The 57,671-nt window shown below is 34.6% G+C and carries 47 protein-coding genes (1 of these 47 running past the window's edge); 12 read left to right on the forward strand and 35 right to left on the reverse strand.

Annotated elements, in window-relative coordinates:
• Nucleotides 1-144: 144 nt before the first annotated feature.
• Nucleotides 145-1,743, reverse strand: a complete 1,599-nt coding sequence (gene susR / locus ACIDC4_RS23560) for a SusR family glycan utilization regulator (protein ID WP_412045689.1) — start codon at nt 1,741-1,743, stop codon at nt 145-147.
• 484 nt (nt 1,744-2,227) lie between these two features.
• On the opposite strand from susR, the gene ACIDC4_RS23565 reads away from it, so the two are divergent.
• The 6 genes from ACIDC4_RS23565 to ACIDC4_RS23590 all read left to right on the forward strand — a co-directional run bounded on the left by ACIDC4_RS23565 (nt 2,228) and on the right by ACIDC4_RS23590 (nt 12,417).
• Nucleotides 2,228-2,752: a DUF5004 domain-containing protein gene (locus tag ACIDC4_RS23565; RefSeq protein ID WP_065449095.1), complete on the forward strand. Its 525-nt coding sequence runs from the start codon at nt 2,228-2,230 to the stop codon at nt 2,750-2,752.
• An 8-nt stretch (nt 2,753-2,760) separates the two neighbouring features.
• Entirely contained in the window at nt 2,761-3,843 is a 1,083-nt protein-coding gene (locus ACIDC4_RS23570; RefSeq protein WP_412045688.1) for a hypothetical protein, read from the forward strand.
• 112 nt (nt 3,844-3,955) lie between these two features.
• On the forward strand, nt 3,956-6,976 hold the full coding sequence (locus ACIDC4_RS23575; protein ID WP_412045687.1) for a SusC/RagA family TonB-linked outer membrane protein: 3,021 nt from the start codon (nt 3,956-3,958) through the stop codon (nt 6,974-6,976).
• 24 nt (nt 6,977-7,000) lie between these two features.
• Nucleotides 7,001-8,515, forward strand: a complete 1,515-nt coding sequence (locus ACIDC4_RS23580; protein WP_412045686.1) for a RagB/SusD family nutrient uptake outer membrane protein — start codon at nt 7,001-7,003, stop codon at nt 8,513-8,515.
• A 612-nt stretch (nt 8,516-9,127) separates the two neighbouring features.
• Nucleotides 9,128-10,372: a glycoside hydrolase family 99 protein gene (locus ACIDC4_RS23585; RefSeq protein ID WP_412045554.1), complete on the forward strand. Its 1,245-nt coding sequence runs from the start codon at nt 9,128-9,130 to the stop codon at nt 10,370-10,372.
• A 26-nt stretch (nt 10,373-10,398) separates the two neighbouring features.
• Nucleotides 10,399-12,417, forward strand: coding sequence for a glycoside hydrolase family 97 protein (locus tag ACIDC4_RS23590; protein WP_412045553.1), 2,019 nt, complete (start codon nt 10,399-10,401; stop codon nt 12,415-12,417).
• A 1,001-nt stretch (nt 12,418-13,418) separates the two neighbouring features.
• On the opposite strand, the gene ACIDC4_RS23595 is transcribed toward ACIDC4_RS23590, so the two are convergent.
• Together ACIDC4_RS23595 and ACIDC4_RS23600 are read right to left on the reverse strand one after the other, a co-directional pair.
• A complete protein-coding gene (locus ACIDC4_RS23595; RefSeq protein ID WP_412045552.1) occupies nt 13,419-14,333 on the reverse strand; it encodes a hypothetical protein in 915 nt (304 codons plus the stop codon).
• Between the two features lie 219 nt (nt 14,334-14,552).
• Nucleotides 14,553-14,783, reverse strand: coding sequence for a hypothetical protein (locus tag ACIDC4_RS23600; RefSeq protein ID WP_412045551.1), 231 nt, complete (start codon nt 14,781-14,783; stop codon nt 14,553-14,555).
• A 115-nt stretch (nt 14,784-14,898) separates the two neighbouring features.
• On the opposite strand from ACIDC4_RS23600, the gene ACIDC4_RS23605 reads away from it, so the two are divergent.
• The gene (locus ACIDC4_RS23605; RefSeq protein WP_412045550.1) at nt 14,899-16,071 is read left to right on the forward strand and encodes a hypothetical protein; all 1,173 of its coding nucleotides are present in this window, start codon (nt 14,899-14,901) and stop codon (nt 16,069-16,071) included.
• Nucleotides 16,072-16,154: 83 nt separating this feature from the next.
• Here the strand turns inward: ACIDC4_RS23605 and ACIDC4_RS23610 are convergent, their stop codons facing one another.
• The gene (locus ACIDC4_RS23610; RefSeq protein WP_412045549.1) at nt 16,155-16,589 is read right to left on the reverse strand and encodes a DUF6526 family protein; all 435 of its coding nucleotides are present in this window, start codon (nt 16,587-16,589) and stop codon (nt 16,155-16,157) included.
• Nucleotides 16,590-16,902: 313 nt separating this feature from the next.
• Nucleotides 16,903-17,385: a DNA-deoxyinosine glycosylase gene (locus ACIDC4_RS23615; protein ID WP_412045548.1), complete on the reverse strand. Its 483-nt coding sequence runs from the start codon at nt 17,383-17,385 to the stop codon at nt 16,903-16,905.
• A 216-nt stretch (nt 17,386-17,601) separates the two neighbouring features.
• Here ACIDC4_RS23615 and ACIDC4_RS23620 point away from each other — a divergent pair, with 216 nt between their 5' ends.
• Both ACIDC4_RS23620 and ACIDC4_RS23625 read left to right on the forward strand, forming a co-directional pair.
• Nucleotides 17,602-18,627 carry a helix-turn-helix domain-containing protein gene (locus ACIDC4_RS23620; RefSeq protein ID WP_412045547.1) on the forward strand — a complete coding sequence of 342 codons (1,026 nt, stop codon included), beginning with the start codon at nt 17,602-17,604 and terminating at the stop codon, nt 18,625-18,627.
• Between the two features lie 322 nt (nt 18,628-18,949).
• Nucleotides 18,950-19,900, forward strand: a complete 951-nt coding sequence (locus tag ACIDC4_RS23625) for a bifunctional helix-turn-helix transcriptional regulator/GNAT family N-acetyltransferase (protein ID WP_412045546.1) — start codon at nt 18,950-18,952, stop codon at nt 19,898-19,900.
• Between the two features lie 324 nt (nt 19,901-20,224).
• On the opposite strand, the gene ACIDC4_RS23630 is transcribed toward ACIDC4_RS23625, so the two are convergent.
• From ACIDC4_RS23630 to ACIDC4_RS23730, 21 genes are all read right to left on the reverse strand, one after another.
• Nucleotides 20,225-21,424: an NAD(P)/FAD-dependent oxidoreductase gene (locus ACIDC4_RS23630; RefSeq protein WP_412045545.1), complete on the reverse strand. Its 1,200-nt coding sequence runs from the start codon at nt 21,422-21,424 to the stop codon at nt 20,225-20,227.
• Entirely contained in the window at nt 21,421-21,909 is a 489-nt protein-coding gene (locus tag ACIDC4_RS23635; RefSeq protein WP_412045544.1) for a low affinity iron permease family protein, read from the reverse strand. Before ACIDC4_RS23635 ends, ACIDC4_RS23630 begins: the two co-directional genes overlap by 4 nt.
• A 6-nt stretch (nt 21,910-21,915) precedes the next feature.
• Entirely contained in the window at nt 21,916-24,735 is a 2,820-nt protein-coding gene (locus ACIDC4_RS23640) for an AsmA family protein (protein WP_412045543.1), read from the reverse strand.
• Between the two features lie 139 nt (nt 24,736-24,874).
• Nucleotides 24,875-25,756, reverse strand: a complete 882-nt coding sequence (locus tag ACIDC4_RS23645; protein ID WP_121320963.1) for an MlaD family protein — start codon at nt 25,754-25,756, stop codon at nt 24,875-24,877.
• A gap of 25 nt (nt 25,757-25,781) precedes the next feature.
• On the reverse strand, nt 25,782-26,567 hold the full coding sequence (locus tag ACIDC4_RS23650) for an ABC transporter ATP-binding protein (RefSeq protein WP_412045542.1): 786 nt from the start codon (nt 26,565-26,567) through the stop codon (nt 25,782-25,784).
• A 1-nt stretch (nt 26,568) separates the two neighbouring features.
• Nucleotides 26,569-27,327: an MlaE family ABC transporter permease gene (locus ACIDC4_RS23655; RefSeq protein ID WP_412045541.1), complete on the reverse strand. Its 759-nt coding sequence runs from the start codon at nt 27,325-27,327 to the stop codon at nt 26,569-26,571.
• A 268-nt stretch (nt 27,328-27,595) separates the two neighbouring features.
• Nucleotides 27,596-29,872: a glycosyltransferase gene (locus ACIDC4_RS23660; RefSeq protein WP_412045540.1), complete on the reverse strand. Its 2,277-nt coding sequence runs from the start codon at nt 29,870-29,872 to the stop codon at nt 27,596-27,598.
• Nucleotides 29,873-30,329: 457 nt separating this feature from the next.
• On the reverse strand, nt 30,330-30,800 hold the full coding sequence (locus ACIDC4_RS23665) for a DUF1440 domain-containing protein (protein WP_412045539.1): 471 nt from the start codon (nt 30,798-30,800) through the stop codon (nt 30,330-30,332).
• Between the two features lie 23 nt (nt 30,801-30,823).
• Complete coding sequence (locus ACIDC4_RS23670) at nt 30,824-31,333, reverse strand: DinB family protein (RefSeq protein WP_412045538.1); 510 nt, start codon at nt 31,331-31,333, stop codon at nt 30,824-30,826.
• A 24-nt stretch (nt 31,334-31,357) separates the two neighbouring features.
• Nucleotides 31,358-31,735, reverse strand: a complete 378-nt coding sequence (locus tag ACIDC4_RS23675; RefSeq protein WP_412045537.1) for a VOC family protein — start codon at nt 31,733-31,735, stop codon at nt 31,358-31,360.
• Nucleotides 31,736-31,817: 82 nt separating this feature from the next.
• Nucleotides 31,818-32,027, reverse strand: a complete 210-nt coding sequence (locus ACIDC4_RS23680; protein WP_412045536.1) for a hypothetical protein — start codon at nt 32,025-32,027, stop codon at nt 31,818-31,820.
• Between the two features lie 12 nt (nt 32,028-32,039).
• The gene (locus tag ACIDC4_RS23685; protein WP_412045535.1) at nt 32,040-32,420 is read right to left on the reverse strand and encodes a DoxX family protein; all 381 of its coding nucleotides are present in this window, start codon (nt 32,418-32,420) and stop codon (nt 32,040-32,042) included.
• Between the two features lie 469 nt (nt 32,421-32,889).
• Nucleotides 32,890-33,627 carry a GNAT family N-acetyltransferase gene (locus tag ACIDC4_RS23690; protein WP_412045534.1) on the reverse strand — a complete coding sequence of 246 codons (738 nt, stop codon included), beginning with the start codon at nt 33,625-33,627 and terminating at the stop codon, nt 32,890-32,892.
• A gap of 63 nt (nt 33,628-33,690) precedes the next feature.
• Nucleotides 33,691-34,296: a Crp/Fnr family transcriptional regulator gene (locus ACIDC4_RS23695; protein ID WP_412045533.1), complete on the reverse strand. Its 606-nt coding sequence runs from the start codon at nt 34,294-34,296 to the stop codon at nt 33,691-33,693.
• A gap of 386 nt (nt 34,297-34,682) precedes the next feature.
• Nucleotides 34,683-36,101, reverse strand: a complete 1,419-nt coding sequence (locus tag ACIDC4_RS23700; RefSeq protein ID WP_412045532.1) for a TolC family protein — start codon at nt 36,099-36,101, stop codon at nt 34,683-34,685.
• 130 nt (nt 36,102-36,231) lie between these two features.
• On the reverse strand, nt 36,232-39,393 hold the full coding sequence (locus tag ACIDC4_RS23705; RefSeq protein ID WP_412045531.1) for an efflux RND transporter permease subunit: 3,162 nt from the start codon (nt 39,391-39,393) through the stop codon (nt 36,232-36,234).
• Nucleotides 39,394-39,404: 11 nt separating this feature from the next.
• A complete protein-coding gene (locus ACIDC4_RS23710) occupies nt 39,405-40,628 on the reverse strand; it encodes an efflux RND transporter periplasmic adaptor subunit (protein WP_412045530.1) in 1,224 nt (407 codons plus the stop codon).
• 240 nt (nt 40,629-40,868) lie between these two features.
• Entirely contained in the window at nt 40,869-41,462 is a 594-nt protein-coding gene (locus ACIDC4_RS23715; protein ID WP_230039457.1) for a TetR/AcrR family transcriptional regulator, read from the reverse strand.
• 286 nt (nt 41,463-41,748) lie between these two features.
• Nucleotides 41,749-42,048: a type II toxin-antitoxin system RelE/ParE family toxin gene (locus ACIDC4_RS23720; RefSeq protein WP_412045529.1), complete on the reverse strand. Its 300-nt coding sequence runs from the start codon at nt 42,046-42,048 to the stop codon at nt 41,749-41,751.
• On the reverse strand, nt 42,038-42,265 hold the full coding sequence (locus ACIDC4_RS23725; RefSeq protein WP_412045528.1) for a DUF2683 family protein: 228 nt from the start codon (nt 42,263-42,265) through the stop codon (nt 42,038-42,040). Before ACIDC4_RS23725 ends, ACIDC4_RS23720 begins: the two co-directional genes overlap by 11 nt.
• Before the next feature lie 258 nt (nt 42,266-42,523).
• Nucleotides 42,524-43,453 (reverse strand): ketopantoate reductase family protein, encoded by a 930-nt coding sequence (locus ACIDC4_RS23730; protein WP_412045527.1) that lies wholly within the window; start codon nt 43,451-43,453, stop codon nt 42,524-42,526.
• A 100-nt stretch (nt 43,454-43,553) separates the two neighbouring features.
• On the opposite strand from ACIDC4_RS23730, the gene ACIDC4_RS23735 reads away from it, so the two are divergent.
• Nucleotides 43,554-44,384 carry an AraC family transcriptional regulator gene (locus ACIDC4_RS23735; protein ID WP_412045526.1) on the forward strand — a complete coding sequence of 277 codons (831 nt, stop codon included), beginning with the start codon at nt 43,554-43,556 and terminating at the stop codon, nt 44,382-44,384.
• Between the two features lie 174 nt (nt 44,385-44,558).
• Here the strand turns inward: ACIDC4_RS23735 and ACIDC4_RS23740 are convergent, their stop codons facing one another.
• The 7 genes from ACIDC4_RS23740 to ACIDC4_RS23770 all read right to left on the reverse strand — a co-directional run bounded on the left by ACIDC4_RS23740 (nt 44,559) and on the right by ACIDC4_RS23770 (nt 53,825).
• On the reverse strand, nt 44,559-45,011 hold the full coding sequence (locus ACIDC4_RS23740; RefSeq protein WP_412045525.1) for a GNAT family N-acetyltransferase: 453 nt from the start codon (nt 45,009-45,011) through the stop codon (nt 44,559-44,561).
• Between the two features lie 330 nt (nt 45,012-45,341).
• The gene (locus ACIDC4_RS23745; protein WP_412045524.1) at nt 45,342-45,767 is read right to left on the reverse strand and encodes a response regulator; all 426 of its coding nucleotides are present in this window, start codon (nt 45,765-45,767) and stop codon (nt 45,342-45,344) included.
• A 381-nt stretch (nt 45,768-46,148) separates the two neighbouring features.
• Nucleotides 46,149-49,253, reverse strand: coding sequence for an efflux RND transporter permease subunit (locus ACIDC4_RS23750; RefSeq protein ID WP_412045523.1), 3,105 nt, complete (start codon nt 49,251-49,253; stop codon nt 46,149-46,151).
• Between the two features lie 34 nt (nt 49,254-49,287).
• Entirely contained in the window at nt 49,288-50,376 is a 1,089-nt protein-coding gene (locus ACIDC4_RS23755; RefSeq protein ID WP_412045522.1) for an efflux RND transporter periplasmic adaptor subunit, read from the reverse strand.
• 31 nt (nt 50,377-50,407) lie between these two features.
• Nucleotides 50,408-51,694, reverse strand: coding sequence for a TolC family protein (locus ACIDC4_RS23760; RefSeq protein ID WP_412045521.1), 1,287 nt, complete (start codon nt 51,692-51,694; stop codon nt 50,408-50,410).
• Nucleotides 51,695-51,792: 98 nt separating this feature from the next.
• Nucleotides 51,793-53,151, reverse strand: a complete 1,359-nt coding sequence (locus ACIDC4_RS23765; protein ID WP_412045520.1) for a sensor histidine kinase — start codon at nt 53,149-53,151, stop codon at nt 51,793-51,795.
• Between the two features lie 2 nt (nt 53,152-53,153).
• A complete protein-coding gene (locus ACIDC4_RS23770; RefSeq protein WP_065449058.1) occupies nt 53,154-53,825 on the reverse strand; it encodes a response regulator transcription factor in 672 nt (223 codons plus the stop codon).
• A gap of 692 nt (nt 53,826-54,517) precedes the next feature.
• On the opposite strand from ACIDC4_RS23770, the gene ACIDC4_RS23775 reads away from it, so the two are divergent.
• Both ACIDC4_RS23775 and ACIDC4_RS23780 read left to right on the forward strand, forming a co-directional pair.
• Nucleotides 54,518-55,066: a type 1 glutamine amidotransferase domain-containing protein gene (locus ACIDC4_RS23775; RefSeq protein ID WP_412045519.1), complete on the forward strand. Its 549-nt coding sequence runs from the start codon at nt 54,518-54,520 to the stop codon at nt 55,064-55,066.
• A gap of 715 nt (nt 55,067-55,781) precedes the next feature.
• Entirely contained in the window at nt 55,782-56,015 is a 234-nt protein-coding gene (locus tag ACIDC4_RS23780; protein WP_412045518.1) for a hypothetical protein, read from the forward strand.
• Between the two features lie 123 nt (nt 56,016-56,138).
• Here the strand turns inward: ACIDC4_RS23780 and ACIDC4_RS23785 are convergent, their stop codons facing one another.
• Together ACIDC4_RS23785 and ACIDC4_RS23790 are read right to left on the reverse strand one after the other, a co-directional pair.
• The gene (locus ACIDC4_RS23785; RefSeq protein ID WP_412045517.1) at nt 56,139-56,666 is read right to left on the reverse strand and encodes a hypothetical protein; all 528 of its coding nucleotides are present in this window, start codon (nt 56,664-56,666) and stop codon (nt 56,139-56,141) included.
• Between the two features lie 416 nt (nt 56,667-57,082).
• On the reverse strand, nt 57,083-57,671 hold the 3' portion of the coding sequence (locus ACIDC4_RS23790; RefSeq protein ID WP_412045516.1) for a hypothetical protein. It continues 62 nt past the right edge of the window; only the last 589 of its 651 coding nucleotides appear in the window; its start codon lies off the right edge, out of view — the gene reads right to left on this strand; its stop codon occupies nt 57,083-57,085.

The following is a 57,671-nucleotide window of genomic DNA, read 5'->3' on the forward strand; positions in this document are numbered from 1 at the left end:
AGTTTTAGTTTTTATCTTTCCCTTTCTTCTGTTGAAAAATCTCAACATAAATTTACTAAAAACATTAATCCTTCTATAGTACAAACATAGGATGACAAGATTGTGTAAAAACTTAGTCCCTTAGCATCTTAGCCCCTTAGCAACTTAGATAGTTTTTATCGCCATAATCTTCTCTTCAAAAGTATCTTTAAAATCTGATTTGCTTTTGATTCTTGTTTTGTACGTATAAATGGTAGCTACAGAAAGTTCCAGGAATTCTGCCATTTGGTTACTGTCCTGAATGCCTAAGCGGTACAAAGCGAAAATGCGCAATTCGGTGTTTAAAAGTTCTCCTTTTTTTACCACGCATTTATGATCGTTGGGAAATAAATGATTAAAATCGGTTACAAAAGTTGGGAATAACTTCAGGAAGATTTCGTCAAATTGATGAAAAAGATTCTCGCGTTCTTCCTTTACATTATAACGCTTTAAACTCGCAATAACTTCATCTGTTTTCTTGGTAATGATTTTATGAAGGGTACTTTTCTGAATGTGATCTATTTTATTGATAAAGGCCGAAGTCGCTTTAATAAAATACGTAATATATTCTTCTTTAATAGCATTGGCTTCACTCAGACTAATATTCATTTCCTGAAGCTGCGCGTATGACGAAGCCATTATTTTTCTGGCTTTATTTCTTTCTTTTAATTGTTTAAAAATGATAATCGAAAACAAAATAATAATTACCGTAAGAATCGTTAGCAGCATAATAATCCTTTCGAGTTTATCGTTTTTCTCTTTTACATTGTTTAATTGTGCTTTTTCGATAATAGGCAATATCGACGAAATTTCGATTTTACGATGTCTGGCATTGTAAAAAGTCGCATCATCCATAGCAATGTTGATGTACTCATTGGCTTTGTCCAGATACCCCATTTTAAAGAGCTCATTGGCCAAATTTCTTAACGCCACAGTTTCTTTCGTAGCATTTTTGACATCAGCAATAGCGGCAAGTGCCAGATAATAAATCGCCTTTTTGGTATATCCTCTTTCAGAATAAATATAACCGAGACTTGAAGTTGCAATTCCGTAATAATCAGATGGTAATTGGTAATTGTTGATCCAGTAGCTAAACGCAAATTCAGCGCCACGCCAGTCTTGCTGTTTCAAGCGTTTTAAACTCTCTGCAGCCCAATATTCGTTTGTGTTGGTTCCTATTAATTCTAACGCCTTCTTCAGGAAATGATTTCCTTGCTGTACATAATGGATATTGAAGCGCTGATCTTTATTATAATCTGCTAAATCATAATAGGCGCGGGCTTTGATCGAATAAAATTCGAACTTATTTCTTTGATCGAGTTTTTTATCGTCGATAACATTAAGTGTATCAATAGCTTCTTTAAAGAGACCGGAGGAAAGCAATACAAAGCCTTCTTTTATTCGGCTTTTGGCTAAATAGATAGGTTCTTTAAGCACAATGGCTTTGATCTTGGCTTGTTCTAAATAATAATAAGCCGAGTCGTATTTGAAAGATTTATATTCTTCAAACAGCAGCATATAATTATTATAAAGCTGCTCGTTGTTTTGGCTCAGAGTAAACTTAGAGACGTTTTTCTTTAGAGTTTCTATTTTACGATACTTCTGTTTTAAGTAGATTTCCTTTTTAAGGAGTACTTTATCTAATTCTTCCAGAACAGGATTTGTCTCTTTCGCAGAGAGAGAAAAACCTGCAAGTAAAAAATATAGAATTACTATTCTTCGCATGTTTTTGGTTTGGTTTAGGAGGTAAGAAAAAATTTAGTTCGGCTTGAGTTAATTCGTTTTTAATTCAAAAATAGTTTAAGAGCTGATGATTAGCAACTTTTAAAATTGGGTAGCTTCTTTTGTAATATATATAAGAAAAAGGAAGTGATTATCGTGTGAAACCGGGTTTAGAATGTTAAAAGTACTCTAATAACTTGCAATTATACAATAAAAAGGAATTAAATATATGTATAGTGAAAAAAAAATCTGTTTTAATTTAGTTATTGTCATTTTTACCATAGTTTATTTGCGTTTTTCATCTCAACAGAACCTTGATTTTTTAATTTACGAAAACGTTATAGTTTATTGATTTTCAATTAATTAGAGTTTAAAATTACTGAATTATATCTTGATTTTTCACAGATGTTTTTTTTTAGATTTATTTAACCTCTAGTTTCGTACTGTCCTTTTAAAGGGATAAAAAAACTAACAAAAACCAAAATTTATGAGATGTAAAAGTATTTACTGGTTAGCTGTTTTTATGTGTTTATTTGCCATTGGCTGTGATAACACAGAAGACGGAAGCTACGTTGATCCGATTACCATTTATGAGAAAGTAAATGGAAACTGGGGATTGACAAATTTGAAAATGGTCGATGAATTTGCAAAGGCAAATAAGATCGAGCCAAGCGAAGAAAACTTGAGTACCTATTTCAACTACGAAGATTTTAAAATCAAGTTTAATGTAGATGAAAAGAACAATCCAACAAGTTACGAAGTTACAGGAGATGTGCCTCCTTTATTTGCTCCAAAAGGATACTGGCAGTTAAGTTCAGATTTTCAGCCAACAAATCCGGGTAATCCTGTCAAAATTTATTTGTACAGTGATGCTCAAAAAACTCAAAAAACAGATGAACTTCGATTATCATCGGTTCCGGGTAAAAACGGAGAGATGGAAATTCAGTTAGCACGTGTTTCCGGCGGAAGTGTGTTTATTTCCTATGTGTTTAAATTAACTGCTATTAATTAAAAAGTAATATGAAAAAATTTATATATACAATTTTACTTGCCTTATTAATCGCTCCTAATTTTGTGCAGGCACAAGAAACAACCGGAGCTGTAGGGAGTATGACATCATTTCCTGTAGTATACAAATATGATGAAAAAGTGACGTGGTTTTTTGATCTTTCAGGAACTACATTTGCTGAAAATGAAGCACTATATTTATGGATTTGGTCGCCATCAGAGCCTGATTCAGGAAATTGGGAAAACTCATCAGACTTTGCTAAACTTACACATGTAAAAGACAAAATTTGGAGTATTACTTTAACTCCAACAGAATATTTTTCTAAAACCCCGGCCGATATCGCTGCCAGTGCAGGATTCTGGCTTCGTATAAAAAACAAAAACGGATCGAAACAAAGTGAAGTGGCGAATATGCCATACACGGATTTCTCTTCATTTTATACGGCGAATGAGCTGATCAGAGCTTACCCAACAAAACCAACAATCGATAAAGGAGTTAGTATTTTGTTTAATGCCAATCTGGCTCCGGGATTTGCAGGTGCGACAAGCGTACATATGCATAGCGGACTTAACGACTGGACTATTCAGCAAATGTATGAAGCATCGAAACCGGAAATTGCCGAAAAAACAAAATTGAAAGACTTAGGAAACGGTTTTTATAAAATGGATTTAGTTCCAAAAGATTATTACAATGCTCCGGACGATTTCGTGATGGAAAATATGGTTTTCCTGATGGTAAAAGACAATTGGGCAGGAACAACTCCGGATCAGGTTTTATATGCTGGCGCTTTTGTACCGCCACCAGCACCGGTTTTTGGATTTTTCCCTTTACAAATTAGTCAAAAAGATTTTCTTGGAATGTCGAGAAAAAATAACGAATCGGGCGTAAACAAATTAATCTACACGATTACAGCCGGAAGCAAAATAATTTCGGGCGAGTTTACCGGAGGAACGGCTGAGATAAAAGGATTTGTGAATTTGGTTTCAGAACTAAAAGATGTTCCTAATTTAAGTGAAATACATGTTGTGGTAAAAGACAACAAAGACAAAACAATTTCGGATACAACGATTCCACTTAAAACTTTAGACAAATAAGTCACTATCAAATTAATGTCAATTCTAATGAAATGAGCATCACCCAAAATTGGTCATAATAACTAATAGTGGATATGCGAATTGACCGATAAAAAACAATAAATAACTACATATGAATAGTAAAAATAAAAAAATAGTCCTGCATCAAATGTGGACTACTAAAAATGTGGTATTCATGATTTTCATGCTTTTTCTTTCGGCAGGAATGTTTGCGCAGGAAAAAAAGCAGGTATCAGGTACCGTTTATGATAATACAGGAAGTGTATTGCCGGGAGCAACGGTAATTGAGGTTGGAACCAGAAATGCAACTACTACAGATTTTGACGGAAAATTTGTCCTTACGGTAGCCGTAGGAGGTTCGATCGAAGTTTCATTTATTGGATCTACAAACCAAAAGGTTCAGATTACAGCGGCAACAAAATCAAACATCGATGTTCGTTTGCAAAATGATGGTTATCAGCTTGCAGAAGTTCAGGTAGTTTCTGTGGGATACGGAACACAAAAGAAATCAGATTTAACCGGAGCCATTTCGAGTGTAAAAGCAGATGATTTGGTAAAAGGAACAATTTCTTCTACAGAACAGGTTTTACAGGGAAAAGTGGCGGGATTAAATATCATTCGTCCTTCTGGAGATCCTGCTGCAGGTTCTACAATACGTTTACGTGGAGGAACTTCACTTACAGCAAGCAACAGTCCGCTTATTGTAGTTGATGGTATTGCCGGTGTTGATATCAATATCGTTCAGCCATCGGATATTAAATCAGTAGACGTTCTTAAAGATGCTTCGGCGACAGCCATCTACGGATCAAGAGGAGCAAACGGTGTGATAATCATTACAACAAAATCAGGTACAAAAGGAGTTTCTGTAACCTACAGCGGATTATCAAGTGTGGGTTATGTAACAGATAATTTAGATCTTTTATCAGCCAATCAATGGAGAGGTTACGTGCGCAGTACAGGAAACAATGATGCTGTTGATTATGGCGGAAATACAAACTGGCAAAAAGCAATTCAGCAGACCGCTATTTCGCAATCGCATACTTTGAGTATTAATTCGGGTAAAGCTGATAGCGGTTTTAGAACTTCACTTTCGTACTTAAACAACGAAGGAGTTATCAAAAAAACGGGTCTTGAAAGATTAAGCGGAAATATTAACGCTTACCAATATCTTGGAGATAATAAAGACGTAAAATTCGACATGGGTTTATTTGCCAATGTTGATAAATGGCACCCAATGGATTACAGAATTTTTGAGCGTGCTTATAATTTAAATCCAACCATTCCGGTTTATGATGCTAACGGAGAATTCTCTGCTGTAAGTGGAAATATCTACCAAAATCCTGTTGAAATTTTAACCAACAGAACAGTAGATAACGAAAGACACAGATTGCTGGGTTATTTTAAAACCGAAGTGAAATTTTTAAAAGATTTTCTGGCTGTAGCCAATATTTCATACGAACATAATGCAGTAAAAGGCAGTACATACAAGCCATCTTATGCCATTATGGAGGGAATAGATGAAAAAGGATATGCTCAAAAAACATATGCTGAATACGCCAATGCGCAAGGAGAACTTTATGTAAATTATAATAAAGTAATCGATAAACACACTATTGGAGCTCTTGCCGGATATTCTTACTTAGAGAATATTTACGAAGGTTTTGGTGCACAGCGTAGTGGTTTTGTTACAGATGCTTTTAGTTATAATAATCTTGGTGCAGGTTACAATTATCGTTTGGGCGATGTGTATTCATATAAAGGAAAATCGAATTTAGTTTCGTTTTATGCCCGCGCCAACTATTCTTATGACGGAAAATATTTGCTAACCGGTACCGTAAGACGTGATGGTTCAAGCCGTTTTGGAGAAAACAATAAATGGGGAACTTTTCCATCTGCATCTGTAGCCTGGAAAGTTTCGAGCGAGGAATTTATGAGTTCAACAAAAGGTTGGTTAGACACTCTTAAATTTAGAGTAGGTTACGGAGTTACCGGTAATCAGGACGGAATTGGAGAGTACAAATCGCTTTCGATTTTAGGAGTGGGTAACGACAGTTATTACGATCCCACTACAGGAAGATGGAGTTTGGCTTATTCGCCAAAACAAAATCCAAATCCTGATTTAAAATGGGAATCAACAAGACAATTGAATATTGGTGTTGATTTTAGTTTATTCAACAGAATTACAGGTTCATTCGAATATTATTCAAAAAACACAGACGATTTGCTTTATACTTACGAAGTGCCTCAGCCTCCTTATTTAGTAGGAACAATGCTGGCTAACGTTGGTGAAATGTCTAATAAAGGAGTGGAGCTTACATTGAATGCAGATATCGTAAAAGGAGATAAATTTTCATGGAATGCCAATTTAACTTTAGGACATAACGTTCAAAAAATCGAAAAGTTATCGAATCCTACTTATAAAACAGATGTTATTTACAGCGGATCTCTTCACGGATTAGCAGGTATGTCAGGACAATATTCTCAAATTATTGCCGAGGGATATCCTGTTGGAACGTTCTGGGGATTCAAAAATGCGGGTCTTGATGCAGATGGTAAAATTCAGTACTATAATGCAGCGGGAAGTGTAGTGGCAGAAAGTGCTCTGGTAGATGCTGATAAAAGAGATTTAGGAAATATTCAGCCTGATTTAACAATGGGTATCGGAATGAACTTTACTTACGGAAATTTTGATTTGGGTGTTACAGGATACGGAATGTTTGGTCAAAAAGCATTAAACGCAACCAACATGATGCTGAACGATCCTAACAGATTACCCACTTTTAATGTTCCGGATGATTTCCTGAATAGCGGTATCACATCAGCTCCTAAATATTCAGATTACTGGATCGAAGATGCTTCTTTCTTTAGACTTCAAACGGTTTCAGTAGGATATACTTTGCCATTAAAATACAAAAGTTCAAAACTTAGAATTTATCTTATGGGAGAAAACCTTGCCGTATTTACAAAATACAAAGGTGTAGATCCTGAAATTGGATTAAATGCGCAAGACGGTATCAATCAAACCGGAGTAATGGATTTAACCGGCTTAGCAGCTCCAGGAATTGACAGATACAATAATTATCCCCGACCAACTACGATTTCTGTTGGATTAAATTTTACGCTGAATAATTAAGCGAATAACTCAAAAATATAAAAAATGAAAGTCAAAATAACAGCATTATTATTAGTAAGTATGCTTTTTACGATATCATGTACAGATTTAAATGAAGATTTATATGATAGAGTAGAAGACGGGAATTTTGGACAAACTCCAAAAGAAGTTGATGCATTAGTAGGAGGAGCCTATTCTTCTTTGCGAGGATTCTCTGATGGTATCTCAACCAATTACCCAACAAGTGAGTACGTATTCTTTTTGAATGAGACCGTTTCAGATGAAGCTACCATTCCTACCAGAGGAACCAACTGGTACGATGGCGGGCAATATCAGGATGCACAAAGACATACCTGGAAAACAGATAACCGTATGATTTTATCAGCATGGCGTTACAACTACACCGGAATTGCAAAAATCAATTCGATTATTTATCAGGTAGATAAATCATCTTTGACAGCTGCGGCAAAAGCGCCAATTTATGCCGAATTAAAATCTTTAAGAGCGTATTATTACTATAACCTTTTGGATTTGTTTGGGAATGTGCCAATTGTAGTAAATTTTGAAGATACCTCTTTGCCATCAAATTCTACCAGAAAACAAGTATATGATTTTGTAGAAAAAGAATTGCTGGACGCAATTCCGCATTTAACTTCAAATGTGGTGTATTCTAAATTAACAAAAAATGTAGCGTATTCATTATTAGCAAGATTGTACCTAAATTCAGAAGCTTTTATTGGTACACCGCGTTGGCAGGATTGTATTGATATGTGTCAAAAAGTAACTGGATATACTTTAGCGCCTGATTTTTTTGCCAATTTTGCGACAGAAAATGAAAAATCACCAGAGATTATTTTCGCTATTCCTTACGATCAAAAAGCAGGAACAGTAGGAAATTATATGAACTCAATGTCTCTTCATTATTTACATAAACTAACCATTTCTGCCTCAGGAAATGATTATCCGTGGAGTGCCAACGGAATGTGTGCACAACCGGGAGTTTATTCTGCTTTTACTGCTACAGACAAAAGAAGAAAATGTATGGTGGCAGGAGATCAGATTAGTGTAGCTACAGGTTCTGTAATTACTATGGATAACGGAGAACCTTTAACTTATACAGAAGAAATTACAAGTGTGGCTGATGCCAAAGAAAACCAGGGAGTTCGTTTAGGAAAATACGAAATGAAAGCCGGTGAACAATGGGAACGTGATCATGATTTAGTTTTAATTCGTTATGCTGAGATTTTAATGATGCAAGCGGAATGCTACGTACGTTTAGGAGCGGCAGATTTGGCAAAACCTTTTGTACAGCAAATTACAGCACGTGCCGGAGAAGAAATGCCTACCGTAATAGATCTTGCTTTTATAGACAAAGAATTGCTTAAGGAATTTACTTTTGAAGGAAGAAGAAGAACAGATAACATCCGTTTTGGAACATTCTTCGATTCATGGTGGGAAAAAGGACCAACGGAGAAATACAGAGCGATCTTCCCAATTCCAAGTACAGTGCTAACAACAAATAAAAATCTGGTACAAAATCCTGGGTATCCTGTAAACTAGGTTATTGAATGTCAGTCTTCCGTGTTGGTTAGTCGTGGAAGGCTGACATATTTTAAAAATAATTTTAGCCACAGATTACAAGATTAAAATGATTTTTGTTTCACGCAGATTTTACAGATTAAAGCAGATTTAATTTTGATTAAAAAAAAATCATCTGCAAAATCTGCTTAAATCATTTTAAATCTGCGTGAAATAATTTTAGCCACAGATTACAAGATTAAAATGATTTTTGTTTCATGCAGATTCTGAAGATTAAAGCATATTTAATTTTGATTAAAAAAATAAAATCATCTGCAAAATCTGCTTAAATCATTTTAAATCTGCGTGAAATAATTTTAGCCACAGATTACAAGATTAAAATGATTTTTGTTTCATGCAGATTCTGAAGATTAAAGCAGATTTAATTTTGATTAAAAAAATAAAATCATCTGCAAAATCTGCTTAAATCAATTTAAATCTGCGTGAAATAATTTTAGCCAAAGATTTTCAAATTAAAATGATTAAAAAATCTGTGATAATCTTTTAATCTGTGGCAAAAAAAATCAGCTCAATCTGCCAAATCTGCGTGAGAAAATTCAGTGGCAAAAAAATAAAAACAAATAATACATCAATATGAAAAGAGCTATCACATTATTGTTTTTTGGGATCATGAATGTTTTAGTCGCCGCGGGTTGCAGCAGCGATGATAAAAATTCTGATACACCTACAGAACCGGAAACATTTGAACCTGTTGCGATTGAAAAAACAAATAGCACCAAAATTTATGTTCATTATATGCCTTGGTTTGAAACCAATGAAAGTAGTGCCGATAAAAAATGGGGATATCACTGGACAATGGCCAACAAAAATCCAAACAACATTGGCGCAAACAATCGCAGGGACATTGCGTCGTACTATTATCCACTCATTGGCCCTTATCATTCAGGCGATAAAAATGTGATCGAAAATCATTTATTATTGATGAAATATTCAGGAATCGATGGTGTTTTGATCGATTGGTACGGCACTTTTGATGTAAACGATTATCGAATGGTAAAAGAAAATACAGAACAGCTTATCGCGATGCTGGACAAAGTTGGACTAGAATATGCCATTGTTTACGAAGACCGATTTTTGCCAAATGTTGTCAACGCCGGAAAAGCAATTTCGGTTACAAGTGCCGCCAAAACCGATTTATCTTATATGGAGAAAAACTATTTTGATGATAAAAATTACATCAAAATAAACGGGAAACCATTACTGCTTAATTTTGGCCCAATCGTATTACAAACACCAGCCGAATGGACGAACGTTTTTAATGTTCTGACCACAAAACCTACTTTTTTAACGCTCTGGAACGAATCTGTAGATGCCGGAGATAATGCCTCGGGAGAATATGCGTGGGTATATAAAAACAACACGTATCTCAGTAATTTTTATACCAATAACAAACCAAAATTGAATGTTGCAATGGGAAGCGCGTATCCTGGTTTTAAAGATTTTTATGCCGAAGGTGGTGGCGGAGCTGCAATTGGATGGACAATAGAACACAACAACGGAGCAACTCTTGATGAAACACTTTCTCTGGCTAAAAATGCAAATTTAAATTACCTGCAATTAATTACATGGAATGACTTTGGAGAAGGAACAATGTTCGAACCAACAGTAGAATTTGGTTATACGTATATCGAAAAAGTAAAAGCATTTGCGGGCGTAAAAAGTACCGAGACTGTTTTTCCTGAAATCAGTAAAATGTATAATCAGAGATTAGAAAAGAAAGGCAATGCCGATGCCCAGAAAAAATTAGATCAGGCTTTTAATTATTTTGTTTCTATGCAGCCAGCAAAAGCAAAACAGTTACTAAACGAAATTAAATAAAGAGTTGTAATTAATACAATTAAATAATGAAAAACATAAAATATAGATACTGTCTAATCGCTTTAGCATCAATGTTGATCGTTGCCTGCAGTACTAAAAAAACATACAAAATAAGTTCTCCGGGAAAAAATACCGAATTGGTTTTTGAATTAACGCCTTCAGGTCAGCCGCAATATAGTTTAACATCAAACGGAAAATCTGTTATAGAACCTTCTTTATTAGGATTTGAATTTAATGGAATCCAAAAAATGACAGAGGGTTTTGAAGTGGTTTCCACCGAAGAAAAAGCAGCTGATGAAACCTGGGAACAGCCTTGGGGCGAATTCAAAAAAGTGAGAGATCACCACAACGAATTGATTGTGCATTTGAAAGAATCAAAAGGAGAAGAACGTCTGGTTGATATTGTTTTCAGGGTTTTTGATGATGGAGTTGGTTTTAGATATGAATTTCCAAAACAGCCTAATTTAGGGAAAGTAGAAATTTCAAACGAAATCACGCAATTCACTTTTAAATCAGATAATGATGTTTGGTGGATTCCGGTGCATCGCGAAAACAGCTATTACGAAAGCACCTACCGTAAAACCGCTGTTAGTAAAACCGATACGATCAATACACCGGCAACTTTAGAAACCAAAGAAAAATTATTTGTGGCGATTCACGAAGCCAACCTAACCGATTTTGCCTCAATGACGTTACTTAAAACAAATGATAAACAATACAAAAGCGAATTAGTGCCGTGGGCCAATGGTGTAAAAGTATATGCCGAAACGCCTTTTAGAACACCATGGAGAACTATTGTAGTAGGAAAAACTCCGGGTGAAGTAGCCACATCGACGATTATGCTGAATTTAAATGATCCTTCAAAAATTGAAGACCTTTCCTGGATTACGCCTTCAAAATATATTGGGATTTGGTGGGGAATGCATTTAGAAAAATTCACCTGGGGACAAGGACCCAAACATGGTGCAACGACTAAAAATACAAAAGAATACATTGATTTTGCTGCGAAAAACAATCTGGACGGAGTTCTGGTAGAAGGCTGGAACGAAGGCTGGGACGGCGACTGGACTGCCGATGGCTCTTCTTTTAGTTTTGTAAAAGCCTATCCTGATTTTAATCTGGAAGAAATTACAAAATATGCCGCCATCAAAAATGTTCGTTTAATAGGACATCACGAAACGGCGGGAGCCACAAAACATTACGAAAGCCAATTAGAAGATGCTTTTAAATTGTATCAGAAAATGGGCGTAAATACCGTAAAAACGGGTTACGTAAATAAATATCTGGATAAAAAAGAATGGCACGACAGCCAGTATGGAGCACGTCATTATAGAAAGGTAATGGAAACTGCGGCTAAATATCATATCATGATCGACAATCACGAACCTATAAAAGGAACGGGATTGCAGCGTACCTACCCAAATTTTATGACGCAAGAAGGCGGAAGAGGACAGGAATACAACGCATGGTCTGTAGATGGAGGAAATACACCGGAACATCTTACGACTTTGCCTTTTACAAGAATGCTTTCAGGTCCGTTTGATTATACGCCGGGGAATTTCAATTTTGATTATAAAACACCTTCCGGAGCAAGAGTACAAACGACTTTGGCAAACCAGTTGGCCTTGTATGTTATTATTTTCAGTCCGTTGCAAATGGCATCAGATTTACCGGAAAACTACGAAGGAAAACCGGAATTTCAGTTTATAAAAGATGTTCCCTGCACGTGGTCTGATACCAAAGTATTAGACTCTAAAATAGGAGAATATACCACCATTGCCAGAAAAGACTGGGACGAGAAAAACTGGTACTTAGGCGCTATAACCAATAGTTTTGCGAGAAACCTAAAAGTAAATTTATCATTTTTGGATGCCGGAAAAGAATACGAAGCCGAAGTTTATGCAGATGGAGCAGGAGCAAATTATAAAACAAATCCGTATCCTGTGACAATTTCAAAACAAAAAGTAAACAATAAAACAGTATTAGATCTTAAGTTGGCAGCTGGAGGAGGAACAGCTATAAAATTTACTCCAATAGAAAAATAAGTTAGTAAGTTTTATTTTTGAGTTAAGTTTAAGTTTGAGTGTAAGTTTGCGCAATGAACCCGATGTCTTGAAAAAGATATCGGGTTTGTTATTTTTGTTTATTAACAGATTATGCGCAATCTTGTCATCCCGAGGAACGAGGGATCTCCGCAAGAAACTCCGCAATCAAAATTTCCAATCTTTGAAGAGTTGCTTATGGAGATCCCTCGTTCCTCGGGATGACAAACTATGGGGTAATTTTGTGGCTACTTCGCCTAAAATGAGACACGGATTATACTGATTCGCTTTGCGAAAACGCGGATAAACGCGGATTTTTTATAATGCACCAAACGCAATATTGTCATCCCGAGGAACGAGGGATCTCCGCTAGAAACTCCGCAAAGAATGTTACCAATCTATGTCGATTAACTAGTGTGATCCTTCCTCCGTCAAGGATGACAAGATTGGGGTTGATTTGCGATTACTTTGTCTGGAATTGCACACGGATTATACTGATTCGCTTTGCGAAAACGCGGATAAACACGGCTTTTTTTATAATGCACTAAACGCAATCTTGTCATCCCGAGGAACGAGGGATCTCCGCTAGAAACTCCGAAAAGAATGTTACCAATCTATGTCGTTAACTAGTGTGTTCCTTCCTCCGTCAGGATGACAAGATTGTGGTTGTTTTTCGATTACTTTGGCTGGAATGGCACACGGATTATACTGATTCGCTTTGCGAAAACGCGGATAAAAACGGATTTTTTATAATGTACTAAACGCAATCTTGTCATCCTGAACGAGGGATCTCCGCTAGAAACTCCACAAACAGAATCGCCAATCTATGTCGATTAACTAGTGTGATCCTTCCTCCGTCAAGGATGACAAGATTGGGGTTGATTTGCGATTACTTTGTCTGCAATGGCACACGGATTATACTGATTCGCTTCGCGAAAACGCGGATAAACGCGGATTTTATTTGAAGATTTTGAATTTTGTCTAATCCTAAAATTTTAAATCTTTTAATGATTATAATGAATATGCCCACCAAATGTATAAGCCGCGGCTAAAGTTGGTCCGTTGTATCCCCATTTCAAAAATCCGTTGAGTCTTTGTTCTATGGCATCAACCTTAAAGTTCAGACCTGTGTATCCTGCGGTAAGGCTGAAGTTTTTGTGTACATTATATAAAAGAGAAAGATTGTAGCTGATAATTCGGCCATCGATATCATCAATTTTTAAGGCGAGATAATTGGCATTGACGTATAAGCCAAAGCGTTTTGCTAATACAAAATCACCCCAAATCCCTATGTCTGGTAGTGGAGCGGTAAAATTAAAACTATCTCTATATTCTAAACTCGCCTGATTGGCATTAACGCGTAAACCCAAATCTGTAAAAAGTACGTGGGCCCCAATTAATAAACCGGCCTGATATTTTGGCTTTGCCAAAAAGGCGTAACCGTAAGCAATTCTCGCAATCTGAACATCAAAAAAGGCCGTTACACTTGTATTTATGCTATAGGTGTGTTCACCAAAAGTGATGTCTTTTTGGAGCGTTTTGGTAGAATTTCTGTCTAAAGAGAAATATTCAAAACCTAATCTGGATCTTTTTGAAATGCGCCAGTCAAAAGTTGCCATAAAGGAAACACTTGATTTCGAAAATCCTAAATCGTCTTCAAGATCTATTTTCGTACCTCTGTTTCCGTTATTTGTTCCAACTTCGATTTCAGTATTATTGATAGGAAAAAAAGCTCCGGCAGTTACTTTAAAACGTCTATCGTGCCATGGTAAATCTGCAGCATCATAATCCTGAAAGTCTTCTGAAGCATTGTTCTGTAAAATTGTAAGAGAATTTTCTACTGGTATTTCGGCAGTAGTCTGAGCCTGAATTGTAGAAAAGGAAAGGGAAACTATCAAAAAATAAAATAATTTTTTCATGAGACTTATTTTTTAGATTTATTGATAAAATTTTAACATTTAAAGTTAACAAAAAAAATCATTCATTTTTCATTTTAGATCTTCTAATTTTGTAAAGTTGATCTGGATATCAGTAGATTATGGGTTTGTTGAACTTTGTTAGTATTTATGATATGAAAAATTATTTACTGTTTCTTTAGAAGCCTTTGTTCTTAGAATGGCAATGTTTAGGAAAATATCTTATGAAAACTGGAGCTGCGTGAGGGATAGGAGAATGCTACCGCAGTAGCACGGATAGCCCGACAGCATCCTGATAAGAGGGCGTATAAGCGCAAAGTAAATTTGCCCTCTTATCGGGATGGTGGCACGCCCTGATTCAATATCAATATCAATATCAATATCAATATCAATATCAATATCAATATCAATATCAATATCAATTTCAAAACTCAACATCAAAAAGAGTATCAATGAAAATATTTTTTTTTAAATTTTGGATTCTATCTTATTTTCGATTGTAATTGATTTTTGACATTGCCATTGTAATTGATTTAGGTTATATTTGAGAGTAAATCTGAAAACAATTATGGATAAAAAATTAAAACAATACCTTGTAAAGTCTTTCGTAGTACTATTATTGATTCATTTGGGCTATTTTTTGTATGGCTATTTTAAGTTTGAAGGAATTGGGAATATCGATATCTATACCGAGTTTTACAGGTTTAAGTTTTATGATGATGTCTCTATTTCGCAGTTTTTTATAACGGGTTTGTTTTTACTTTTCTTCTTGATTTTTTTGCTGAAAAACCATTCGAAACAAAATTATTCTTTTGTAAATCTGCTTAAAATTGGGGGATTGTTGCTGCTGATTTCCTTCTTTAGTTTTTCATTTTTTGTTAGTTATAGTTTTGGAATGAACGCTAAAATGAGAACGGAATTGTCTGAAACGAAACTTAATAAAGACAAAACTTTACTGAATGTTTTACGTCCGTTTTTGTATAATTATACTTCTTATAGTTCAGATAAATTATTTAATCCGGTAAATGTATTATACCCAAAACCTTATCCGGTAATTGAGGTGGTTGACAGTGTGATGATTCAGAACGATAATTATATTACCGAAACGAATTATTATAGTATTGATACTTTGAAGATGTTAACGACGGATTTAGATAAAGTTTCGTCTGCAACAAGTACGATTTTGGATAGTATTGGTTTTGGTAAAAAAGAACTTTTGGATCGTATCATCAGTAAAAATGTGATAAAAGACAGTACCGAAATTATTTATAAAGGTATGCGCGTAAATCCTGACTATGATGAGGATATTTGCATATTTATAAAAAATAAAGCTTTGTACAAACCTGTAAATGGTATTGCTATCGAGCAACAACAATATGATGCTGCGGTAAAAAGATATAAGCTGCTTTATAAAATTAAAGAAGATTCGTTGCTATATAATTTTAAGCAACTGGATACGCTTTTAAGAAAATACAAAATCGAAACCAGTATAGTACCAAAAGATCTGGCCAAAGACGTTCGGTTTTATCAAAATCATGATAATGAACCTCTTAATGCGATTAGAAATAATTATGACAGAAAGGCGCTAACAGACAAATTCAATACTCTGGAGCGATTATTCTATGAACCTAAATATCTTCATCCTTCTATTATCGAAATCTTTTTTGGCGTAGTTTTAGGCGCTTGGCTGATTGGTTTCTTGATTTATATTTTGTTTAATTATAAAAGAAAAACAGTATAAATAGCGTCAAAATGAGTTTTTAAATTTGTGAAATATATCTTTATTTTGACATTGATTTTTGCCATTGCCATTGATTTTTGTAATTAAACCCTGTTATAATCGGCTTTCCAGTGTACGATGGCTTTTTTTATGGCATCACCGCTGAGGTTGTTTTTTAGCGCATCTTCTATAAGAGGCAATAGTTCGTCATCGGGAGCAAAACGAAGCCCGAAAATTTGATCATCGGTTAGTTTGTATTCGATTTCCTCAAATCTTTTTCCGGTAAGGGTAAAATAACGGTACCGAAGTTCGAGACGTACGATTCGGTTTTGAAGAATTAGGGCATAATGCTGTCGTAACATAAAAGCAAGACAAAATAAAAAGACAAAAACAACGCTGATAAAAGACCAAATTAAGGTGTCGTTTGTGGTAAAAGCAAAGTAAATACTTGCTGCCAAAAAGATCATAAGAATAGGGTAGTAAACAAAATGATGCGGTGTGTAGAACCGAATATGGTTGTAATAAGTCTGAATTTTCATAATTATTTCGTTTATGGTGTGATATTAAAAAACAAAAGCTACCCTAAAAAATAGAATAGCTTTTTTTCCAAAAATAAACTAACATAACCAATGTTCTCTTTATAATTAAACTTTTTTCAAAGTTCTCTTAGTAGTATCTATATTTAAAAAAAGCCTCACGCTGCATTCTCTTTTTCAATGGCTTTTATTTGTTTGGTAAAATTAGTCAGGAGGTGAAAAAAAGCTGTTATATTTTAAAATGTAAATGTTATATTATTTCAACTTTTGCAGTTGAATGGTTATTTTATTTGCCTTGAATTTTATTCTTTTCTGATTATAGTGAACTTATAATTTTCCATTGATCTAATTTAGACTGATAACTTTGGCTTGCATTTGCCGGGCTTGTAGAAGGTAAAGTAATGAGCTGATAGTCTTTCTTTAAATGAACATATTTTTTAAAGAAAGCGGCTGCTTTTTGTCCGTTGAATAATATGGTTTTGATGTTGGGATGCTGTCCTAAAAACGTTTCGAAATCATTTGCAATTTCATTTTTTATAGCGCTGTCTAAACTTCCAACTCTGTCGCAAAACTGCAAAACATCCCATAGCGCAATTTTGTTTTTTTGCAAAAGTGCTTTTTTTATTTCGTAATCATTCGAGAAGTCTTCCTTAAAAATCGCGAAAATAAATTTCCAGAAATTATTTTGGTTATGGCCATAATACTGGTTGAGTTCTAATGATTTTGTTCCGGGCATTGTGCCTAAAATCAAAACATTAGCATCATTATTGGCGATAGGGGCAAAAGAAAAACTTTTCATATATAGTATACTATTGTAGCAGAAAGGTAAAAAATATTACTGTTAAAAACATCATCCCTAAGTAATTATAAAACAATTTAGAAAAATTATATAACATTGTTGGCTGACTTGTGAGCGAACTTTGAATCGTAGATTTTTAGAAATCCAATACCACAAAACGGACTTTCTTTTTTTGTAAATCTATATAAAATGATGTTGAATTAAAATCCCTGCAAAATGAAAATAGTTACTATAAACACAGAAAAAATTCAAAATATTTTTGAAGAATTACATACAAACTTCGGCGGTAAAGTAACTTTTGATTTAGACGAATACACGCTCGAAACGAACAATAGTTTTGCAAAAGGTACTATAATTGGCGCCTCTTTTAATGATAATATTTCATACGTTCAGTTCGATATGACTTTTGCTGCAGATGTTCGAATGGATGTTGTAAATCCTATAGAATCACCGGTTTATTTTGCATATTGCTCTAAAGGAAGTTTGTCGCATAGTTTTGGCAGTACCGGCGAGGAACGAAAATTTAAAACATTTCAGACCGCGATAGTTACCTCAAAGAAAAATCAGGATAATGTACTGTTTTTCGAAAAAGATAAAAAAACAAAATTTACCTTAATAATAGTAGGAACTCAGGTTTTGCACCAAGACCCAACTAACTCTCTGAATCAGAAAGTAAAAGAGACTTTCTTTGAAACTGAGGCCGTTCAGGATTTCTTTTACGTAGGTTCTTATAACCTGAAGATTGCTGAAAAAATAGAACAATTGAATGCCATTACACAAACCGGAATTGTTAGAAATCTTCTAAAAGAAGGAATTCTGCGCATCATCCTGGCAATGGAAATTCAGCAGCATACAGATGATTTATGTATGAATTCTAAAGATACAAATTGCCTTACCTTACGTGAAATGGAGGAAATCAAAGAACTTTCTGAAGCCATCAGAGCCAATCCGGAAGAAGCTTTTACCATTAAATCCTTAAGCAAAAAATCAGGTCTTTCGCCAAATAAATTACAGGAAGGTTTTAAACTGATACACAACAGAACGGTAAACGATTATATTACCCACATGCGCGTTCTAAAAGCCGAAATTTTAATCAGAACTTCTGATCTTAATATATCCGAAATCGTTTATTGCATTGGTTTTACCAGCAGAAGCTATTTCTCAAAAATATTCAAACAAAAATTCAATTGCAGTCCAAAAGAATATAAATTCAATTTGAATCCGTTGGCTATAACAGCTTAACTAAAAAGTTGCTAAGGTTCTAGGGGACTAAGATTCTAAGTTTTTTATTTGCAAAAAATGATACTATATAGTAAGACGTACATCAGGTACGTCTTTTTTTATGTCCATCATCTTTTTCAGGAGCTATTTCCTGCTATCCACTTGTATCTTTTCCTGGCTAAAGAAGCCAGAAAAAGGATACCGCTTCTATCAGGGCTATGGCACTCATTTTCATTAGATATTTATTTTAAGTTAAGAAACTTAGAATCTTAGTCCCTTAGAATCTTAGGATCTTAAAAAAAAAACAATACATTTGTATAACTGGTTATGTAATTAATTATATATGGAATTTTTCGACAAAGTAGGTAAAGTGGCTCTAGGAAGTCGTTTACGTTTAATGACAGCAATTATAACAGATGATGCTGCCAAAATATATGAAGCTTATGGTATGACTTTTATGCCAAAATGGTTCCCGGTGTTTTATACTCTAATGGACGACAGGGAAATAACCATTACAGAAATCGCCAACGAAATTGGTCATTCGCAACCCTCAGTAAGTAAAATTATTCAGGAAATGATCACCGCAGGATTGGTAGAAGAAAGCCTGAAAAGTAGTGATAAGCGTAGAAATATTGTGGGTCTTACAGCGCAAGGATGGGAATTTTCAAAAGAATTAAAACTTCAATTAAAAGATGTCGAAGCAGCAGTTGACAGCTTAATAACAGAATCAACGCACAACCTTTGGGCAGCTCTTGAAGAATGGGAGTTTTTACTGGAGCAAAAAAGCTTGTTTAAAAGAGTAAACGAAGCAAAGAAAAAGCGCGAAAGCCAGGATGTGCAAATTGTAGCATTCGAACCTCAATATCTTGAAGCTTTCAAATCCTTAAACATAGAGTGGATTTCGACTTACTTCGAAATGGAAGAAGCCGATTATAAAGCTCTGGATAATCCTGAGGAATATATCTTAAACAAAGGCGGGAAAATCCTTGTGGCTTTATATCGCAATGAACCCGTAGGAGTTTGCGCGCTTATTAAAATGAAAGATTCCAATTATGATTTTGAAATGGCAAAAATGGCAGTTTCGCCAAAGGCCCAGGGAAAAAACATTGGCTTTTTATTAGGTCAGTCAATCGTAAATACCGCCAGAGAACTGGGAGCAAGTAAAATATATCTGGAAAGCAACACCATCTTAAAACCTGCAATAAACTTGTATTACAAATTAGGTTTCCAGAAAGTATACGGTTTAGCAACACCTTATAAACGTTGTAATATTCAGATGGAGTTGGTTCTTTAGTGAGGTTCAAAGGGACAAAGGAGCAAAGGTTTTTTGAGAACGATTTTGTAGAGACGCACAGCAGTGCGTCTAACGTGAGATATACGAAACAATACATTAAGTCCAACCTTACAATATATTTTGTTCCTACGGAATGCCTTTGAAGAAATTCCGTAGGAATTATCTATTTACAGCAACATATTTAGTTGAAGATTTTGTGTACAGTATATTACCTACACATTGTGTAGACGCACTGCTGTGCGTCTCTACAAAAAATCTTTGGCTTAGAATCTCACAACTAAAAAAACTTAGAACCTTAGCAACTCAGTAACTTAGAATCTTTCCTCAACGCCCAAACCTATAATACTCTAAATCCTGATTCTTTTTATTATTAATAGAATCCATAATAGAATTCATGCCTATTACGCTAAAGGTGATTCCGTTTCCTCCAAAGCCCAGAACGTAGTGTTCGTTTTTGTTTGGGTCCGGTTTGCCGAAATAGGGTAAGCCATCTTTAGTTTCTCCAAAAGTTCCCGCCCAGGAATAATCAATTTTAAAATCGATTTTCGGGAATTTTTTCTTAAAATGCCTTAGGAGATACTGCTCTTTTTTAGGCAATAGTTTATCGCGTTTTTTGGCATCTTTATATTCTTCATCGCCACCGCCCATAATAATTCTGTTGTCTGTTGTTACTCTAAAATACAAGTATGGGGAAGAGGTATCCCAAAAAATGGCATTTTTAAACGCGGTTGGCAAAACTTCTAAATTTTCTGAAGCTATTACAAACGTACTTTTTAAGTCGACTACTTTTTCAGCTAGTGTTTCGGTGCTTTCGTAACCACTGCAATGAATAATATGTTCTGCGGTGATTGTAAATTTATTTTCGGTATGGGCAATAGATTTTGCTTTTTGATGCTGGATCGAGGTTATATTAGTACGATCGTAAATCAGCATTCCCTTTTTCTTGCAGTAATGCAGTAAATCATTTGCAAGTTTATAAGGATCCATAACAGCTGCAGTTTTAGATTCTATCGCTGCAACGGCATTTAAGCCCATTTTTTCAAGATCCCATCGCTCAAGCCAGTTTACATCAAAACCGTGTTCTTTTCGGCATTTGAATTCGTTTTTTAAAAACGGAATGTCTTTTTTTAGAGAACAGTAATAAATGCTTTTCTTAAACTGGAACTGACACTCACTTTTTATAGTATCTATGATAGCGCGCAGATCAAAAATGGCTTTTTTTCCATTGCTATAACTGTCGACAGCGCATTCTGTTCCTCTAATTTTTATGAGTTCATGCAGCGGAACATCGATTTCATATTGAAGTAATGCAGTACTTGCGGCCGTGCTTCCGTTCGCGACGTCGCGGCGATCGACTAATATTACTTTTTTGCCTTCGGAGATTAGCTTGTAAGCGATTAATGCTCCGGTAATTCCTCCGCCAATAATTAAAATTTCAGTAGTATGATCTGAATCTATAGACGGATAACTGTATTTCATGGCACTTTTTAAGGGCCAGAAAGTTTCAGAGGAACGTAGTTTCATTTTTTGGTTATATTTCGGGTACGTAATTTTGTTCTGTTTTTATCTTTGCGTTCGTGTTGTTCAGAGGCTTCTGCAATAGAATGCGAACTTCTGATGCTTTCATCTTTTTTGGCCAGTTCACTAAGTTTGTGATAGTATTTCTGAACAATCATCATCTCTTCTTCGGTCATACTTTCAATATCGACCAAACTGTTGCTGGAATATTCATTTGAAGCAACCAATTCGTTCAATTTCAGTTGAATGGCAAGTGAATCTTTATTTTGGGCTTTCTGGATAAGGAAAACCATCAAAAAGGTTATAATTGTTGTTCCGGTATTGATAACCAACTGCCAGGTTTCTGAATAATTAAAAATAGGACCTGAAACTGCCCATGCGACTACAATTAAAAAAGCACCTATAAAAGCTGTGGTGCTTCCGGCAGCTTTAGAAACATTCGTGGCAAATTTTTCGAAAGCACCACTGCCTTTTGATTTTTTTGTTTTCATTTGAATCTAACTTTTACGTTTACTTACTTTTTCTTTCCGAATCACTTTGTTGTGTTTTTCATCATAAACAGCATCATAAATTTTTTGGCCTGTTTTACTAAAAATTTTAATTTTAGGTTCCTGATGTGTTCCGGTAATAACAATAGGAAATCCGATGATACCAAAAGGAGGTAAGCCTAATCGCATACGTAAATCTAAAAGCCCGTCGAAACTTGTCGTTCCTTTTATAGTAGGTCTAAAACCGGCGACTTTAAAGGTGAAATCTTCAATATGAATTAAATTATTATCGATAGTCGAGTTGATTTCGATTCCTTTCAAATTAGGATCGTCCAAACCTTTTTGTCCGGTTTGCGAACTAATGCCGTCAAATAATTTTAATCCTTTGACTTTTACATCTCGCAAATTCAATTTTCCGCCACCTTCAAGAGAAGCATAAATTGGACTCATATTTCCGTCTAAATCGCCTTTTACTTTATAGTCTACAGAAATAATTCCCTGTGCTTTTTCAGCCGCAGTTACCATATCATGAAACATCGGAATTTCTTTGTAAGCTCTTTGAACACTAAAATCTTTGGCAGTAAAATGAGCATCAAAATGGGCAGATGTTGGCGATTCGTCTTTGTATGTCGCATTAATACCTACTAAACAGTCTATAATGTTAAAATTGGCATTTTCTAAATAAAAACCATTTTTTGTTATTCCTACTTTACCAAGAAGTTTGTTTAAAACCAAACCATTATATTCTACTTTATCCGCATCAGCAGTAAGGGCGACGTTTAAGTTTTTGGGAACAATAACGACTCCGCTCATTTTTGGATGATCTTCTTTGGCATATTCTACTTCAAGGTTACGATCTGTGTTTTCACCTTTTTTAAGCGCCATAAATTCATCAACATTAATCAGTTTCGATTTCATTTTAAAATCTCCGCTCAATGTTCCGTGCGATTCCAGAAAGTAATTAATGGTATTGAGTAAATATCCGTTTATGGCAAAATCTGATTTTCCGTAAAAAGCATCAAATTTTTCAAACCACATTTTCTCATTCTGAAAACGGAAGTTTCCTTGTTTGATAAAAAAGGCTTTTGGGAAAAGTTCTGATGTAGCTTTAATGTTTTTTAAAATAATAGTTCCTCTGTTATCCAGTTTATCATATTGCCCTTTTGTGGCATAACTTTGTTTCCCTTTCAGCGAAAGATCTGCTTTTGCATAACCCGTAACATCAAGTCCTTTTTGAGAGAAAACCTGATAAATTCGCCCAACATTTAGCTCTCCTTTTATTTTTGCATTATAGGCCAGATCGCTAAAATCTGATAAGGTAGCATTGACATACATTGGGTTTCCTTCAAAAACAAATGATGCGGGAGCAACAGCTACAATCAAATCCTGAAATGTTCCGGCTTTGTTGAGCACATTGGCTACAAAAGTGATGTCTTTTATAGGATTAGGATACGAGTCGGTTTTGAGCCAGCCATTCCGCAATGAAATTCCGCCAATTGTTTTAGGGAATAATTTTTTCGAAGTACTAAAAACTCCTTTGGCCTGAATGTTTGTTTTTAAAGTTCCTTTTAGATCAATACTGCTTAAACCTATTGCAGCATCAACTGTGGCTAAATCTAATGCCCCTTTTACGCTTGCATCAACCGTCATTTCGTTAAATCCTTTGCTGCGTAAATAAGCGTTGAAGTAGTCTTTTTCGCCAACTTTAAATTTAAAAGTATCGAGATTAATCAGTAATTTTTCGATATCTAATGAAGGTAAAACAGCATTTAGATTCATCTGAAAATCGGTAAGTGGGGCAGGAGCATTCTGGTAATTGATTGCGCCTTTGTCGATTTTTAAATTAAAAGCTAAATCCGGTTTTTGTTTTTTAGCAACATTATAATTTCCTCTAAAAGTAAAAAGTAAATCACTATTGCCTGAGATTTCGGTTTCATTCATCCAGGTTAAATATTCCGGAGGCATTACGGAAAATAAATCTTTTAGGGTAGTATTTTCAGATGCTGCTTTGATATTAATTTTATATCCATCTCTTAAAATAGTAAACAAACCAGTAAATTTAAGTGGTAATTTATTGATTCGTAATTCATTTTTTTGAAGAATAAACGAAAGTGCATGTGTATTAATTCGGGTAATCAAATCGGCACGAACTTCTTTTTTTCTAAGATAAGCGGTACGGTCGTAATAGAAATCTACATTATCAATTCGGGCATCAGTATTCAAATCAAAAATATCTTCGCTCAAATTTCCTTTTCCAACATAATTAAAACCTTTTGCATCGACCAGGATTTTGGCAGAACGATCGTTGTATTTTACATGACAATCTTCAAGATCAATTCGTTCTAAACGAATAGCTGTTCCTTCTTCCGGAGCATTGGGATCGTCCGGTTTTTTATCGCGATCTTCCGGAGCCACATAAATATTATAATTGGCCTGTCCTTTTTGGTTGACCATTATATTGATTAAGGCTTTAGAAACATATAATTTATTAATTTTTACTTCATTATCAAAAATCAATCTCTTTAGGTTGATACCAAAAGCTACCTGTTCTGCTTTCAGTAAAGTATCATTACTAAAAGGCGCTGATCCTGTCATTGACAAATCATCAAGAGAAACCGTCAGGGAAGGAAAGTGTGTAAAAAACGAAAGTCTGGATTTCGAAAAATCCAGTTTAGTGTCTAATCGTTCGTTGGCGATTTTCTTTACTTCTGTAGCAACGGTTCCGGGAAATAGCAATGGTATCAAAAACAATAATAGCAAGATACTTGCTATTACTATTCCTGTTACTTTTAAGATTTTCAGGCTTATATTTTTATATGAAGTTTTCATAGTATTTCAATTTATTCCATAAAATTATATATGGATCGATTTTAAAATATGACTCATAGAATTGTAAGTGAGAGGCGTGTAATTTTTTAAGTAAAAAGTAGGTCTCTATGAGTTAGAGTAATTTTATCCGGCATATTCATTATTTTCCTTTTTCAGCTTTTTTAGCATCTTCAGCTTTTTGTTTTTCCAGTTTTTCTTTTTCTTCTTTGGCTTTCTCTGCTGCTTTTTCCTTTTCTTTTTCGGCTTTTTCAGCTTTCTCTTTGTCTTCCTTCGCCTTTTCTTCTTTCGCTTTTTCGGCCTTTTTTTGCTGCTCTTCCTGTTGCTCTTTTATTTCTTCTTTTTTCTTTTCTTTTTCTTTCTCTTTTTTCTTGAAGTAGCCTTTAAGCAGGAAATTACTTTTTGCAGCTTCCATATTTTCGCTAAAACCTTTTGTACCTGATTCTAAGTTCGAAAGCGTATTCGAAACGCTGTTTGCCATTTTATCATCACGAACTAATCGTGCCAAAGCACCATTTCCCGTATTCATACTATGGCTGAAAATGGCTAATTCATCGGTGATTACGGCAGCATTATCAACACTTTTTTTCACGCTTTTCATTAAATCCTGCATTTCAATTCCGTTTACCGAAGCAATTGCACCACCATTTTCGATGACTTTTGTCGATTTAACTCCCGGAGAAATAGTAAGTACTTTGTCTCCCATTAATCCGTCAGAACCAATACTTGCGCGGGCATCTGTTTTAATAAATTCACGAACTTCATCCTTAATCACCATTCTTACTACAACAGAAGAATCGTTTATCAATTGAATTTCTTCGACCGTTCCGATATTAATTCCTGAAAAACGAACATTATTTCCCACCTCTAAACCGCTCACGGTTTTAAACTGTGATGTGATGTTGAATGTTGAACCAAAAAGATTTTTTTGTTTACCAATAAAGTAAATCGCCATTATAAAAAGCAATAAACCTATTGTTACAAACATTCCTAATTTCCAAGTATATCCAGATTGCTTATCCATGATTTCTAATTATTTATTTTTAGTATTATTGAAAAAAAGAACGGACCCATTCGTCTTCGTCTTTTTCTAGTTCTTCGTATGTTCCTTCGGCATGTATTACACCATCTTTCAAAACCATAATGCGGTCGGCGGTAAGTTTGGCGCAAGCCATATCGTGCGTAATAATGATCGATGTTGTTTTGCGTTTGTGTTTGATATCGAGAATCAATTCGCTTATTTCACGAGAGGTTATCGTATCTAATCCTGTTGTGGGTTCATCGTATAAAATGATTTCCGGTTTAAGGATTAAAGTTCTGGCAAGGCCAATTCTTTTTTGCATTCCGCCTGATAATTCAGATGGCATTTTATCGATTGCATCACTCAGTCCTACATTATCCAGGGCTTCCATCACTTCACTTTCAACTTCTTCCGGAGTTAAATCCCTTTTGTGTTTTTTTAATGTAAAAGCCAGATTTTCCCGTACCGACATTGAATCGTATAATGCACCACTTTGGAACAAAAATCCAATACGGACTCTAATTTCATTCAGTTCCGGTTTTGTGAGGTTCAGTACATTTTCATCAAAAACTTTTATTTCGCCTTTATCAGGTTCAATTAATCCCACAATGCATTTTATCGTTACCGATTTTCCTGATCCTGAACGTCCTAAGATTACCAAATCCTCGCCTTTGTTTACCGTAAGATTTACACCTTGCAGGACTTTGTTGTCTTTACCAAAAGTTTTATGCAAGTCTTTAATGACAATGATAGGTTCTTGCTTTTTGGTTTTAGAAACTTTATCTTTTTCTATATTATCTTTTTCCTTAATCATCTTAAAAAAATAAATCGGTTATTTGAACAGCAACCATATCAATAATAAAAATGGTTAACGAAGCGGTTACTACGGCAGAGTTGGCTGCTTTTCCTACACTTTCGGTTCCGTTAGAAGCATTAAATCCTTTATAACAACCAATCATTCCTATAAAAAATCCAAAGAAGAATGTTTTGACAGTTGCCGGAATTAAATCTAAAAATTCGAGTGATTGCAGGATTTGAGTCAGATAGCGGTAAAAGTTTACATCGCCGTGTATATTGATCCCTACATAGCCGCCAATAATACCAATGGCATCAGCAAAAAACACCAATATAGGCACCATTAGAGTACAAGCTAAAATTCTAGTTACTACTAAATAATTATACGGATTGATGGCAGAAACTTCCATGGCATCAATTTGTTCTGTTACTTTCATAGAACCTAATTCGGCACCAATTCCAGATGAAATTTTACCTGCACAAATTAAGGCTGTAATTACAGGAGCAATTTCTCTTATTAAAGAAAGGGCCACCATACCCGGTAACCAGGATTCGGCTCCAAATTTTACTAAGGTTGGTCTGGATTGTAGCGTAAGTACCAAACCCATGATAAAGCCGGTAATTGCTACCAGCGGTAATGATTTATAGCCAATAACATAACATTGTTTCAAGAACTCTTTTGTTTCATAAGGCGGAACAAAAACTTCCTTAAAAAACTGCTTTGCAAACACTGTTGCGTTTCCTATTTCTGTGAATGTATTTTTTAGAGTAAGTATCAAAATACTATATTTTTAAGTTAAAGCTAATGCATGAAAATCAACGGTTTAAAAGGTTGTATACCCCTTGATTATTATAACTTAAAATTACTTTAGAAGCACAGAAAAAATCTTACACAACTTTTTTAGAAGTTTATATAATTAACATAATGAAACACAATAATTAGAATAAAGCAACGTTGTCTGTAAAATGTTAAAAAACAAAAAATCCCTTTACAAAAGGGATTTTTAGGGTTCAATAGTATATTTAGTTAGAATATATCGTAAAAAATTATGAATTGATGGCAATTCCGGTTTTAGATTTCATTAACGGAATCACTTTTATTTCTGCTATTTTAAGGTTTTCCATTAATAATCTGGCTGTTAAAAAACATACCGTAGATTCGGCTCCCTGATTTAAGTTGACGTTTTCTTTTTCAAGTCCGTCATAGCCACCACCGCTTATTGGGTTGTACATGATTTGGCCAAGATGATTTTTTCCTAAAAACCAATTAAAAGCCATTTTCATTTTTTGTTTGTATTCAGGAGTACCAAAAGCACTATAAAATGAATTTAGAGTATGAATTGTATACGCAACATCTATAGGCTGTTCGCCGTATTCGTGTACTTGTTCTTGTGAATCTCTGTGCAGCCATCCGTTATTAGAAATTACTTTAAAGTTTTTATCCTTAAACATTTTCGACATCAAAAAGTCAAGAGAATCTAAAGCTACTTTTTTGTAAATAGGTTTATTGGTCGTTAAAAAAGCAAAAAGCATAGATTCAGGTAAAATTCCATTTCCGTATGTCATGTAATTTTCGAACCATTTCCAATCGTGCGAAGCGTGAATTTCATAATTAGAAAGCAATTTAGCATTCAGCTTGTTGATAATTGCTGCTACATATAAGTTAGGAACAGCAGTATGGTATAAATACAATCCTTTTGTTGCAAAACCAATAGAACGTGGCGACTGAATACTTTCGGCCCATTTTAATGAGTTTAGTAAGCATTGAGAAGCTTTTTTTACAATAGCCTCAGGTAAAATTTCTTTATTGGCTACTACAGTTCCTAAAGCCCAAATAGCTCTTGCATTAGAATCTTCCAGATTTACTTCGGCATTTTGCTCGATATGTTCGCGATTTTCCTGATCTACATAATTGATGAAGTTTCCTTTTGGCTGTTGGCAGCGAATAATAAAGTCTAAGTAGATTAATATATAGGCTAAATCTTCTTTGTCCTGAGTAAGTTTATAGTGCATGCAAATTGCTATTAAAGCACGCGCATTATCATCTAATGTATATCCTGATTCTAAATCCGGAATCGAAATTTTGCTAAACTGAATAATACCAAGATCAGTGGTCATTCTTTTGATATGTCCTAACTGAATCGATGGATAGCTGTATTTTATTTCTGCCGGATTCTCAATCAATTGTTTGTAAGTGTCCATGTGAGTAATGGCCACATTTTCCCAAGATGAAGCTGTGGTTTTTCTAAAAGCATTAATTCCCATTTCTTCTCTTAATTCATCATTTGAAAGTAATTTAATGGCTGCGTCAGCAAACTGATCTACTTCTCCAATATCTACTAATATTCCTGAATCAGGAGTTAATACTTCTAAAGTATGAGGAATTTTTGAAGCAACAATAGGACAAGCACAACTCATCGCATAAGCAAAAGTTCCGCTCACGGCCTGATTAGGATCTTTTGATGTAAACAAATAAATGTCGGCAGCCTTTAGGTAATCCAAAAGTTCATTAGTATCTAAATATTCATTGACAAAACGAACATGATCCTGTAAATTTAAATCGGCAACAATGCCTTCAAGTTTATCACGATACGCATCTACGCCATCAATAATTAAATTAGGATGTGTTTTGCCAATGATTAAGTACAATGCATTGGGTGTATTTTCTATAATTTTAGGAAGAGCTTTTAAGCCTGTTTCAATATTTTTACCTTCTCCCAAAAGACCAAACGTAGCTAGTACTTTTCTGTCCTGAATATTGAATTTTTCTTTGGCTTGTTGTGGAGCTTCGTAAATAACAATATGGGTTCCGTGTGGTACGCAAGTAATAATATCTTCGGCGATGTCATAATCTCTCATCAAAATTTCTTTTGACTGATTGGTCATTACAAAAACCGAATTACTATAAGAAAGCAACAGTTTTACAAATGTTTTTAATTCCTTATTCGGATTTTGAATCACACTATGAAACGTATAGGTTAAAGGTTTTTTAACCTCATTCAAAAAATCTAATAAATAGTCTCCGTAATTTCCATCAAACAAACCAAATTCGTGTTGAATATGAACCAACTTTACCGCTTTATCTTTATTAATCTCAAGAGCAACTTTCGTATATTCCTCTTTGTTTTTTGTGTTTAATGTATAAGCCTGGGTTGGTGTTTCTTTTGGTTCTTTTACTAATTCGCAAATTTCGCAAGTGATTGATTTACCAAAAACATCCGTAATTCCTTTTATAGTATCTTGAGTATAAGTTGCGATTCCGCATTGTGTTGGTGGAAATGTTGATAGAAAAACTATTTTTGATTTATTTGATATCGTTTTCATTGGGATTCTTTTTTAGTTCAGTTAATAAGTCATTTTGGTACATATAAGAATATGAATTTGGCCGTTTCTGAGCTACTTTCATATCTTTTAAAATATTTATTTAAAATTACCTCAAGCCCAAAGGCTCTATTAATCCAATCAATCAAAAAATTAACTCAAAAGCGTTTATGTGGGAATTTTGTAACGAAAATGGGGAATTATAAAAGTAAGTCAAAAAACTGATTAATAGTTGTTTGCGTCGATAAAATTGCATTTGGAGTTAACGAATTTTGTACGAATTATGGAACTTTGAAAAAACAAACCAATCAGAAACTAAAATGGCAAATTATTAACTAAAAATTGAGATTATGGTAGTTCATGAGTTTACAGTCCCGGTTTTCAGTGTACAGTTTCTACTGCAATTGAAAATCGAGTGTTTTATTCAGGCAGTAACTGCGACTGAATACTGTGACTGCGACTAAAAACTGCGACTGCGACTGAATTTTCGCGTAATAGATGCAATAGGAAGCCCGATACAAACGATCAGAATTAATACCGACAATATTAAAGGGAAATCGAAGTGTTTTTCAGGCAAGAGAGGAAATGCAATTGGAAGAACAATAAGATTCATTATGATCCAGACAAAAATGCCGTATACAACTCCGGAAAGAATAAGATTCTTTTTAAGAAACGGAAAATACGGATAAATCATAAAATAAAACCAGGCAAAAATAAAGGCAATCAGATAATGAAGTCCAAGTCCGTACCACGCCATTTGTGGTCCTCCGGTATAAGCCTCTTTTTTGAAAATACCACTTGCAATAGATTGAAGGATTTTTACTGCGGTAGTTTTTTCGAGTATAACAGCATAAATAATAACTGCAGCCAGAATATCAAGTGTTCCGGCGATTAATCCTGATAAAAAAATAGTTCCTGATTTTGATTTCATGTGGATAAAGATTGTGTTATATATTATAGTGTTGTTATATAATGTGAAATTTTTTGAAGTTGATGAGTGTGTCTCTGAGAGTGAACGAGAGCAAAATTAATCCATTCATAGATCGTAAAATTTTCGAAACCAGGAACCTGAAAATCCAGACAGGTGAGTGTGAGATCATAATTTTCGGATGCCTTTAATAAATCAGATTCTATTTTAAGCAAAGCTAAAGTAAGCGAATTTTTATTGTAGTTTTTCATTTCCGGTTTTAGAAAATCCGGCGCATCCATTTTGGTATTGAAATTCAAAAATATAGATTCGAGTTCTTTTACATGTTCATCATATTTTCTAATGGTAGCTTTGGTTTTTCCTTCAAATAATTCAGGATAACCAGAATTGCCCAAAATGATATGCTGCACGACTTGTCCCGGTGTCCAGCTTCCTTGAAACGGAACAGTATTGATTTCCTCTTCAGAAAATGATGAAAGGGTGTCGTTTAATTTTTTGAAGGTTTCAACAATGTCTTTTTGAAGTACTGTTTTCATTTTGTTGATATTTAAAAATTTAACTTACTGCTTAATAGAGGTAATCCACCAGATATTTCCAAAAGGATCCGTCACACCACAAGTTCTGCCATAGTCCTGATCACTTAGTCCCATTAAACTTGTTGCGCCATTCTCCAGTGCTTTTTTATACGTTTCGTCAGCATTAGGAACGTAAACAAATAAATTAGCATTTTGTTGAGGCCAGTCTTTAATTTCATCGGTAACCATAATGGTGCTGTCGTTTAAGATAATTTCAGCATGCTGTACAGTTCCGTCATCGCGTAAAACCTGTTCATTAGAATCTTTTGCATCGAAAACTTTTTTTGTGAAGTCAATAAACTGAGCAGCGCCTTTTAAAATTAAATAAGGCATTATAGTCTGATGTCCTGAGGGTAAATTCATGTTTTTCGGTTTTTATAATTAGTACTATAAATTTACATTTTTAAATTTAATAATTAATAATCAGATCATTATAGATGTTTTTTTACGCGAGAACTTCACAATAAAAACCATTCGCTTTAAGAATTGCAATAATTTTTCTGCTTGAAATTGATAAACTATGAATTCGTAAAATTTTATCACAATCTTCCAAATCAAAATTAATGGCGCTGTTCGGAAAATGTTCCAAAAGTTTCTCAACAATCATTTGTGATTGTTCGAATTCCTGAACATTGGTTTTAAAAACTTCGATCATCGTTTTTAAAGTTTATAAAGCGATGTTTTTATAGCGCTCAATTTTATGGTAATGATGATATGAAATCGCCAGGATTACTAAAAATATCAACGGGAAAAAGGATTGAAAACCAACTCCGTCAACTGCAAAATGACTTATAGAGGCAAATATAAAATCGAAACCAAATCCGGCATAAGCCCATTCTTTAACATTCTTAGGAACTTGCGGAATCACCAATGCCAAAACTCCTAAAATTTTGAAAACCACCAATGCATTCCCAAAATATTCCGGATAGCCTAAATGTCTGATGCCTTCTTTTGCCATTTCACTCTGAGATGTTAGTGCCGGCATAACGCCTTCGAATAAGAAAATAATAATCGTAGTAATCCAAAAAATAATTTTAGCTTTTTTCATAGGTTTGTTTTTTAAATGGTTATTAGTTAATGTATTACAAACTTACAAATGTTATTTTTTGTGCGAATAGTTATTTACGACTATTTTAAGGTCATTTAGGACAAAGTGGGGATTTTAGATTTTTTTTTGAGAATGTAGAATATAGAGAATAGAATAGAGAGAATAGAATAGAGAGAATAGAATAGAGAGAATAGAATAAAGAGAATAGAATAAAGAGAATAGAATAAAGAGAATAGAATATCTATTTTTTTTAAGAGAGTTTGCCGTACAGTTTGTCCTCCTGAGGAACGAAGGATCACACTAGAAGCTCGACAAAGAGACTCCACAAAGAGAGTAGACAAAGATTACGGAATTACTTTACGGAGTTTCGTGTGTGATCCTTCGTTCCTCGGGAGGACATAAATTGAGCATAAAAAAACCGGTGTAAATCCGTGCTTTTGCGAAGCAAATCTGTGTCATCCGTGTGCGATTACAACGCTTTCAATATATAATTTTTAATCACAAACAAATCCTCAAAACCTAAGCGAGTGTAAATGTCTTTTCCCATTGCAGAAGCTTGCAATAAAGCATAATTAGCTTTTAAATCTATCGAAAGATTAAGTGCAAATTTCATGATTTCCTCGGCAAAACCTTTTCTTCGCATTTCAGGGATTACGCCAACGCCATGAATTCCTATAGTGTTTCCGGTTTGAAAAAGCATAAAAGTACCGATGGGTTGATCTTCATTAGAAACCAAATAAAAATGAACATTTGTATAATGCTGAATCAGGATTTCTTTGCTGATTACATAACCAAAAGCATTAGGATATAATTCTGACCAGATTTTGGCATCTTGTTCATTATCAATTTTCTTAAAGCTAAGATCATGTTCTAGTGTGAATTTTTCGTTTAGTTTTAATGCCATTGCGACTTGTTCGGTTTTTAGTTCAAAACCATAAGCTTCCAAAATTTCATAAGATTTGGTCCCGAAAATATCCCAATACGGTAAAACCAAACCCAAATTGGATTTCATGGTTTTGATAATATCCGGTAAGTCTCTTTTAGCAATGTCTTTGCTTAACCATAATTTATTGGGCCAACCCGAATTTTCGATTTTGCAGTATTCGAAAGTATCGTTTTTATGATAGGAGAGGAAAGGAGTTCCAACGGTTTTCCAGAAATCGGTAAGGTTATTAATATTGTCCTGGATGAGGTTTGTATTTTTCATTTTAATGCAATTGAGAGACAAAGATAACTCTAGGTTTTATGAGAAACCTTTACATATGTTGATTTACAAATCTTTTTCGAGTGTTTTCCTGATTCGGCTTAATTGTGTGGGTGTGATTCCTAAATGCGATGCAATATGAAGCAATGCGATTCGCTCAGCAATATCAGGATGTTTGGCTAAGAGATCGAGATATCTTTCGGTTGCATTTTCCATCACTATAGAGATTTCTCTTTGTTCTTTTTCGATAACCCAATTTTTTTCGAGATAAGCAATATAGAAGTTTTTTAAATCATCATTTTGAAAAATCAGTTCTCTGTATTTTTTATAATTGATGTTGATTACAATAGAATCTTCCAGCGCTTCAATAGAAAAATCGGAAGGAGTTTGTTGTATTAATGAAGCTGTAGATCCTGCAAGATCTCCTTCGAGAAAGATGTTTTTATTATAGATATTTCCTTCGGTATCCGTTATAAAAGCGCGTAAAGCGCCTTTGCCAACAAAGTGAATTTCTTTTGCAATTTGACCGTTTCTTAAAAGTAATTCTCCTTTTTTTATTGAATTTATCTCAATGTTATTTTCGATTAATTGCCAGGATTCCTCAGAAATAGGAGAGTAGTAATTGAATTTTACTTTGAGATCGTTGATGTATTTTGCTTGATTGATTGACATTATGCTGAAGTGTTTTAAGCTTATCAAAAGTAAAGAAATAAAGTGTAATAACATTACGCTAAATGGCACACGGATGACACGGATTCGCTAAAGCGAAAACGCGGATTTACGCGGATTTTTTGTTCTCATTTTTGTCATCCTGACGCAGGAAGGATCACACAAGAGGCTCGACAAAGATTGGCGATTTACTTTGCGGTCGATCTGCCGAAGCTTTATTATCGCTCACGATAACAAGATTGCAAATAAAAAATCCGCTTAAATCCGCGTTTTTGCAAAGCAAATCCGTGTCATCCGTGTGCCATGACAACAATAAAAAAAACGCCATGAAACTAAAAGTCTCACAGCGTTTTCATCTCAAAAAATAAATAATTAACGGGTAATGGGTATTATCTCCAACCTCCGCCCAATGCGCGATATAACTCGGTATTAGCAGAAAGTTGTTGTCTTTTTATATCAGCTAATTCTAACTCACTTTGTAGTAAATTTGATTGCGCTGAAAGCACTTCAAGATATTCAGCCATACCATTTTTGAATAACAAATTGGCATTTTTAATGGCTTGTTGTAATGTTTTTACTCTTTCTTTTAGAAAAGATTCTTGCTGTTGCAATTTCTCTACTTTTACCAAAGCATCAGATACTTCGCTAACCGCAACAAGAACCGATTGTCTAAAGCTTAAAACTGCTTTTTCTCTTTCGGCAACGGCAATATTATATTGTGTTCTTACTTTTTTATTGTTCAGTAAAGGCTGAGTCAAACCTCCGGCAACGGTTCCGAACAATGAAGCCGGAATGTTGAACCAATTACTGGTTTCGAATGAATTTACGCCGCCCTGAGCAGTAATTTTAAGTGACGGATACAAGTCGGCTTTTGTGATTCCTACGTTTGCATTGGCAACTTTAAGTGCTAATTCGGCACTTTTTACATCCGGTCTGCGGCTTACTAATGAAGACGGAATTCCGATTGCATTATTGTTTTTCACTTCAAGAACACTTAAGCGAGTGGTTCTGGTTTTAGAATTCGGGAATGATCCTGTTAGAACACTTAAAGCATTTTCCTGAATGGCAATGTTTTGTTCTAATTGCGGAATCAATTGTGCCGAAACTAATTTTTGTGCTTCTGATTGCTGAATCGCTAATGTAGTTACCTGCCCGGCATCGTATTTTAATTTAATGATATTGGTTGTACTATCATTCAATTTATAATTCTGTTTCGCGATTTCTAATTGAGCGTCTAACATCAAAAGGTTGTAATATCCTTTAGAAACATTGGCTACGATAGTCGTTTGCAATGCTTTTTTTACTTCTTCTGACTGAAGATATCCGGCGTAAGCACCTTTTTTCTGATTACGGATTTTACCCCAAATATCAGCTTCCCATGAAAGTGTTGCTCCGGCAGAATAATCATCAATATGGTTTTGGCCTAAAGCCTGACCTAAATTTTTTCCTGTAAAACTATTATCAGAAGGGTTGCTTGTACTAGCACTTACATTAAGATTTACCTGAGGAACATTTCCCCATTTAGATTGTGTGAATCTGTATTGTGCAATTTCGATATTTTTAGTAGCAATCTGTAAGTCATTGTTTCTGGCTACAGCGCTATCGATGAGCTCAATAATATCTTTTTCTGTAAAGAAATTTTTCCACTCCACATCTGCAATACTCGTGGTATCTTTTGAAACCGATGCATTCCTGAAATTTTCAGGAAATGCATCTTTTGGAGTTTCAATATCCTTCGAAACTTTACAGGATATTATAGTCGTGATCAAAATGGCGATCATCACGATTTTGGTTATATAATTTTTCATTTTATATGTTGTCATTAAATTTCTGTACAAGTATCTTTTCTACTATCAAGATCTCTTGAGATTTTATAGGATATGTATCCAATGCCAATTATAATGGCTACGAGGATTGTCGTTATATAGTTTTCCATTTTTATTTTTCTTCGTTATGAATTACGGCTACTGGTTTTCCAGAAACCTTTTCTTGTAAATATTGGAAGATGATGAATAAAACCGGGATGATAAACAACCCTAATATTACTCCTGAAATCATACCTCCGGCGGCACCAATACTAATAGAGTGGTTACCTTGTGCTGACGGTCCTGTGGCGCTCATCATCGGGATTAATCCCACAATAAAGGCTAGTGACGTCATGATAATTGGACGCAAACGTAGTTTGGCTGCATCGATTGCTGCTTTGACTAATGCCTGACCTGATTTTCTTTTCTGGACGGCGAATTCTATAATCAGAATCGCATTTTTGGCGAGCAGACCAATAAGCATTACCAGTGCAACTTGTACGTAAATGTTATTTTCAATTCCTGTTAATCCAATAGCTACGAATACTCCAAATATACCTGCAGGGATAGATAAAATTACGGCCAATGGCAAGATGTAACTTTCGTACTGTGCAGCAAGTAAGAAATAGATGAATATCAAACACAGTAAGAAAATTGTTGCCGACTGACCTCCTGACGAAATCTCTTCACGAGTTTGTCCTGAAAATTCAAAACCATAACCCGCAGGTAATTGTTGTGCTGCAACTTCTTGTATTGCTTTAATGGCATCTCCGGAACTAAATCCTGGTTTCGGGATCGCATTAATCGAAATCGAATTAAACAAGTTGTATCTCGAAGCCGTTTCTGAACCATAAATACGAGTTAGTTTTACTAAGGTATTTATTGGCACCATTTCTCCAGTTTTGTTTTTTACGAAAACTCGGTCAATAGATGACGGATCAGCTCTGTCAGTAATATCTGCCTGAACTACAACTCGGTAATATTTACCAAATCGGTTAAAGTCAGAAGCTTGCGCGCTACCAAAATAGGTTTGCATGGTTTGTAAAATGTCTTTTACATTCACACCCAATTGGTTTGCTTTTTCATCGTTGATATCCAATTGCAATTGAGGATAATCGGCTTTGAAAGAGGTAAAGGCTACGGCAATTTCCGGACGTTTCATCAATTCACCGATGAAGTTTTGAGAAATTCCGCTAAACTTATCCAGTTTTCCTCCGGTTTTATCCTGAAGTACTAAGTCTAAAGCTTCAACGTTACTAAATCCGGGAACGGTTGGGAAACTAAATACGAAGAAACTTCCGCCGGAAATAGCACCTAATTTACCTCGAACCTGATTCATGATTTCGTCGATATTCTTGATATCTCCACGATCTTCGTTTGGTTTAAGCAATACGAAAACAACTGCTGAAGATGGACTTGTAGAATTCGTCAATAAGTTGAAACCTGAAATAGCGGTAACGTCTCTTGAGGCATCCAGTTTGCTCAGAATATTTTCTGCTTCGGTCATTACTTTTTGAGTTCCGTCAAGAGATGTTCCTGAAGGTGTATTTACTGCAATAGCAATAAATCCTTGATCTTCTGTTGGGATAAATCCTGCAGGAGTTGTTTTTACCATAATTACAGTAGCTACAGTAATTAATGCCAAACCTCCTAAACTCAGCCATTTTCTACGAATTAAAAATTTCAAACCTCCAACATAACGGTTGGTTAGGGAATCAAAACTTTTGTTGAATCCGTTAAAGAATTTTTGTTTAAATCCTTGTTTTTCATAAGGACCATCTCCATGAGCCGAATGATTGTCTTTTAAGAATAATGCAGCAAGTGCAGGACTTAAGGTTAAAGCGTTTACCGCCGAAATTACAATTGCAATTGCCATTGTAAAGGCAAACTGACGATAGAAAACCCCTGTTGAGCCTTCCATAAAACCAACCGGCAGGAATACAGCAGCCATTACCAGCGTAATCGAGATAATAGCACCCGTTATTTCGTGCATTGCTTCATGAGTTGCTACTTTTGGAGACAGATGTTTGTGCTCCATTTTAGCATGCACGGCTTCGACGACGACAATCGCATCATCTACCACAATACCAATCGCCAGAATTAAAGCGAAAAGTGTTAGAAGATTGATCGAGAATCCGAATAACTGCATGAAGAAGAACGTTCCTAAAATTGCTACAGGTACAGCAATAGCCGGGATTAATGTTGATCTAAAATCCTGAAGGAATATAAATACTACGATGAATACCAATATAAACGCTTCAAGTAGAGTATGTTGAACTTGCTCAATAGACTGGTCTAAGGCAACTTTTGTACTATAGAAAATGTTATGTTTTATTCCCGTTGGGAAATCTTTTGAGGCTTTCACCATCAATTTGTTGATCGCAACCTGAATATCATTAGAGTTAGAACCTGCTAATTGGATAATACCAATTACAACTCCTTTTTTACCATTTAAACGAGTTAAACTGTTATAAGAATAAGCACCAAGTTCTACTCTGGCTACATCTTTGAGGCGAAGTACTGAACCATCAGCATTAGAACGTATAGCAATATTTTCATATTCTTCAGGTTTGGTTAATTTTCCTTTGTATTTAATAACGTATTCAAAAACTTCTTTACTTCTTTCTCCAAATTTACCCGGAGCAGCTTCCAAACTTTTATCCTGGATCGCGCCCATGATTTCGTTTGGAGTTACTTTGTAAGTCGACATTTGTGTTGGATTAAGCCAAACACGCATAGAGTAATCTTTTACACCTCCAAAAATACTGGCAGAACCAACTCCCGGAATACGTTTGATCTCCGGAATAATATTAATCTGAGCATAATTGGCAACAAACGTTTGATCGTATTTTGACTCATCATCAGTATACATACCAATGGCCATGATAAAACTATTTTGTTGTTTTGCAGTAGTTACACCTTGCTGAACAACCTCTGCAGGTAACTGGCTAGTTGCCTGAGCAACCCTGTTTTGCACGTTTACCGCAGCCTGATCTGCATTTGTTCCTAATTTAAAGAAAACCGTAATAGCAAGAGATCCGTCATTACTGGCTGTAGAACTCATGTAAGTCATGTTTTCAACACCATTTATAGATTCTTCAAGAGATGGTGCCACAGAACGTAAAACCGTTTCTGCATTCGCTCCCGGATAAACCGCAGTTACCAAAACCGATGGCGGCGCAATATCAGGAAACTGTTGTAAGGGCAACTTCGTAAGACCAAGTATACCTAATATCACCAATAAGATGGAAATAACGGTTGCCAGTACAGGTCTTTGTATAAATATTTTGAACATTTTCGTAAAAATTATTTTTTATTAATTATTTGGGCAACTTTTGCAGGAGATGATTTCTCAGGCTGAATTACTTGTCCTTCCTGAAGTTTATCAATACCGCTTAATACAATTAAGTCACCGGATTTTACACCATCCTTAATTAAGTAGTTTGTTCCGCTTTTACCAGAAACAGTGATAGGCATTTTTGTTACTTTGTTTTCTTTGTTTACCGTGAAAACAAAAACTTTATCCTGCATTTCTACAGTAGCCGATTGTGGAACCAAAACAGCATCATCATGTTGAAGACCTAAACGAATTTTTCCTGTATTTCCTGAACGTAAAGTCCCGCCAGCATTAGGGAAAGTCGCTCTTAAAGTAATCGCTCCGGTAGTTTTATCAAACTGACCGTCTACCATATCAATTTTTCCGGTTTGAGGATAAGCGTTGTTATCTGCTAAAACCAAAGTAACAGGAGGTAATTTTTTTAGTTTATCGCCTAAACTGTTTCCAGCGTATTGCGCTTTAAAGTTGATGAAATCAGTTTCACCTAATGAGAAATAAGCAAATACTTCATGTACATCAGACAAGTTTGTTAAAGGTTCAACATCTGATGCCGAAACTAAACTTCCTTGTTTTTTAGGTAATCTTCCAATATAACCACTTACCGGGGCTGTAACATTGGTATATCCTAAGTTAATTTTTGCAGAACCTACCATTGCTCTTGCTTGTTCGATATTAGCAGCAGCAATTTTTTGAGAAGCTTTAGCCGTTTTTAACTGATAATCAGAAACTACTTTGTTTTGTACAAGAGGAGTTAATTTATCAACTTCTAACTGAGCGTTGATTAATGCAGCTTCGTAAGCATGAAGACTTGCCAATGCATTGTTTAATTGCTCACGGAACGGGCGTTCGTTTATTTTAAATAAAGTCTGACCTTTAGTTACATAAGCACCTTCGTCTACATAAACTCTTTCAAGGTTTCCGCTTACTTGTGGGCGTATTTCAACATCAACTGTTCCTTGTATCGAAGCAGGATATTCAGCATCTGTAGTAGTGTTTTCGCTTGTAATGGCTAAAACTGGTAATAATGGTGGAGCAGGAGCTGCCGGAGCCTGCGACTTATCTACACAACTGCTTAGCACTAGCGCCAGAATAAAACTGGTTATAATTACATTTTTCATTTTCGTATTGGTTTTAATTTGTTGGACATTCTTATTATTTAATTTTTGTGGTATTCGGATATTCTGGGCATTCATATTTAATTATATTAAATTATCTAACGTTGTTAAGTAAAATTGTGTAAAAAACCATACAATGATGCCTTCCGATTCTATTCATAATCGGTATTAAATTATTTATCACTGTTAAGTAACAAGAGAGAAAACGCTATATTACTCTATTAAATTTTCTAACACTGTTAAGTAAAGTAGTAAAAAAATAGTTGCTAAATTACCTATTAAATCATTTATCACTGTTAAGTTAAAATGAAATTTTTTTTATTGTATTGATTTTATGATTCCACCAATCGCATCTTTTAGGATTTGATTGTTAATAGTTTCCATTATTTCACTTTTATTGATGATATTAATTGCAATCAAACCATGTATTACAGAGAAGAAAGTAAAATACTTTTGTTTGATTACTTCATCAGTTGGGTTGCTGTTTTTCATAATCTCAGCAATTACCGAAGTAAATAATTTATAGGGTCTTTCCTGAGCCGAACATTGTTGCTGACAACAATTCATTTGCACTCCAAACATTACCTGATACATTTCAGTATCTGTAAAAGCGAAGTCCCAATAGGCCATCCACATGGCTTCTAATTGTTCTTCCGGTTTTTCAAATCTATCTTTGGCTTCCTGAAGTTCTTTCGTTAACTTGATAAAACCTTTTCCGGTTAATTCATTTAGGATAGCCTCTTTATTCGAGAAGTACTCATAAATAATTGGAGCCGTGTATTCAATCTTGTCAGCAATTTTTCGCATACTCAGACCTTGCCATCCCTCTTCTTTGACGATAGCATAAGCAGCCTCAAGAATATTACTTCTTGTCTCTTCTTTTTGTCTTAAAATTCGATCTTTACTTGCCATTTTAATTAAGTATTAAATTGTTTAACACCGTTAGGCAAATGTATGGCGGTTTTTCTGATTATGAAATAAATTTGTCATAATATTTTCTTATTGTTGTATAGACAAGTGTCAAAAACCTTTGAAAGCCTTTAAATATAAAGGATTTTTCGAAAATGATTTTTTTAAGGAGCAGGTAATTTTCGTGTTTTCAAGACCATTTGTCCTGCTCTACACTATATCTTTTATGGTGAACCCCACCATAAAAGGATGCCGCTTTGATCAGGGCTAGGCGAGAAATGGTATTTTTTTATTTTGTGGGATATTTTTCAGGATGTTGAGAAGTGTGAAAAATTGCATTTAGAAAAACAGTTTTTGATAATTCGTCAACAATGAAAAAAGCGATATAAGGAAATTTTTTAAAAGGTAAAAAGCGATAATTATGATCATGAAATTGATAGAATGGATTTAACTTTAAAGCTTTATAAGTACTTTTATAATCATTAAGAAAGTCTAAAGCTACTTTTTTAGTTGCTTTTAAAATGTAATATTCAACTGCTTCTTCAATATTTTTTAATGCAATTGGAGAAACGATAACCTTATAGTTCATACTTCTTTTTTAAATCGGTATAAATTGATTGAGCATCTGTGTATAAACTTTTGTCTAAATTAATCTGACTATCTAAAGTTTCTTGCTGTTCAGTAGATAATTCATACGACTTTACATTTGCTATTTCGAATTTTATCTTTAGTGCTTTCATAAAAGCTTTTACAGCTTCTATTTGAGAAGCATCTTCGGTATATGCTGTGATGTTAATTGCTTGCATGATATTAATTTACTAAAGTTGATGAACAAAGTTAAGATAAAACTCTTATTTTCATGTTAATCCGAATAATTTATTTCTTTCTCTACTTTTATCAAATGTATTTTCGGGAGATTAAAATGCGGCCCTACAATATAGGTCTAAACTACGGCTCTTTTTTAAATCATTTTAATGATTATCCACATAGATTTTAAAATTCCGGAGGAATGATTCATATTGTAGGGCCGGATTTTAATCCGGTTGAAAATGAAACATGTTTCATTAAGAAACGTTATATAACGTTTTTATTTTTTCATTTACACCATTATAAAACGGAGTTTCAATTCCGTATTTAGCGGCATTTTCAATAACATAATCCACCAGAAATTGTTTCTCCGTTTGATTATGATTCTCAAAATCCAATTGTAAAGATGATTTGGATTCAAACGGAAATTTGGTTAATAAATCTTTAGAAGTTTCAATATCCTCATTGGTCAAATTGATATTGTTTTTCTTAGCAAGCGATTGAATCTCGATCATCATATTTTCCAGAATATGTATTAGATTTTCATCTTCCAAAAGTTGACCAAAAGTAGCTTTATAAGCAGAAGTGATTCCGGCAACGGGAGCAACGAACAAATACTTCTTCCATAAAATCTGATTGATGTTTTCGACATACGTAATGTCTAAACCTCCGGCAGTCAATAATTCTATTAATTGTATATTTTCTTTTCCTCCAACGAAAATTTTCCCTGGCCCGCCAACATGCTGAATATGTCCGGGTTTCTTTACGTTTGATGCCACATAAATACAACCTTCCATAATTTGACCGGCTTCTAGCAAAGTTTCTCTGATTATTTCTTTGGCATTTACCACATTTTGCAAAGTGATTATGATTGTTCTTTCGTTGATACAATCTTTATAAGTAGATAATACATCTTTTAAAGAATAGGATTTAGAGGTAAGGATTAAAACATCCAGAATTCCAATTTCTGTTGGATTGTCTGAAACTAAATCAGGAAATATAGTGGTGGTTTCACCTTTTGATTCAAATAATAAACCTTCATTTTGAATTGCTTTTTTTGTTTCGCTTCTGCAAATGAATATGATTTTGGTTTCGCTGTCTTTATATTTTTTAGCCAGGGGAGCGCCAACAAATCCGCCGATGCCGCCAATGCCAAGAATTCCTATTTTTGTTATATCTGAGTTCATATTGTAGTATTTTGGGTTTTAAATCTTGTTGCAAAGTAAATAGGTTCAAGATCATTAATTGATGTAAAAATATCGGTTATATTTGTAAAAATTAAGGATTATGAAAGACACCTTTTTTATTTACAAAGATTTCGAAATTTATTCGGTCGAAGAACTTACTTGGAAAAAGGAAGTTCATAGGCATAATTTCTTCGAATTGTTATACATAGAGTACGGAACCGGAAATCATATCTTAAATTCGATTCCTCATAATTTTAAACAACATGATATTTATTTGCTTACGCCAAAGGATTATCACTCTTTTAAAACATTAACACCTACGAAGTTTCATTGTTTACGTTTTCTGCCTAATTTCTTTTCGAATAAAAAAGAGATCGAGGAAATAGAAAAACTATTTTATTACCACAATCAAACCAACGGAAATTTGATTTTCCTTGAAGACGATAAAGCTTTTTGCGAAATGGTTATCCTAAAAATACTTGAGGAAGTTGCCAGACCAAAAGGTCAAAACGAAATCATAATCAAAAGTTTAATGATGTCGCTGATTCAGATCATTAGACGAAATGCAAGTATAAATGAGAATAGTTTGAATTTTCAAACGACTGAAGTTTTAAAAATTGATACGATTTTAAGTTATATTCGGTCGAATATTGCCAACCCACATTTATTGAAGAAAAAAGAAATGGCGAATCATTTTAATGTTTCTATCCATTATATTGGCGAGTATTTTAAAACGCATCTCAATATAACTTTACGTGATTATATCGAGCAGACAAAGTTGAAAGTCGTTACGGAGAAATTAAGCAAAAGTAATTTGACATTTTCTGAAATCAGCAATGATTTGGGGTTTATTGATAGTAGTCATTTTAATAAATTCATTATGCGAAGCACTGGAATATCGCCATCGGAATTTAAAAAATCATTAAGTTAAAGGGAAATCTATAAAATTATTAGATAGTTTAATTAAGAAAGTAATTAGAAAAATCTGTTTTTATCAGCGTTTTCGCTTTAGCGAATCAGTAAAATCAGCGTCTAATTTTGACGCGTATAGAACAGATTTACTTCGTAAAAACGCAGATAAAAACGGATTTGATTTGCAATAATTTTATTTTATAAAATCCATTTCGACGTGCTCAATTCCGGCATCGAGGAAATAATTATCCGTTTGTCTGAATCCGTTTTTGATGTAGAACGGGGTGGCGATTACCTGAGCGTAAAGATAAATTTTGTCTTCGTTTTTTAAATCGTCTAAAATTTTCAATAGAATTGCTTCTCCAATTCGTTTTCCTCTAAAGGTATTCAGGACAGCAATTCTTTCGATTTTTGCTCCTTTTTCCATTTTTCGGTATCGCGCTGCTCCGGCTGGTAATCCATTTACGGTTGCCAAATAGTGTACGGCTTCTTCATCATCCATTGATTCGCGTTCCTGCGATACATTTTGTTCTTCTACAAATACTTGTCTTCTTATTGAAAATGCGGTTTCTATTTGTTCCGGATTGTCGATTTTCTCGACTATAATTGTATTTTGTGTATGGGGTTGATTGGTGCTATTGCTCATTTTAATTTACTTATGTATGGATAAAAAATAATCTGCGTGCAAATATACGTAGTCAACTACATATATTCAAAATAAAATGTAGAATTTAATCTTTTTTATAGTAAATAGGGGACTTAAGGTAATGCTGAAAAGTGATCGAAGTACTAAATTTCTAGAATAGCCCCGATGGGAGCGGTATCCTTTTTCTGTCCGCCGCGGCGGACAGGAAAAGATATAGTGGACAGCGGGACTAAAGTTCTGGTTGAATGAAATTTATTTGCTCCTAAACAAAAAAAACACCTCTAAAGATTATGTCCGGAGGTGTTTTTAAAATTTGATAAGTTCGATTATTTACTTTACATAGTTGGGAGAAACACAAGTTTCCCAGTAACTTACAATTGTTTTAATCATTTCTCTAATTTCATTATAGTCAGATGGCTTAACAAAAAATCCCTGAATAGATTTTGAATAAGCATCGACAACATGTTTTTGTTCTGCACTTGTCGAAAAGAACAAGTAGGGGATTGATTTGAGTCGTAAATCTTCGTTTTGATGAATTTTTTCCCGCAGTTCCATGCCATTTAATTTTGGCATATTGATGTCAGAAAAAATAATAAAAGGCTCAACTTGTGCAGAGGTTAAGTATTCTAATGCTTTTTCGCCTTCGGAAAAAAAGATAATTTCATTTTTATAATCAAGTTCTATAAAGATATCAGTTAAAATTTCCTGATCGTCGAGATCATCTTCAATTATAATAATTGGCCCGCCTTTGTTCATTTGTATTTTTTTTAAAGGTAGACGTTTATTCTTAGCTATTTGTTGTTTTTATAATTTAGTGGTAATCAAATAAAAGCCTTAGACAGTGTTTCGCTTTCATTAAGTCATTCTTTAAACACAATCCTTTTGTGACCTTAGAACAAAGCGTAATTCACAAAACTTAGCGAACTTTGCGTAATTCTTTTTGAATTTTGCGGTAAAATTTTCTTTGTCGAGTTAGTTATGGGCTTCGACTTCGCTCAGCCTGACAAGATTGCGTTAGAAAAAGCTTTTTTACCAATATTTAATCTCTACGAGCTATATCCAATTTTATGCATAATAAAAAACACCTCTAAACATTACGTCTAAAAGTGTTTTTAAAAATAAATATAGTAAGATAAATTATGATTCTGTGTTACTCAAATCTTTTTTACGATAGACCAGATAAAACACTTGTGGTAAAACCGTTAATGATAAAATCATACAAGTTATTAATCCGCCCACGATCATGATGGCTAATGGTTTTTGAACTTCAGAACCCATTCCGGTAGACAATGCTGCAGGTAATAATCCAAGCGACCCCATTAGAGCAATCATCACAATAGGACGAATTCTGGCGTAAATTCCGTTTGAGATGGCATCTTTTAAATGCATTCCCGCCCTCATGTTTTCCTTAATGATTCCGATGAGGACGATACTGTCGATGGCACTTACTCCAAAGAGAATAATAAATCCGATTCCGGCCGATATCCCGAATACGGTTCCTGTTGCCCAAAGCGATAAGAAACCACCAATAAAGGCGTAAGGCATGGCGCTCACAGCGACCATTGTATCTTTGAAATTACCAAAATTGAAATACAACAGACATAAAATCAAGATCAATACAACGGGAACAATCATTGCTAATTGTCTCGAAGCTCTTTCTTTACTTTCGAATTCTCCTGCCCATTTCATTACATTTTCTTTAGGTAGTTTTACTTCTGCAGCAACTTTTTTCTGTGCTTCATCAATAGTACTTCCTAAATCTCGTCCCTCGATGCTGAATCCTACTGCTATGTAACGGCTGTTTCCTTCTCGATATATAAAAGTTGGACCTGTTTTATATTCTACAGTTGCGATTTCTTTCAGCGGCACTTTTTTGCCATTCATTGTCGGAATCAGGATGTCTTCGATCTTTTCTTTTGAGTCACGATATTCTTTTTCAAAACGTAAGGTGATATCAAAGATCTTTTCATCATCATAAAACTTGGTTGCGGCCTGACCTCCAATGGTCATTCGGATTACGGCTTGCGCATCGGCGGTTGTTATGGCATAACGCGCCATTTTTTCGTCGTGAAGCTGAATCCTTAATTCGGGTAAACCAATGTTTTTATAGACATTAATATCTTCGATTCCTTTTACATCTTTGATCGATTTGGCGACTTTTGCAGCCATGGCTTCGAGTTGAAAAAGATCATTTCCGAATATCTTAATCACCAACGGACTTTTTACTCCGGCAACATATTCCTCAACATTATCCTGAATAGGCTGGCTAAATCCAAATCCAATTCCGGGATATACATCGAGTTCTTTTTTGATTTCGGCGATTAATTGTTCTTTGCTTATATCACGTTTCCATTCGTCCTGATGTTTTAATTCGATATGCAATTCGATATTAAAAAATCCGGTTGGATCTGTTCCGTCATTTGGTCGTCCGGTTTGTGTGAGGACAAATTTTACTTCTTCGAACTTCCTTATTTTCGTTTTCATTTCTTTGGTAAGTCTTACCGCTTCGTCCAGATTGATGCTGTTAGGCAAAGTGGCTCTTACATAAATAGCTCCTTCATTCAGTTTCGGAATAAATTCTGAACCATAAAAAGCAAACTTCGCACAACATATTGCCAGTAAACCTAAGAATGCATATAAGGTTGCTTTGCGATGTTTGGTACTCCATTTAAAAAGTTTAAAAAGGTTCTCTCTAAAGAAACGCGAAATCATATTTTCTTTCTCTACAATGTTTTTTGTCAGCATGACTTTACACATTGCCGGAACATAAGTAAGGGATAAAATCAACGATCCTAATAATGCATAACTTAGCGTAAAGGCTAGGGGAGAGAACATTTTTCCTTCCACTTTCGTGAAAGAGAAAATAGGCATCAGCGCCACAATCAAAATGATCAGGGCAAAGAAAATGTACGTGGCTACGCTGCCCACGCTTTTCTTGATAAGTCCCATTTTGCTCATATTGTTAAAGCGTTCCATTCCTACTTTATGCGCTTTCTTTTCGAGTGACACAAAAACCTGTTCGACAATAACCAATGTTCCTTCGAGCAGTAATCCAAAATCCAGCGCTCCCATAGAAATTAAGTTGGCAGGTAATCCCTGTATTCTCAACATAATAATGGCAAACAAAAACGAAAGCGGAATAACAGACGCGACAATCAATGAGGTTCTCCAGTTGTAAAGGAAAATAAACACGATTAACGATACCAGTAAAATCCCTTCGATAAGATTCTTGGTAACGGTATGTACTGTTGTGTCGACCAATTTGGTACGATCGATAAACGGAACTATTTTTACATTATCCGGCAGCACTCTTTCGTTCAGTTCTGCCAAACGATCTTTCAGTCTCTTGATAACTTCACCCGGATTTTCTCCTCGCAGCATGATCACGATTCCTTCTACCACATCATCATCACCATCTAAACCTACTTGCCCTAATCTTGGTTTGGCAGAAATTGAAACTTCGGCAACGTGTTTTACCAATACGGGCGATGATCCTTTGGTTTCGATTAAAATATTACCAATATCTTCGACTTTATCGATTAAACCAACTCCACGTACCACATAAGCCTGATCACCACGCTGAATCACGTCTCCGCCAACATTTACGTTACTTTTAGAAACGGCTTCGTAAACATCAAGTGCAGATAAGTTGTAGTTTTCTAGTTCGGTTGGATTAATTTTGATTTCGAAGATTTTTTCTTCACCACCAAAACTCACCACGTCGGCAACTCCGGGAACAGCAATTAGTTCTCTTTCGATTACCCAATCCTGAATGGCTTTGATTTCTTTAATAGGTAAATCACTTTTGATGATATATCTGAATATTTCACCCGTTGCTCCGGATGGCGGTTCAATATCAACATCTGCACCTTCCGGAAGATCTAATCCGTTAAGGCGATTTGAAGCATATTGCTGTGCGTAAAAATCCTCGACATCATCATCAAACAAAACGGTTACAACCGATAATCCGAAAAGCGAAATAGAACGTACTTCGGCTTTTTTAGGAATCGTGTTCATTTGTTTCGAAATCGGAAGTGTGATGAATTTCTCTACTTCTTCGGCACTTCGTCCGGGCCATTGCGTAATGATTCTTGCCCTTGTATTGGTTACATCAGGGAAAGCTTCGATGGGAGTATGGATATAGCTGACTATTCCGGCGACTAGTAGTACTGCTGTAAGGAAAAAAACGATGAGGGAGTTTTTTAGCGAGAAAGCGACCAGTCCTTGTACAAATTTTTTCATATTTTGTATGGTGTTTATCCGTTTTTAGGGATAATTAGTTTTTTAATCGTTCGTGAATTAGCAGTTGATTTTTAGTAATCACCATTTCACCTTCATTGACTCCTTTATCAAAATAAATCCAGTTGTTGTTTTTTATAATCGGATTCACTTCTCTGGTTTCGATCGTGCAATCGTTTTTATAAATCAGGATATGATCGCGATTGTTATCAAAAATCACTGCTTTTGCAGGAACGGCAGCAAGCATTTCGCCACCTTTACTTTTATCGATAATAATATCGGCAGTCATTCCCGGTTTTAGTTTTAAGTTTTTGTTTTCCATTACAATTCTGGCTTTCAGAACATGTTCATCGGCATCAAAAACTTTCGCCATCATTTTTATTTTTCCTTTAAAAATTTCATCCGGATATGCCGGTGTCGTAACATCGACCAACATATTTTCGCTTACATTTTTTAAATTACTGGTATATACATTGACCAAAACCCAGATTTCTTTGAGATCAGAAATGGTAAAAAGTGGTTCGCTGCCATCTGTAATCTGCATTCCCGGGCTTATGTTTTTAGCTACGATATAACCTTCAGTTGGTGCTTTTATCAGGAAAACAGATCTTTCGCTGCTGGCGCTAAACATGGCGAGATTGGCTTTCACATTTTCTAAAGAAGATTTTAAAACATCCAGTTCGCTTTGTGCCTGCATTAAATCTTTTTGAGAAGCGATTCCGTCCTCAAACATCGATTTGGTCGCTTGTAAATTGCGTTGTGCCACCGCTATTTGCGATTGAAACGATTTACTTTCAGATTGCATACTGTTGAGTTCTGTACTTTTTATCTCGGCCAGAATTTGTCCTTTTTTGACATAATCACCCAATGAAAAAGTAGTTTTGGTAATAATCCCTTCTACAAGGCTGTTAAACTGCACTACGTGATCTGCATTATACGTTATATTTCCGGTAAGGTTTATCGATTCACTAACCGAACGTTTTTGAACGGGTTCGATCGTGATTTTTTCTTTTAAGTCTTTGTCGATACAAAATTTGTCCTCTTTTGTATCTTTGATTTCTTCTTTTTTGCCACATCCGTAAACGAGCATTAACCCAAGTATCGGGAGTAAAATAAGTTTCTTCATTATGTTTGTCATTATTTTTAGATAATTAGATTTAATTGATTTCTTGACCCGCGATATAGCGCAACTCTTCAAGGTTTTTGTTCAGGTCTTTTTTAGAATTCAGCAGGATCGATTTGTTGTCTAAGTAGGCATCAACAAAATCAAGATATTCTAACATACTGGTGTTTCGCTGCATGAAGTTTTTGCGGTAGCTTTCCAGAAGTTTATCTAAATCTGATTCATAATTAGCCTCAACGCTTTCGTATAGTTTTTTGGTTACAATAAGATCTTCGTAAGCTTGTAAAACCTCAGATTGTACGCTTATTGTTTTCTCTTCCGTCAATAATTTACCTTGTTCAATTGCTATTTTAGCCGCTTTTATATTCCCTTGATTTCTATTAAAAAACGGAAGATCCAAAGCAAAACCAAGTCCCACGAAATCGTTCATCGTACTGGCACCACGATCGTAGCTAATGCCCAGTGTAACGTCTGGCGTTCGCATTGCTTTTTCGTATTTGTATTTATTATCGTTATAATCATTTCCTAACTTAATGACTTTCATATCAGGACGATTTTCTATTGCCGAAGCCATAAGATTGCCCAAGTTGATATTTTCGATATTTTTATTGTCAGGAACAAAACCTTCATCTGTAAGTTTGATGTAGCTTGTAGCAGGCAGATTCATTAAAATCTTCAATTCTTTTTGTAATGAATTGTTTTCTTTCTTTAAATCGCTGATTTCTTTTAAGAACTGCAGTTCAGATGCTTTTAGTCTAATGTATTCGCCTCGGCCAATATTTCCCTGAGCGACCTGATTGCCATATCCTTTTAGCATGGTTTGCATCGACGAAAGTTGCTTTTTATAAACCGCTTCCTGAGACTGAGTATATTGAAGCTCAGTAAGATTACCTCTAAACTCAATTTTTAGATTGCGCAAAAAGGTTTTAAAGTATTCTTTAGCAATATCAGCGCTCACTTTTTCCATCGCGATAAGCTTTTTTCGTTTTCCGGCAGTTTGTACGAGTTGTTCAAGTTCTGCCGTAACCTGAGTAGTTTTACCAAAATTGCCCCACAAAGGAGGAACTTCCTGCGCCGTAGCATTGTGCCAAAGGTTAAGCTCGCCAATCGTCAGCGTAGGATTGGGCCATAATTTAGCCTGAATCACCTGCGCATCGGCAATGTCAATGTTTAGTTTTTCTGAAAGAAGAGCAATATTCTTATCCAGAAACAAAGCCTCGGCCTGTGTTCGGGAAAGAACAATTGTATCGTTTATTGCAGCAGTTTGTGCCACACTTTTGTGCGATACAATAACGAGTAGAGTTAAGAGTATACGTTTCAAATTAAGTTTGTTTTTAATATGTTGCAAAGCTATCTACAGCATATTAAACCCTAATTTGATGTGTGTTAGAAAGGAGTTAGAGTTACATTAGAAAACGATTAGAGTGGCGGAAATAATAAGGTTACTGTCGTTCCAACGTCTTTTTTGGATGTAATCGTAAAGTGAATATTATTTTGTTTGAATATAATATTGGCCAACGAAAGCCCAACGCCGCTGCCTTTTATATCATTGACATTTTTGCCCCTGTAAAAGGTTTGTTTGATGAATTTTAAATCCTCTTCGCTAATTCCGGTTCCGTGATCTTCAATTACAATTTTAAGCTGATCATCCTGTTGCAGCAGACTTATTTTGATCGGATTTCCGTTAGAGTATTTTACAGCATTTTCGATAATATTGTACAAAGCAATCTTAATTTCGTTGCTGTTTCCTTTTATCGAAAGCAGTTTGTCATTGACAATTTCAATAGCAATTTGTATCTGAGAACTTTTTAACTGATACACATCCGGCAATTGATCGTTGATGTCCCAAACCAATTCATCGACCCTGAAAATTTCATTGAGTTCTGTATTGTTTCTCAATCCCGAAAGCATCATCAGGGTGTTCATTGTATCTTCGATCTGATATACGTTTTCTAATACTTTTTCAGACATTTCTTTGTATTCGGCACTAGTTCTGTCCTTTTGTGCAAATACTTCCAGATTACCTGAGATAGCAGTCAAAGGCGTTTTGAATTCATGCGAAACATAATTGATAAAGTTTTTCTGAATGATAAAAGTATCCGAAAGGCGCTTAAACAAATTATTATACGTCTCGATCAATTCCTGAATATCATCTTTGGTGTTTGGCGAAACAATATGGCGATCGAGCGACGATGCTTCAATTTCATTTACCTGATTGATAATATTTTTTATGGGACTGTACGCCAGATTCGAAAGCAAACGGCTCACAATATATATAGTGATTAGTCCGCTTATTAAAACCAAAATCATAATGATTAATAATCTGTTGGTAATGGTTTTAAATTCCTGATCGTTTTTCTTGACAAAAACCACAAAATCACCCTGATTATCATGATAAAAACTTCCGAAATAAAAATGATGATTCGATTTAAAATTCAATTTTCGATTCTTACGAATGTAATCCAGTCGCTCTGCATTTATATTTTGGTCGACTGTTTTATCACCGTATACAATCTCATTTTTGTTGTTGTAAACGCGCGAAATAATCTCAAGTGAATTTTCCCTGAATTGCTGCCCAATTATCAAATGCTGATTTTCCGGTAATTCATCTTTTTCCAGATAAAAAATCCCCGTTAACAAACACGTTTTCTGAAGTTCATTAAAAATAATCTTTTCCGAATAACTGTAAAAAGACAAATACGTAATAATAGAAGCAATGACAAAGACAACGCTAAACGTAAAAGAAGATATTAAGGTAAACCTGTTGCGAATTTTCATGACTATTCTTTAAGCATATATCCGGTTCCTTTTATGGTATGGATGAATTTATGGTTTTGCTCGATTTTGTTTCTTAAATAAGAAATATAAACATCGACAACATTCGTATTATTATCATAATTAATGCCCCAAACAGCGTTTAAAATCTGAGTTCTTGACATTACCTTGTTTCTGTTTTCCAGTAAAAATAAAAGCAGTTTGTATTCACGCGGAGACAAATCGATCAATACATCATTTTCTGTAACCTTATGTTCTTCAGGGTTTATGGCTAAACTTCCCAAGGTGTATAAAGTTTCTACTTTATCATAATTAAATTTAGTTCTGCGCGTCAAAGCATTTACCCTCGAAATCAATTCCTTAAAATGAAACGGTTTCACCAAATAATCATCGGCACCGGAATCCAGCGCATTGACTTTATCATCAGTATCGCTGAGTGCGCTGAGCATTAATATAGGAGTGTGAATTTTCTTGAAACGCATCATTTTCGTCAGCTGAATTCCGTCGATTCCCGGCAACATAATATCCATCAGGATAATATCCCAGGTATCGTGCTGAAGTAAATCCCGCGCAATCTCGCCCGTTTCAGCCAGATGCACCGTAAAATTATTTTCTTCTAAACCTTTTATAATAAATTCGCTAATGCGTTTATCATCCTCAATGAGTAGAACATTCATAATCTAATATTGTTATAATTGGTTTTTGTATGAATCAGGATCTAAAAATAAACTAAAGTTGAAATTACCTGACGAATTGTATTTTTAAGAGAAAATCAAAAATAGCAATTAATTATCGCAATCGCTGTTAAAATTGAATCTTGTAGGAAAAGAACAACTTAATTATCACCCATAATAATCCTGATAGTCCCAAAAATTCAAAAAGAGTAAGTCTTCTATAATTTAGTTTTTTATACCCAATTGTCATCTTGAGCGTAGTCGAAGGCTTATGAAAACAAAACTCAAATAAATCCTTTGGAATTTGGAATTTTAAAATTTGGAATTTAAGTTTTTTTAGGAGCTATTCCTGCTGTCCTTCCAAATCTTTTTCTTGCTAAAGGAGCAAGAAAAAGGATTTTCCCTCCCATCAGGGCTAGTCAGTTGTTCCATGAGAAGATTTATTTTTTAAAAGAAAAAACCGCTTTCATTTTATACTAAGTAATTTAATTGTTTTCTGAACTTTCATCCTATAAAATAGTAATCCAAATTGACATGATTTTTATATAATTTCAATTTAATTTTTAATAATAATTTGAATTTCAATTAATTAACTTTTATTAAAGAAAGGTTTAACATCGTCTGTTTTCGCTGGCTGTATGGAATTACTAATTTTAACTAAATCAAAATTAATAACGTTTTAAATACTTAAAATTATGAAAAAGAATATAGCCATATTAGCAACAAACGGTTTTGAAGAATCAGAATTATCATCTCCTAAAGCCTATTTAGAAGAGCAAGGCTGGAATGCAGATATCATCAGTTTGAAATCTGGAACTATCAAATCCTGGAAAGATGGAAATTGGAGCAAGGAATATAATGTTGATGTAGTATTAGATCAGGCAAATGAAGCAGATTACGATGCTTTGGTTCTTCCGGGAGGAGTTATAAACCCTGATTTATTGAGAAGAGAAGAGGCTGCAGTAAATTTTGTACGTTCTTTTTTTGAAAGTAAAAAACCAGTAGCGGCTATTTGTCATGGTCCTCAAATTCTGGTAGATGCAGATGTTTTAAAAGGTCGAAAAGTAACTTCGTTCTTCTCTGTTAAAAACGATTTGATAAATGCGGGAGCACAATGGGAAGACTCAGAAGTAGTCGTAGACAACGGATTAGTAACCAGCCGAAACCCAAGTGATTTACCCGCTTTTAATAAAAAAATGGTAGAAGAAATTAAAGAAGGAAAACACGAGCGTCAGACTGTTTAAGAAGATGTTTATTTATCAAGTTATAAAAAATGCAGGATCAATTTTGGTCTTGCATTTTTTTTATAATTGAATTAGATTTTTTAATTAGGAGCTATTCCCGCTGTCCGTTCCAATCTTTTGTGCCGAACACCGGCACAAAAGGATTTCCACTTCCATCGGGGCTAGGGAGTAGGGTTTATGAGGAGATTTGTTTGTAAAAAAGAAAAAACCACTTTGTTAGAGCGGCTAAAAAACTAAAGATTACTACAATGCTTACAAAGGGGTTTTCCACCAGTACCTGATTGAAGATTTTCCTTTTCAATGTTGTTTCCTTCTGTACAACTACTGTTGTTGTGATGTACATCTTGCTTTTTACTGTTAAATGCAGGTACTTTCGCCATAATAATTTATTTGTTATAATTAATAATTCGAAAGTTAGCTCTGCATTTTTTCATTCGTTTACGGAAATCCATAACAGAACTTCAATATTTTAATTGTAATAATCATAAGAGTTAAAATAGATTAAAGAGTAAGGGCACCTTTTTATTGATAGGAAAAACTCCTTTGATTACAAGGCTTTTTTGCTATATTTGCCGTTCCTAATTTACAGAATCATGACATCTAAAAAACTTTTGCCCATGTGGTATGGTGGCGGTATTGGAAACAACCGTAACACTTCTGTAAGTGTAGGACACCTTAGCTACATGGGTTTTATATTTCCTAAAATTACAGAGTTATGAGTACAAACACCCTTTCAAAAGAAGCCGAAATTAGGCTTATGAATTTTTTCAACAACAGAATCGATCCAGAAGAAATGGCCAAATCTATAAGACAGGTAAATTATGTTCTTGCTTTAGGAGCTTTAAGGCAGCATGAAACCCTCCAAAATGAAATAGACAATTTGCAAAACAGCTATTATTGGCTCAATGAATTGGCGGAGATTTTGAATCCTTATTTGAGTGAGGAGTAAGGTTTATAAAATGGAAAAACCTCGATTTTTTTAGGATCGAGGTTTTTTATTTTACATTACTAATTGTGCGCACTAATTTGACGCTTGTGATAGAAGTGGCTCTTTTGGGTTAAGTCACCAATACTAAAATTGAAATTTTGCTGGAAATATTTTCAATTGTTGATTTTTTTTAGTCTTAGATCCATAAGAACTATAAGGATCATACGGTATTGAAGAAATGATTAAATGATCATTTTTGCCATCTTTATCGATATCTCGATCTATAGCATAAGTCAAAAGTTCACTTGTTAAAGAGATTATTTCATACGTATCAACCTTGTTGCCTGCTCCGAAGTAAAAATTAACATGATTACCAACTGGTTCCCAGGTCAATACAGTTTGACTGCTGCTGCAAATGGTATTAATAAAAGTGGTTTCTTCAAACTGATAGACCTGTCCATCATTATTTCTAAATCCAAAAAAATCACGATAACAATTTGGATTATGATCGTAAGCATAAAGTGTTCCATTCCATAATATGGTGTCATATGTCCATCCTCTTAGTAGTAATTCTTGTTCAAAAGTTAAAGGTTCAGGAGCTGGATTTTCATCACTATTGCAAGAAGCTAGTAGCAACATGAAAAAAGAAACAAATAGTATTTTTTTGTGCATTAGAATTAAGGGTTAAGCTTATTTATTATAGCTTTCAAAGCTAGGAATAATAGATGATATTATTACTATTTTATTATTCAATACTAAAATATTAAGACAAGTAAACTGCATTTTAGCTCTCGGAGTAACGCGATAACACGAAACCCTCCAAATCGGACTTTTAAATTTTGAAGATAATTATTATTGGCTAAAAAAATTGGCGGAGATTTTGAACCCGATCGCGCGGATTTGTAATCCGTGCCCGCAACAGTAAGACACAAAAACAAATCACTAAAGCAAAAGTTACACGATTAATGTACTTTTTTATAATTAGAAAGAGAACTAACCAATCTTTGCGGGCACGGATTACAAATCCGCGCTATCGTTGTGGAGGTAAATCCGCGCGATCTGGGAATTTATATTGCTGTTTTCATAGATTAGTTGTCAGAATGCTTTCTTATCGAATCAATGTAAGTCCTATTATATTTTGATAATTCAAAAGTTTTATTTTTAAAATTTATTGTTTTTTTATATTGTTTCCAGCCCCAAGACTCAATATTTATGCTATCTACATAAAAGTCATTAGTCTTAAATGAAACATATGTTTTTGTATAAAAACCACTATTTCCTGTAAGATCTTTAAATATAATAAAGCCACTTTTATTAATTTTTATTTCTTCGTAATAAACAGGGGTATTACATTTTAAAACATTTTTGTAAATTTTAAAAATTTTACTCTTTTTATTTATGGTTTTGCTTATCAAAAGTATAGGGAAATCAAATTCTGAATTATTAGGAAAACAATCGTCTTTACTGCTTTCATAATAAGGTTTTAAAACAGCAATTGTATCTATTGTTTTATTATCGTCAAAATCAAGACTTAAAGGTTCGTCTTGGTAATAGTTAGAAAATGTAATTCCATATTTATCTTTATAACCCTGAATTTGCTCTAAACAATTCTTCTCTACAGAAATGTTTCCAGGTATCTTAATAGTATCCTTTGGAATATCTTCAACGTTCTTTCTT

It is taken from the genome of Flavobacterium sp. C3NV (genome assembly GCF_046825355.2).
Taxonomy (GTDB): domain Bacteria; phylum Bacteroidota; class Bacteroidia; order Flavobacteriales; family Flavobacteriaceae; genus Flavobacterium.

Coding starts and splice junctions, on each gene's coding strand:
- ACIDC4_RS23650 (WP_412045542.1), bottom strand. CDS start 26,567: ATGATTAAGGAAAAAGATAATATAGAAAAAGATAAAGTTTCTAAAACC.
- ACIDC4_RS23700 (WP_412045532.1), bottom strand. CDS start 36,101: ATGAAAAATTATATAACCAAAATCGTGATGATCGCCATTTTGATCACG.
- ACIDC4_RS23680 (WP_412045536.1), bottom strand. CDS start 32,027: ATGATCGAAGTTTTTAAAACCAATGTTCAGGAATTCGAACAATCACAA.
- ACIDC4_RS23765 (WP_412045520.1), bottom strand. CDS start 53,151: ATGAAAATTCGCAACAGGTTTACCTTAATATCTTCTTTTACGTTTAGC.
- ACIDC4_RS23635 (WP_412045544.1), bottom strand. CDS start 21,909: ATGAAAACAAAAAAATCAAAAGGCAGTGGTGCTTTCGAAAAATTTGCC.
- ACIDC4_RS23775 (WP_412045519.1), top strand. CDS start 54,518: ATGAAAAAGAATATAGCCATATTAGCAACAAACGGTTTTGAAGAATCA.
- ACIDC4_RS23660 (WP_412045540.1), bottom strand. CDS start 29,872: ATGAAAACGATATCAAATAAATCAAAAATAGTTTTTCTATCAACATTT.
- ACIDC4_RS23750 (WP_412045523.1), bottom strand. CDS start 49,253: ATGAAAAAATTTGTACAAGGACTGGTCGCTTTCTCGCTAAAAAACTCC.
- ACIDC4_RS23735 (WP_412045526.1), top strand. CDS start 43,554: ATGAAAGACACCTTTTTTATTTACAAAGATTTCGAAATTTATTCGGTC.
- ACIDC4_RS23615 (WP_412045548.1), bottom strand. CDS start 17,385: ATGAAAAGTTTTTCTTTTGCCCCTATCGCCAATAATGATGCTAATGTT.
- ACIDC4_RS23715 (WP_230039457.1), bottom strand. CDS start 41,462: ATGGCAAGTAAAGATCGAATTTTAAGACAAAAAGAAGAGACAAGAAGT.
- ACIDC4_RS23675 (WP_412045537.1), bottom strand. CDS start 31,735: ATGAATTTACCCTCAGGACATCAGACTATAATGCCTTATTTAATTTTA.
- ACIDC4_RS23745 (WP_412045524.1), bottom strand. CDS start 45,767: ATGAACAAAGGCGGGCCAATTATTATAATTGAAGATGATCTCGACGAT.
- ACIDC4_RS23740 (WP_412045525.1), bottom strand. CDS start 45,011: ATGAGCAATAGCACCAATCAACCCCATACACAAAATACAATTATAGTC.
- ACIDC4_RS23770 (WP_065449058.1), bottom strand. CDS start 53,825: ATGAATGTTCTACTCATTGAGGATGATAAACGCATTAGCGAATTTATT.
- ACIDC4_RS23645 (WP_121320963.1), bottom strand. CDS start 25,756: ATGGATAAGCAATCTGGATATACTTGGAAATTAGGAATGTTTGTAACA.
- ACIDC4_RS23670 (WP_412045538.1), bottom strand. CDS start 31,333: ATGAAAACAGTACTTCAAAAAGACATTGTTGAAACCTTCAAAAAATTA.
- ACIDC4_RS23710 (WP_412045530.1), bottom strand. CDS start 40,628: ATGAATGCCCAGAATATCCGAATACCACAAAAATTAAATAATAAGAAT.
- ACIDC4_RS23780 (WP_412045518.1), top strand. CDS start 55,782: ATGAGTACAAACACCCTTTCAAAAGAAGCCGAAATTAGGCTTATGAAT.
- ACIDC4_RS23590 (WP_412045553.1), top strand. CDS start 10,399: ATGAAAAACATAAAATATAGATACTGTCTAATCGCTTTAGCATCAATG.
- ACIDC4_RS23595 (WP_412045552.1), bottom strand. CDS start 14,333: ATGAAAAAATTATTTTATTTTTTGATAGTTTCCCTTTCCTTTTCTACA.
- ACIDC4_RS23685 (WP_412045535.1), bottom strand. CDS start 32,420: ATGAAAAAAGCTAAAATTATTTTTTGGATTACTACGATTATTATTTTC.
- ACIDC4_RS23695 (WP_412045533.1), bottom strand. CDS start 34,296: ATGTCAATCAATCAAGCAAAATACATCAACGATCTCAAAGTAAAATTC.
- ACIDC4_RS23755 (WP_412045522.1), bottom strand. CDS start 50,376: ATGAAGAAACTTATTTTACTCCCGATACTTGGGTTAATGCTCGTTTAC.
- ACIDC4_RS23610 (WP_412045549.1), bottom strand. CDS start 16,589: ATGAAAATTCAGACTTATTACAACCATATTCGGTTCTACACACCGCAT.
- ACIDC4_RS23570 (WP_412045688.1), top strand. CDS start 2,761: ATGAAAAAATTTATATATACAATTTTACTTGCCTTATTAATCGCTCCT.
- ACIDC4_RS23630 (WP_412045545.1), bottom strand. CDS start 21,424: ATGAAACTACGTTCCTCTGAAACTTTCTGGCCCTTAAAAAGTGCCATG.
- ACIDC4_RS23585 (WP_412045554.1), top strand. CDS start 9,128: ATGAAAAGAGCTATCACATTATTGTTTTTTGGGATCATGAATGTTTTA.
- ACIDC4_RS23665 (WP_412045539.1), bottom strand. CDS start 30,800: ATGAAATCAAAATCAGGAACTATTTTTTTATCAGGATTAATCGCCGGA.
- ACIDC4_RS23575 (WP_412045687.1), top strand. CDS start 3,956: ATGAATAGTAAAAATAAAAAAATAGTCCTGCATCAAATGTGGACTACT.
- ACIDC4_RS23580 (WP_412045686.1), top strand. CDS start 7,001: ATGAAAGTCAAAATAACAGCATTATTATTAGTAAGTATGCTTTTTACG.
- ACIDC4_RS23705 (WP_412045531.1), bottom strand. CDS start 39,393: ATGTTCAAAATATTTATACAAAGACCTGTACTGGCAACCGTTATTTCC.
- ACIDC4_RS23720 (WP_412045529.1), bottom strand. CDS start 42,048: ATGAACTATAAGGTTATCGTTTCTCCAATTGCATTAAAAAATATTGAA.
- ACIDC4_RS23730 (WP_412045527.1), bottom strand. CDS start 43,453: ATGAACTCAGATATAACAAAAATAGGAATTCTTGGCATTGGCGGCATC.
- ACIDC4_RS23625 (WP_412045546.1), top strand. CDS start 18,950: ATGGAATTTTTCGACAAAGTAGGTAAAGTGGCTCTAGGAAGTCGTTTA.
- susR (WP_412045689.1), bottom strand. CDS start 1,743: ATGCGAAGAATAGTAATTCTATATTTTTTACTTGCAGGTTTTTCTCTC.
- ACIDC4_RS23725 (WP_412045528.1), bottom strand. CDS start 42,265: ATGCAAGCAATTAACATCACAGCATATACCGAAGATGCTTCTCAAATA.
- ACIDC4_RS23640 (WP_412045543.1), bottom strand. CDS start 24,735: ATGAAAACTTCATATAAAAATATAAGCCTGAAAATCTTAAAAGTAACA.
- ACIDC4_RS23565 (WP_065449095.1), top strand. CDS start 2,228: ATGAGATGTAAAAGTATTTACTGGTTAGCTGTTTTTATGTGTTTATTT.
- ACIDC4_RS23785 (WP_412045517.1), bottom strand. CDS start 56,666: ATGCACAAAAAAATACTATTTGTTTCTTTTTTCATGTTGCTACTAGCT.
- ACIDC4_RS23605 (WP_412045550.1), top strand. CDS start 14,899: ATGGATAAAAAATTAAAACAATACCTTGTAAAGTCTTTCGTAGTACTA.
- ACIDC4_RS23620 (WP_412045547.1), top strand. CDS start 17,602: ATGAAAATAGTTACTATAAACACAGAAAAAATTCAAAATATTTTTGAA.
- ACIDC4_RS23690 (WP_412045534.1), bottom strand. CDS start 33,627: ATGAAAAATACAAACCTCATCCAGGACAATATTAATAACCTTACCGAT.